This is a genomic window from Actinosynnema sp. NPDC049800, from assembly GCF_040656635.1.
Taxonomy (GTDB): domain Bacteria; phylum Actinomycetota; class Actinomycetes; order Mycobacteriales; family Pseudonocardiaceae; genus Actinosynnema.
Map to the genome: position 1 here is coordinate 170,954 of NZ_JBFAMT010000011.1, position 50,106 is coordinate 221,059.

At 71.8% G+C, this 50,106-nt stretch carries 55 protein-coding genes (1 of these 55 running past the window's edge); 48 read left to right on the forward strand and 7 right to left on the reverse strand.

The window, feature by feature from the left end; translation table 11 throughout:
* The 3 genes in view from pucL to uraD are tightly spaced (at most 3 nt apart) and all read right to left on the reverse strand, a layout consistent with a single transcriptional unit that may run on beyond the window.
* Positions 1-101, reverse strand: partial view of a factor-independent urate hydroxylase gene (gene pucL / locus AB0I91_RS16350; protein WP_499637341.1) — the 5' portion only. Its footprint begins 778 nt before the window's first position; 101 of the gene's 879 nt are visible here — the first part of the coding sequence; the start codon lies at positions 99-101; the stop codon falls past the left edge of the window.
* A gap of 3 nt (positions 102-104) precedes the next feature.
* Entirely contained in the window at positions 105-398 is a 294-nt protein-coding gene (locus AB0I91_RS16355; RefSeq protein WP_498774681.1) for a hydroxyisourate hydrolase, read from the reverse strand.
* Complete coding sequence (uraD, locus tag AB0I91_RS16360) at positions 395-880, reverse strand: 2-oxo-4-hydroxy-4-carboxy-5-ureidoimidazoline decarboxylase (RefSeq protein ID WP_498774679.1); 486 nt, start codon at positions 878-880, stop codon at positions 395-397. The genes AB0I91_RS16355 and uraD overlap by 4 nt, the downstream gene beginning before the upstream one ends.
* Before the next feature lie 158 nt (positions 881-1,038).
* On the opposite strand from uraD, the gene AB0I91_RS16365 reads away from it, so the two are divergent.
* From AB0I91_RS16365 to AB0I91_RS16515, 31 genes are all read left to right on the forward strand, one after another.
* On the forward strand, positions 1,039-1,800 hold the full coding sequence (locus AB0I91_RS16365; protein ID WP_499637343.1) for a hydroxypyruvate isomerase family protein: 762 nt from the start codon (positions 1,039-1,041) through the stop codon (positions 1,798-1,800).
* Positions 1,797-2,669 carry a 2-hydroxy-3-oxopropionate reductase gene (locus AB0I91_RS16370; protein ID WP_499606901.1) on the forward strand — a complete coding sequence of 291 codons (873 nt, stop codon included), beginning with the start codon at positions 1,797-1,799 and terminating at the stop codon, positions 2,667-2,669. The genes AB0I91_RS16365 and AB0I91_RS16370 overlap by 4 nt, the downstream gene beginning before the upstream one ends.
* Positions 2,669-4,384, forward strand: coding sequence for a glyoxylate carboligase (gene gcl / locus AB0I91_RS16375; RefSeq protein WP_499606898.1), 1,716 nt, complete (start codon positions 2,669-2,671; stop codon positions 4,382-4,384). Before AB0I91_RS16370 ends, gcl begins: the two co-directional genes overlap by 1 nt.
* Positions 4,381-5,388 carry a glycerate kinase gene (locus AB0I91_RS16380; protein ID WP_498774671.1) on the forward strand — a complete coding sequence of 336 codons (1,008 nt, stop codon included), beginning with the start codon at positions 4,381-4,383 and terminating at the stop codon, positions 5,386-5,388. Before gcl ends, AB0I91_RS16380 begins: the two co-directional genes overlap by 4 nt.
* Positions 5,389-5,393: 5 nt before the next feature.
* Positions 5,394-6,725 (forward strand): allantoinase AllB, encoded by a 1,332-nt coding sequence (allB, locus tag AB0I91_RS16385; RefSeq protein ID WP_498774669.1) that lies wholly within the window; start codon positions 5,394-5,396, stop codon positions 6,723-6,725.
* The gene (gene alc / locus AB0I91_RS16390; protein ID WP_499606889.1) at positions 6,722-7,720 is read left to right on the forward strand and encodes an allantoicase; all 999 of its coding nucleotides are present in this window, start codon (positions 6,722-6,724) and stop codon (positions 7,718-7,720) included. Before allB ends, alc begins: the two co-directional genes overlap by 4 nt.
* 124 nt (positions 7,721-7,844) lie before the next feature.
* Positions 7,845-9,380 carry an alpha/beta hydrolase gene (locus tag AB0I91_RS16395; RefSeq protein WP_498774665.1) on the forward strand — a complete coding sequence of 512 codons (1,536 nt, stop codon included), beginning with the start codon at positions 7,845-7,847 and terminating at the stop codon, positions 9,378-9,380.
* 346 nt (positions 9,381-9,726) lie between these two features.
* Positions 9,727-11,070 (forward strand): ammonium transporter, encoded by a 1,344-nt coding sequence (locus AB0I91_RS16400; protein WP_498784888.1) that lies wholly within the window; start codon positions 9,727-9,729, stop codon positions 11,068-11,070.
* The gene (locus AB0I91_RS16405) at positions 11,067-11,405 is read left to right on the forward strand and encodes a P-II family nitrogen regulator (protein ID WP_230567690.1); all 339 of its coding nucleotides are present in this window, start codon (positions 11,067-11,069) and stop codon (positions 11,403-11,405) included. Before AB0I91_RS16400 ends, AB0I91_RS16405 begins: the two co-directional genes overlap by 4 nt.
* Positions 11,406-11,435: 30 nt before the next feature.
* Positions 11,436-13,790, forward strand: a complete 2,355-nt coding sequence (locus AB0I91_RS16410; RefSeq protein ID WP_498784886.1) for a [protein-PII] uridylyltransferase — start codon at positions 11,436-11,438, stop codon at positions 13,788-13,790.
* 222 nt (positions 13,791-14,012) lie between these two features.
* A complete protein-coding gene (locus AB0I91_RS16415) occupies positions 14,013-14,555 on the forward strand; it encodes an AAA family ATPase (RefSeq protein WP_499637345.1) in 543 nt (180 codons plus the stop codon).
* A gap of 55 nt (positions 14,556-14,610) precedes the next feature.
* The gene (ffh, locus tag AB0I91_RS16420) at positions 14,611-16,146 is read left to right on the forward strand and encodes a signal recognition particle protein (protein WP_498784882.1); all 1,536 of its coding nucleotides are present in this window, start codon (positions 14,611-14,613) and stop codon (positions 16,144-16,146) included.
* Positions 16,143-17,219 carry an amidohydrolase family protein gene (locus tag AB0I91_RS16425; RefSeq protein WP_498784880.1) on the forward strand — a complete coding sequence of 359 codons (1,077 nt, stop codon included), beginning with the start codon at positions 16,143-16,145 and terminating at the stop codon, positions 17,217-17,219. Before ffh ends, AB0I91_RS16425 begins: the two co-directional genes overlap by 4 nt.
* Before the next feature lie 155 nt (positions 17,220-17,374).
* Entirely contained in the window at positions 17,375-18,085 is a 711-nt protein-coding gene (locus tag AB0I91_RS16430; RefSeq protein WP_498784878.1) for a CPBP family intramembrane glutamic endopeptidase, read from the forward strand.
* A 9-nt stretch (positions 18,086-18,094) separates the two neighbouring features.
* Positions 18,095-18,877 (forward strand): CPBP family intramembrane glutamic endopeptidase, encoded by a 783-nt coding sequence (locus AB0I91_RS16435; protein ID WP_498784876.1) that lies wholly within the window; start codon positions 18,095-18,097, stop codon positions 18,875-18,877.
* On the forward strand, positions 18,874-19,641 hold the full coding sequence (locus AB0I91_RS16440) for a LamB/YcsF family protein (RefSeq protein WP_498784874.1): 768 nt from the start codon (positions 18,874-18,876) through the stop codon (positions 19,639-19,641). Before AB0I91_RS16435 ends, AB0I91_RS16440 begins: the two co-directional genes overlap by 4 nt.
* A 153-nt stretch (positions 19,642-19,794) precedes the next feature.
* A complete protein-coding gene (gene rpsP, locus AB0I91_RS16445) occupies positions 19,795-20,247 on the forward strand; it encodes a 30S ribosomal protein S16 (protein WP_123745950.1) in 453 nt (150 codons plus the stop codon).
* Positions 20,244-20,483 carry an RNA-binding protein gene (locus AB0I91_RS16450; protein ID WP_015104447.1) on the forward strand — a complete coding sequence of 80 codons (240 nt, stop codon included), beginning with the start codon at positions 20,244-20,246 and terminating at the stop codon, positions 20,481-20,483. The genes rpsP and AB0I91_RS16450 overlap by 4 nt, the downstream gene beginning before the upstream one ends.
* A gap of 8 nt (positions 20,484-20,491) precedes the next feature.
* A complete protein-coding gene (gene rimM, locus AB0I91_RS16455; RefSeq protein ID WP_499616653.1) occupies positions 20,492-21,010 on the forward strand; it encodes a ribosome maturation factor RimM in 519 nt (172 codons plus the stop codon).
* Positions 21,000-21,746 (forward strand): tRNA (guanosine(37)-N1)-methyltransferase TrmD, encoded by a 747-nt coding sequence (gene trmD / locus AB0I91_RS16460; protein WP_498784870.1) that lies wholly within the window; start codon positions 21,000-21,002, stop codon positions 21,744-21,746. Before rimM ends, trmD begins: the two co-directional genes overlap by 11 nt.
* Before the next feature lie 165 nt (positions 21,747-21,911).
* On the forward strand, positions 21,912-22,271 hold the full coding sequence (gene rplS / locus AB0I91_RS16465; protein WP_498784868.1) for a 50S ribosomal protein L19: 360 nt from the start codon (positions 21,912-21,914) through the stop codon (positions 22,269-22,271).
* Positions 22,272-22,305: 34 nt separating this feature from the next.
* Entirely contained in the window at positions 22,306-23,208 is a 903-nt protein-coding gene (gene lepB, locus AB0I91_RS16470) for a signal peptidase I (RefSeq protein WP_498784866.1), read from the forward strand.
* 16 nt (positions 23,209-23,224) lie between these two features.
* Entirely contained in the window at positions 23,225-24,127 is a 903-nt protein-coding gene (gene lepB, locus AB0I91_RS16475; RefSeq protein ID WP_499637348.1) for a signal peptidase I, read from the forward strand.
* Between the two features lie 9 nt (positions 24,128-24,136).
* Positions 24,137-24,931 carry a ribonuclease HII gene (locus AB0I91_RS16480; RefSeq protein ID WP_498784862.1) on the forward strand — a complete coding sequence of 265 codons (795 nt, stop codon included), beginning with the start codon at positions 24,137-24,139 and terminating at the stop codon, positions 24,929-24,931.
* Positions 24,931-25,254 carry a DUF2469 domain-containing protein gene (locus AB0I91_RS16485; RefSeq protein ID WP_015104440.1) on the forward strand — a complete coding sequence of 108 codons (324 nt, stop codon included), beginning with the start codon at positions 24,931-24,933 and terminating at the stop codon, positions 25,252-25,254. The genes AB0I91_RS16480 and AB0I91_RS16485 overlap by 1 nt, the downstream gene beginning before the upstream one ends.
* A 194-nt stretch (positions 25,255-25,448) precedes the next feature.
* The gene (locus tag AB0I91_RS16490) at positions 25,449-25,802 is read left to right on the forward strand and encodes a YraN family protein (RefSeq protein ID WP_498784860.1); all 354 of its coding nucleotides are present in this window, start codon (positions 25,449-25,451) and stop codon (positions 25,800-25,802) included.
* Positions 25,802-27,313 carry a YifB family Mg chelatase-like AAA ATPase gene (locus tag AB0I91_RS16495; RefSeq protein ID WP_499637350.1) on the forward strand — a complete coding sequence of 504 codons (1,512 nt, stop codon included), beginning with the start codon at positions 25,802-25,804 and terminating at the stop codon, positions 27,311-27,313. The genes AB0I91_RS16490 and AB0I91_RS16495 overlap by 1 nt, the downstream gene beginning before the upstream one ends.
* Positions 27,314-27,642: 329 nt before the next feature.
* Positions 27,643-27,918 carry a hypothetical protein gene (locus tag AB0I91_RS16500; protein ID WP_498784856.1) on the forward strand — a complete coding sequence of 92 codons (276 nt, stop codon included), beginning with the start codon at positions 27,643-27,645 and terminating at the stop codon, positions 27,916-27,918.
* Positions 27,915-29,063 (forward strand): DNA-processing protein DprA, encoded by a 1,149-nt coding sequence (dprA, locus tag AB0I91_RS16505; RefSeq protein WP_499616638.1) that lies wholly within the window; start codon positions 27,915-27,917, stop codon positions 29,061-29,063. Before AB0I91_RS16500 ends, dprA begins: the two co-directional genes overlap by 4 nt.
* A 33-nt stretch (positions 29,064-29,096) precedes the next feature.
* On the forward strand, positions 29,097-30,074 hold the full coding sequence (locus tag AB0I91_RS16510) for a tyrosine recombinase XerC (protein ID WP_499637352.1): 978 nt from the start codon (positions 29,097-29,099) through the stop codon (positions 30,072-30,074).
* Complete coding sequence (locus AB0I91_RS16515; protein ID WP_498784850.1) at positions 30,049-31,050, forward strand: FliA/WhiG family RNA polymerase sigma factor; 1,002 nt, start codon at positions 30,049-30,051, stop codon at positions 31,048-31,050. The genes AB0I91_RS16510 and AB0I91_RS16515 overlap by 26 nt, the downstream gene beginning before the upstream one ends.
* Positions 31,051-31,678: 628 nt before the next feature.
* Here the strand turns inward: AB0I91_RS16515 and AB0I91_RS16520 are convergent.
* A complete protein-coding gene (locus tag AB0I91_RS16520) occupies positions 31,679-32,224 on the reverse strand; it encodes a M23 family metallopeptidase (RefSeq protein WP_499637354.1) in 546 nt (181 codons plus the stop codon).
* A gap of 397 nt (positions 32,225-32,621) precedes the next feature.
* Between AB0I91_RS16520 and rpsB the strand changes: the two genes are divergently transcribed.
* The 5 genes from rpsB (at position 32,622) to AB0I91_RS16545 (ending at position 36,844) form a co-directional block, all read left to right on the forward strand.
* The gene (rpsB, locus tag AB0I91_RS16525) at positions 32,622-33,485 is read left to right on the forward strand and encodes a 30S ribosomal protein S2 (protein ID WP_498784846.1); all 864 of its coding nucleotides are present in this window, start codon (positions 32,622-32,624) and stop codon (positions 33,483-33,485) included.
* Between the two features lie 154 nt (positions 33,486-33,639).
* Positions 33,640-34,455: a translation elongation factor Ts gene (gene tsf, locus AB0I91_RS16530; protein WP_498784844.1), complete on the forward strand. Its 816-nt coding sequence runs from the start codon at positions 33,640-33,642 to the stop codon at positions 34,453-34,455.
* Positions 34,456-34,594: 139 nt separating this feature from the next.
* Positions 34,595-35,305, forward strand: a complete 711-nt coding sequence (gene pyrH / locus AB0I91_RS16535) for a UMP kinase (protein ID WP_141984185.1) — start codon at positions 34,595-34,597, stop codon at positions 35,303-35,305.
* A 46-nt stretch (positions 35,306-35,351) separates the two neighbouring features.
* The gene (gene frr, locus AB0I91_RS16540; protein WP_498784842.1) at positions 35,352-35,909 is read left to right on the forward strand and encodes a ribosome recycling factor; all 558 of its coding nucleotides are present in this window, start codon (positions 35,352-35,354) and stop codon (positions 35,907-35,909) included.
* Positions 35,910-35,992: 83 nt separating this feature from the next.
* Complete coding sequence (locus tag AB0I91_RS16545) at positions 35,993-36,844, forward strand: phosphatidate cytidylyltransferase (protein ID WP_498784840.1); 852 nt, start codon at positions 35,993-35,995, stop codon at positions 36,842-36,844.
* A 3-nt stretch (positions 36,845-36,847) separates the two neighbouring features.
* Here AB0I91_RS16545 and AB0I91_RS16550 read toward each other — a convergent pair whose 3' ends face one another.
* The gene (locus AB0I91_RS16550; RefSeq protein WP_498784838.1) at positions 36,848-37,666 is read right to left on the reverse strand and encodes a VOC family protein; all 819 of its coding nucleotides are present in this window, start codon (positions 37,664-37,666) and stop codon (positions 36,848-36,850) included.
* Positions 37,667-37,721: 55 nt separating this feature from the next.
* Here AB0I91_RS16550 and AB0I91_RS16555 point away from each other — a divergent pair, with 55 nt between their 5' ends.
* Positions 37,722-38,468, forward strand: coding sequence for a class I SAM-dependent methyltransferase (locus AB0I91_RS16555; protein WP_498784836.1), 747 nt, complete (start codon positions 37,722-37,724; stop codon positions 38,466-38,468).
* A 24-nt stretch (positions 38,469-38,492) separates the two neighbouring features.
* A complete protein-coding gene (locus AB0I91_RS16560) occupies positions 38,493-39,476 on the forward strand; it encodes an aldo/keto reductase (RefSeq protein WP_499637356.1) in 984 nt (327 codons plus the stop codon).
* 1 nt (position 39,477) lies between these two features.
* Here AB0I91_RS16560 and AB0I91_RS16565 read toward each other — a convergent pair whose 3' ends face one another.
* Positions 39,478-40,164 (reverse strand): PadR family transcriptional regulator, encoded by a 687-nt coding sequence (locus AB0I91_RS16565; RefSeq protein ID WP_499637358.1) that lies wholly within the window; start codon positions 40,162-40,164, stop codon positions 39,478-39,480.
* 132 nt (positions 40,165-40,296) lie between these two features.
* On the opposite strand from AB0I91_RS16565, the gene rlmN reads away from it, so the two are divergent.
* From rlmN to AB0I91_RS16585, 4 genes are all read left to right on the forward strand, one after another.
* The gene (rlmN, locus tag AB0I91_RS16570) at positions 40,297-41,403 is read left to right on the forward strand and encodes a dual-specificity RNA methyltransferase RlmN (protein ID WP_498784830.1); all 1,107 of its coding nucleotides are present in this window, start codon (positions 40,297-40,299) and stop codon (positions 41,401-41,403) included.
* Between the two features lie 40 nt (positions 41,404-41,443).
* Positions 41,444-41,716, forward strand: a complete 273-nt coding sequence (locus AB0I91_RS16575) for a type II toxin-antitoxin system Phd/YefM family antitoxin (protein WP_499637372.1) — start codon at positions 41,444-41,446, stop codon at positions 41,714-41,716.
* Positions 41,713-41,988 carry a type II toxin-antitoxin system RelE family toxin gene (locus AB0I91_RS16580; protein WP_499637360.1) on the forward strand — a complete coding sequence of 92 codons (276 nt, stop codon included), beginning with the start codon at positions 41,713-41,715 and terminating at the stop codon, positions 41,986-41,988. Before AB0I91_RS16575 ends, AB0I91_RS16580 begins: the two co-directional genes overlap by 4 nt.
* A 164-nt stretch (positions 41,989-42,152) precedes the next feature.
* Entirely contained in the window at positions 42,153-43,100 is a 948-nt protein-coding gene (locus AB0I91_RS16585; protein ID WP_499616622.1) for a hypothetical protein, read from the forward strand.
* A 132-nt stretch (positions 43,101-43,232) separates the two neighbouring features.
* On the opposite strand, the gene AB0I91_RS16590 is transcribed toward AB0I91_RS16585, so the two are convergent.
* Positions 43,233-43,490, reverse strand: coding sequence for a DUF2631 domain-containing protein (locus AB0I91_RS16590; RefSeq protein WP_498784822.1), 258 nt, complete (start codon positions 43,488-43,490; stop codon positions 43,233-43,235).
* A 193-nt stretch (positions 43,491-43,683) separates the two neighbouring features.
* On the opposite strand from AB0I91_RS16590, the gene AB0I91_RS16595 reads away from it, so the two are divergent.
* Genes AB0I91_RS16595 through AB0I91_RS16620 form a run of 6 tightly spaced genes read left to right on the forward strand, consistent with a single transcriptional unit; the run spans position 43,684 to position 49,991 of the window.
* The gene (locus tag AB0I91_RS16595; RefSeq protein ID WP_499637362.1) at positions 43,684-44,832 is read left to right on the forward strand and encodes an ABC transporter ATP-binding protein; all 1,149 of its coding nucleotides are present in this window, start codon (positions 43,684-43,686) and stop codon (positions 44,830-44,832) included.
* Positions 44,825-45,976: a polyamine ABC transporter substrate-binding protein gene (locus AB0I91_RS16600; RefSeq protein ID WP_499637364.1), complete on the forward strand. Its 1,152-nt coding sequence runs from the start codon at positions 44,825-44,827 to the stop codon at positions 45,974-45,976. Before AB0I91_RS16595 ends, AB0I91_RS16600 begins: the two co-directional genes overlap by 8 nt.
* Positions 45,976-46,818, forward strand: coding sequence for an ABC transporter permease (locus AB0I91_RS16605; protein WP_499637366.1), 843 nt, complete (start codon positions 45,976-45,978; stop codon positions 46,816-46,818). Before AB0I91_RS16600 ends, AB0I91_RS16605 begins: the two co-directional genes overlap by 1 nt.
* Positions 46,815-47,639 (forward strand): ABC transporter permease, encoded by an 825-nt coding sequence (locus AB0I91_RS16610; protein ID WP_498784814.1) that lies wholly within the window; start codon positions 46,815-46,817, stop codon positions 47,637-47,639. The genes AB0I91_RS16605 and AB0I91_RS16610 overlap by 4 nt, the downstream gene beginning before the upstream one ends.
* A gap of 40 nt (positions 47,640-47,679) precedes the next feature.
* Positions 47,680-49,338: a sensor histidine kinase gene (locus AB0I91_RS16615; RefSeq protein ID WP_498784812.1), complete on the forward strand. Its 1,659-nt coding sequence runs from the start codon at positions 47,680-47,682 to the stop codon at positions 49,336-49,338.
* Between the two features lie 2 nt (positions 49,339-49,340).
* Complete coding sequence (locus AB0I91_RS16620; RefSeq protein ID WP_498784810.1) at positions 49,341-49,991, forward strand: response regulator; 651 nt, start codon at positions 49,341-49,343, stop codon at positions 49,989-49,991.
* Positions 49,992-50,106: the final 115 nt, after the last annotated feature.

Sequence of the window (50,106 nt, forward strand, 5' to 3'; positions counted from 1 at the left end):
ACCGTGAGGTCCTTGATGGTGTGCACGGGGCCGTTGCGGGTCACCGTGACGAGGCGGTTCTCCGCCTTCCCGTACTGGTTGGGCCCCAGGACGATGGCCATCGGTCAGCTCCCTCGGTAGGTCGTGAACGCGTACGGGCTCAACAGGATCGGCACGTGCAGGTGCGGCGGGTCGCCGGTGACCCGGAACGCGACGGTGACCTCCGGGTAGAACGGCGTGTCGACCTCGAACGTCAGCCGGTGCACGCCGGGCGACAGCTCGCGCGCGAACCGCAGCCGGCCGTCGTCGTCGGTGACGCCCTCGGCCAGCACCTCGCCGTCGCGCGCCAACCGGACCGGCACGCCGACGCGCGGCCGGCCGGCCTCGGCGTCGAGCACGTGGGTGGACAGCGTCGTCATGCCAGCACCTTCCTCAGCCGCAGCGCCGCGATCTTCGCCAGCTCCCGGTTCACCACGCGCAGCTCCACGTCCGGCGGGTTGGCCATCCTCTCGGCCAGGTCGGCCAGCATCCGCTCACCGCTCAGCCCGGTCGCGCACACCAGGTAGATGTGCCCGAACCGGTCCTCGTAGGCGGCGTTGGCGGCGAAGAGCCGGTCGCCGAGGGACGCGCCGACGCCGGACTGCTCGTCGGCCGACCACTTCGCGGCCACCCCGCCCCCCGAGGCCTGCTCCCCGATGCGCGGGTGACCGCCGATGGCGGTCAGGACCTCGTCGTCGGTCAGGTCCGCGTGCCGGTCCGAGGCGGCGAGCAGCGCGTCCACGTCGGCGTAGGGGCGGCCGGCGAGCAGCGCGTCGACCCAGCGCGGCACGGCGAGGCAGTCGGTGAGCAGGGGGCGGAGCTCGGCCGCGGGCGCGGAGTTGAACCCTTCCAGATCGGGCACCAAGGCTCCCTTTTCTGTATCGCGGAATCACCTTTCCGCAAGGAGGGACGGTACGAGCGCGCCTCCGAGCGTGTCAACAGTCTTGCGCCGTCGTCGACGACCTGCCTAGTCTCTCGATGTACGGAAGTTAGCTTCCGCATTGTGGAAGGAAGCTCCTCATGCGCTACGACGTCAACCTGTCGATCCTGTTCACCGACCTACCGGTGCTGGAACGACCCGCCGCGGCTCGGGCGGCCGGGTTCGACGCGGTCGAGTTCTGGTGGCCGTTCGCCGAAGCCGTGCCCCCGTCCCGCGAGATCGAGGCGTTCGAGGCGGCCGTGGCCGACGCGGGCGTGCGGCTCGTCGGGCTCAACTTCTTCGCGGGCGACCTGCCCGCCGGCGACCGGGGCCTGGTGGCGTGGCCCGGGAGGCAGTCGGAGTTCCGCGCCAACGTCGAGATCGCGGCCGGCATCGCGGGCCGGCTCGGCTGCCGCGCGTTCAACGCCCTGCACGGCAACTTCCCCACCACGGACACCGCGCTGGACAACCTCGCGTACGCCGCCGACGTGGCCGCGGAGATCGGCGCGGTGGTCCTGCTGGAGCCGCTCTCCGGCGCGCCGGAGTACCCGCTGCTCACCGCCGCGGACGCGCTGGAGGTCGTCGACCAGGTCGGCCGCGACAACGTGGCGCTGCTGGCCGACCTCTACCACCTCGCCGTCAACGGGGACGACCTCGACGCCGTCGTCTCCGACCACGTGGACCGCATCGGCCACGTGCAGATCGCCGACGCGCCGGGCCGCGGCGAGCCGGGCACGGGACAGCTCGACGTCTTCGGCTACCTGGCCAAGCTCGAGGCCAACGGCTACCAGGGCTACGTCGGCCTGGAGTACCACGCGCGGACCGGCGGCTTCGACTGGCTCACCGAGGAGGGACGGCGATGAGCAGGATCGGGTTCATCGGCCTGGGCATCATGGGCACGCCCATGTCCGCGCACCTGGTCGCCGCGGGGCACCGGGTCACCGGCTTCGACCTGAGCCGGGACGCGCTCGACAAGCTGACCGCGGCGGGCGGCACGGCGGCGGCGAGTGCGCGTGACGCGGTGGCGGACGCCGAAGTCGTCATCACCATGCTGCCCGACCACCCGCAGGTGGAAGACGTCGTCCTGGGCACGGTCCTCGACGCGGTCGACCGGGGTGCGCTCCTGGTCGACATGAGCACCATCCGCCCGGAGACGTCCCTCGCCGTGGCCGAGGAGGGCGCGAAGCGCGGCGTCCGCGTGCTCGACGCGCCGGTGTCCGGCGGTGAGACCGGCGCGCGGCAGGCCACCTTGTCGATCATGGTCGGGGGTGGCGAGGCCGACTTCGCCGCCGCGAAACCGGTCCTCGACGTGCTGGGCAAGACCGTCGTCCACGTCGGCCCGCACGGCGCGGGCCAGGTGGTGAAGGCCGCGAACCAGCTCGTGGTCGGCGGCATCTACGCCCTGGTGGCCGAGGCGATCGTGCTGCTGGAGGCCTCCGGGGTGGACGCCAAGGCGGGTCTGGACGTCCTCGCCGGCGGGCTGGCCGCCAACCGGGTCCTGGACCTCAAGCGCGACGCGATGATCGCGCGCGAGTTCCAGCCGGGTTTCCGCATCGACCTGCACCACAAGGACATGGGGATCGCGCTGGCCGCGGCCCGCCAGGTCGACCTCGCACTACCGGTGACGGGGCTGATCGCCCAGCTCATCGCGTCCGGCCGGGCACAGGGGTACGGATCCCTCGACCACTCGGCGTTGTTGAAGGTCATCGAGAACCTGTCCGGGAGGGCCTGATGGCTCGGGTACCCGTCATGCAAGCGGTCGTGGAGGTCCTCAAGAGCGAGGGGGTCGACACGGTCTTCGGCTGCCCCGGAGCGGCGATCCTGCCGCTCTACAAGGCGATGGAGGAAGACGGCGCGATCGAGCACCTGATCGTGCGGCACGAGGAAGGCGCCACGCACATGGCCGACGGCTGGTCGCGCACGACCGGCAACGTCGGCGTGGCCATCGGCACGTCCGGCCCGGCCGGCACCAACATGATCACCGGCCTCTACACCGCGCAGGCCGACTCCGTGCCGATCCTGTGCGTCACCGGGCAGGCGGCCACGTCCAAGCTGCACCAGGAGGCGTTCCAGGCGGTCGACATCGTGGCGGTCGCCGCGCCCGTGACCAAGTGGGCGGTGCAGGTCAAGGAGGCCGCGCAGGCGCCGTGGATCTTCCGGGAGGCGTTCCGGATCGCGCGGTCCGGCCGGCCGGGACCGGTGCTGATCGACCTGCCGATCGACGTGCAGAAGCAGGAGATCGAGTGGGACCACACCATCGACGCGCCGCTGCCCGTCACCCGGCCGCAACCGCACCCAGCCCGCGTGGCCCGGGCGCTGGACCTGCTCCTGGCCGCCGAACGGCCGTTGCTCCTCGCGGGCGGCGGCGTGATCCTCGCCGAGGCGCACGAGGAGCTGCTGGCGGTGGCCGAGCACCTGAACGTGCCGATCCAGGCCACGTTGATGGGCAAGGGCGCGGTCGACGAGGACCACCCGCTGTACGCGGGCATGACGGGCATCCAGACGTCCCAGCGGTACGGCAACGCGTCGTTCCTGGAGAGCGACCTGGTGGTGGCGCTGGGCGCGCGCTTCGGCGACCGGCACACGGGTGACCTGGCGACGTACCGGGGCGACCGGAAGTTCGTCCACGTCGACGTCGAGCCGACGCAGCTCGGCAAGGTCTTCGGGCCCGACCTGGGCGTGGTCTCGGACGTGAAGGCGTTCCTGCGGGCGTTGCTCACCCTGGCGAAGGCCAGGACCGGTCCCCGGCCGGACAACGCCTGGACGGCGCGGACCCGCGAGCTGAAGGCGACCCTGTTGCGCCGCGAGGACTTCGACACCGTGCCGGTGAAAGCGCCGCGGGTGTTCAAGGAGATCAACGAGTTCTACGGCCCGGACACCTACTTCGTCACCGCGATCGGGCTGTACCAGATCTGGTCCGGCCAGCACCAGAAGGCGCACAAACCCCGGCACTACCAGGTGTGCGGGCAGGCCGGGCCGCTCGGCTGGGAGATACCGGCCGCGATCGGCGTGAAGAAGGCGCTCAAGGACACCGACCCGGCCGCCGAGGTGGTGGGGATCGTCGGGGACTACTCGTTCCAGTTCCTGGTGGAGGAGCTGGCCGTCGGCGCCCAGTACGACGTGCCGTTCGTGCTGATCATGCTGAACAACGAGTACCTGGGCCTGATCCGGATGGCCGAGGACCACGGCGGCTACGACATGGAGTACCAGGTCGACATCCATTACGACACCGTCGGGTCGGACAACGTCAAGATCATGGAGGCCTACGGGTGCTCCGGCACCAGGGTCACCGAGCCGGGGCAGATCCGGGAGGGCCTGGCGTGGGCGCGCAAGGAGGCCGAGCGCACCAGCCGTCCCGTCCTGGTCGAGATCATGATCGAACGCGAGGGCAACACCGCCAACGGCACGTCGATCGCCGCCGTTCGCGAGTACGAAGAGGTGCCGTGACGGGGCACGTCGTCGTCGCGCCCGACAAGTTCAAGGGCACGCTCACCGCGCCGCGCGTGGCCGCCGCCGTCGCACGCGGCCTGCGGGACGTGGTCCCCGACCTGGACGTGCGCTGCCTGCCGGTGGCCGACGGCGGCGACGGCACGGTGGACGCCGCCGTCGCCGCCGGGTTCGTCCGGGTCGGCCGGTGGGTCACCGGACCCGTCGGCAGGCCGGTCCCGGCGAGCTTCGCGGTGCGCGGCGACACGGCGGTGGTCGAGGTGGCCGCGGCCGCCGGCTCCGCCCTGCTGGACCGTCCCGCTCCGATGACGGCGACCAGCAGGGGCGTCGGCGAGCTGCTGCGCTCCGCCCACGACCTGGGCTGCCGACGGCTGGTCCTGGGCGTGGGCGGCAGCGCGTGCACCGACGGCGGCAGGGGGATGCTCGACGGGCTCGGCGGCCGGGACCTGCGCGACGTCGAGCTGATCCTGGCCACCGACGTCGACAACCCCCTCCTGGGGCCGCACGGCGCGGCGGCGGTCTACGGCCCGCAGAAGGGCGCGACCCCGCGCCAGGTCGAGGAGCTGGAGGCCAGGCTCCGGGACTGGGCCGACGAGGTCGACCCGTCCTACGCCGACCACCCCGGCGCGGGCGCGGCCGGCGGCATCGGGTTCGCCGCGCTGGCCGTGCTCGGCGCGACCAGGCGAGCGGGCATCGACGTGGTGCTCGACCTGGTCGGGTTCGCCGACCACCTGCCCGGCGCCCGGCTGGTGATCACCGGCGAGGGCTCGCTCGACCACCAGACCGCGCGCGGCAAGGCGCCGGCGGGCGTGGCGAGGGCGGCGGGCGGCGTGCCCGTCGTGGCGGTGGCCGGCCGGTGCGCCGTCGACCCGGCGGAGCTCGGCCTCGACGCCGCCTACGCCCTGCTGGACGTCGAGCCCGACCTGCGGCGCTGCCTGGCCGAACCGGAACCGGTCCTGCGACGTCTGGCCGGTCGCATCGCCGCCGACCGGCTGGGAGAGTGACGTGCATGGACCTGGTGCTGCGCGCTGCCCGAGTGATCACGCCGGACGGCGAACGCCGCGCCGACGTCGGCGTCGCGGACGGTCGGATCGTCGAGGTGGCCGACCGCCTGGACGCCGGGACCGTCGTGACGCTCGCCGACGACGAAGTGCTGCTGCCCGGCCTGGTCGACACGCACGTCCACGTGAACGACCCGGGCCGCAGCGACTGGGAGGGCTTCGAGAGCGCGACCAGGGCGGCGGCGGCCGGCGGCGTCACCACGATCATCGACATGCCGCTCAACAGCCTGCCGCCGACGACCACCGTCGCCGCCCTGAAGGCCAAGCGGGAGGCGGCGCGGGACAAGGCGCACGTGGACGTCGGGTTCTGGGGCGGCATCGTGCCGACGAACCTGGACGACCTGGAGGAGTTGCACGACGCCGGCGTGTTCGGCTTCAAGTGCTTCCTGATCCACTCGGGCGTGGACGAGTTCCCGCACGTCAGCGAGGACGAGCTGCGCGCGGCCCTGCTGCGGCTGCGCGGACGTGACGCCCTCACGATCGTGCACGCCGAGGACCCGCTCGAGGTCACCGACCCCGGTCCCGGCTACCGCGCCTTCCTCGACTCCCGACCGCACCGGGCCGAGCAGCACGCCATCACCACCGTGGTCGACCTGGCCAACGAGACCAAGGCCAGGCTGCACGTGCTGCACCTGTCCAGCGGCGAGGCCGTGCGGCAGGTGCGGATCGCCAAGGACCTCGGGCTGCGGCTGACCGCCGAGACGTGCCCGCACTACCTGACGTTCGTCGCGGAGGAGATCGGCGACACCGCCACGGAGTTCAAGTGCTGCCCGCCGATCCGCGACGCGGCCAACCGCGAGCAGCTCTGGCGCGCGTTGGGCGAGAACCTGATCGACCTGGTCGTCACCGACCACTCGCCGTGCACCCCGGAGCTGAAGGAGGGCGACTTCGCCACCGCGTGGGGCGGTATCGCGAGCCTGCAGCTGGGCCTGCCCGCGGTGTGGACCCAGGCCAGGCAGCGCGGGCACGCGCTGACCGACGTGGTCCGGTGGATGGCCACCAACCCGGCCGACCTGGTCGGGCTGGGCGCCAAGGGCCGCATCGCGCCCGGCGCGGACGCCGACTTCTGCGTGTTCGCGCCGGACGACGCGTTCGTCGTGGACCGCGCCGCGCTGCGCCACCGCAACCCCGTCACGCCCTACCACGGCCGTCCGCTGGCGGGCGTGGTGCGGCAGACGTGGCTGCGCGGTCGGCGGATCGACGACCGGCCGCGCGGCCGGCTGCTGAGCAACCTCGGCCGAGCCGAGGACCGGATGGACCGGACACGAGGAGACGCATGACGGAAGTCCCCGGCTGGACCCGACTGCCCGACCTGGCCTGCCGCGCGGTCGGCGGCAGCGTGCTGTGGGCCAACGACGAGTTCTTCGCCGAGCGCGAGAACCTGATCCGCGCCACCGAGCCGGAGTACCGGACCTACACGTTCGGGCACAAGGGCCAGGTCTACGACGGGTGGGAGACGCGCCGCCGCCGGGAGGCGGGCGAGGACCACGCGATCGTCCGGCTCGGCCTGCCGGGCGTGATCAAGGGCGTCGTGGTCGACACCGCGTTCTTCAAGGGCAACTACCCGCCGTTCGCCTCCGTCGAGGCCACCTCCGCCACGGGCTACCCGGCGCCCGACGAGCTGGCCGGCTGGGAGACCGTGGTGCCCAGGTCGCCGCTCGAAGGCGACCGCAAGCACTACTTCGAGGTGTCCGCGCACCGCCGCTACACGCACGTCCGGCTCACCATCCACCCGGACGGCGGGGTGGCCAGGCTGCGCGTGTTCGGCACGCCCGTGGCCGACCCGGACCTGATCGTGCCGGACGCGCTGGACCTGGCCGCGCTGGAGAACGGCGCGTCGATCACGGGGTGCAGCAACATGTTCTACAGCGCCCCGGGCAACCTCATCGCGCCCGGTCAGGCCACCGTCATGGGCGAGGGCTGGGAAACCGCGCGCCGGCGCGACGACGGCAACGACTGGGTCGAGGTGGAGCTGGCCGCGCCGGGCGTCATCCGGCTCGCGGAGCTGGACACCAGCCACTTCAAGGGCAACGCGCCGGGCTGGGCGTCGGTCCGGGGCCGCGACGCGCGCACCGGCGCGGAGTTCGACGTGCTGCCGCGCACCCGGCTCCAGCCCGACACCCGGCACCGCTTCCGCGTGGAGAACGCCGCCGAGGCCACCCACGCGCGGCTCGACATCTACCCGGACGGCGGGATGGCACGGCTGCGGCTGTTCGGCCGGTTGACCCCTGACGGTCTCAGGGTGATCACCCAGCGCTACCAGGACTTGCGCTGAAAGGCGTCGAAGTTGTCAGCCCTTGGGCTGATTGTCGGTGAGACTTCAGTCGGTTGTGGGGGGTTCGGCTGCCCTGGAAGCCTGCGAAAACCCGATTGGGTGAACAGGAACTAGGGAGGAACCTGTGCGACCGATCATCAGGGCGCTCGGCGGTGTCGCCACCGCGTTGGCGCTCGCAGTCGGCACGACGTCGGTGGCGTCGGCCGAAACGCAGCCGGCGGCGCCCGGCGCGGGCGGGATCGACTGGCGGCCGTGCCCGGAGCTGGCCGAGGTGGAGTGCGGCACGCTGAGCCTGCCGATCGACTGGGCGAAGCCGGGCGGCGAGAAGTTCGACCTCGCGGTGGCCCGCCGCAAGGCCACCGACCCCGCGAAGCGGATCGGGGTCCTGGTCGTCAACCCGGGCGGTCCGGGTGGCTCGGGCGTGAACTTCGCGCTGGGGGCGGACGGCTACTTCAGCCCCGAGGTGCAGCAGCGCTTCGACATCATCGGGTTCGACCCGCGCGGCGTCGCGCGCAGCCAAGCCGTCCGGTGCTCCGTGGACGTGTTGCGCGCGCAGCCGTCGATCTACCCGACCGACCAGCGGGGGTTCGACGCGCTCGCCGCGTACAACCGCGAGCTGGCCGCCGACTGCCGCGAGCACAGCGGCCCGATCTACGACCACGCCGACACCGGCGCCGTGGTCAAGGACATCGACGCGCTGCGCGCGGCGCTCGGCGAGCGGAAGATCAACTACTACGGCCTGTCCTACGGCACGCTCATCGGCCAGCAGTACGCCGAGGAGTTCGGCCGCCACATCCGCGCCATGGTGATCGACTCGAACATGGACCACAGCCTCGGCACGTGGCGGTTCAACGAGACCGAGGCCGCGACCGCCGAGGACTCGTTCCGCGAGTTCGTGGCGTGGTGCGACCGCACCGAGTCCTGCGCCCTGCACGGCCAGGACGTGGCGAAGGTGTGGGACGACCTGCTGGCCCGCGCCGACCGGGGCGAGATCGCCGACCCGTTCGACCCGGACCGCAAGGTGTCCGCCGACGACATCATCGGCGCCGCGTTCGGCGCGTTCTACGGCCCGGACTGGCAGCCGCTGTCGGAGTTCCTGGTCGAGCTCGGCGCGGGCACGCCCGCGTCGGCCTTCGCGGCGGAGGAGACGGCGAACAACCCGTTCCCGGCCGTGTTCTGCCAGGACTGGGCCATCCGCATCAAGGACCACCGCCAGTTCTCCGCCCTGGTCGACCGCGCCCGGCAGCTCGCGCCGCACATGCGCGGCTCGTCGCTCGGGCACACCGCCATGGCGGGCTGCGTCGGGCTGCCGGAGCGGGTCAACAACCCGCAGCACCGGCTGAAGATCAAGGACGCGCCGCAGATCCTCATGCTGAACGCGCTGCACGACCCCGCCACCGGTTACGAGTGGGCCGCCAACGCGCACCGGCAGAGCCGCCACACCACGGTCCTGCTGACCTACGAGGGCTGGGGCCACGGCGTCTACGACCGCAGCGACTGCACCCGCGGCGCGACGGACGACTACCTGGTCGACCTGAAGACGCCCCGACCCGGTGCGCGGTGCGCGGCGGTCGAGCCCGCGCCGCAGTCGGTCGCGTCGCTGGACGCGAAGCCGGTCCCGGCGGGCCCGACCTCGGTCATCCCGGGCTGGCTGAAGTAGTCGGCACGGCGCCGCCCCCGCCACCGGGTGGGGGCGGCGCCGGCCGGTCTGGCAGGCTCGGTCGCGACCACGTGGCCCGGCGTCTCACCGCTGGTGACCCAGCGTCGTCAGGGCTTGGCGCGGGATCACACGAACCACCGCAAAGTCGAGTCGTGCTCGCACGGTCCGTCACCGGAAATTCCGCGGCGACCCGGACTGATCGCGGGCGGAACTGCTTGCTTCAAGCCCGCGAAACCTGCCCGTAACACCAGGGGCGGGACAGTTCACCTGCCCGAAACCTGAGGCGCAACCGCGTGAAACAGGACATACCGATGCTCCCTGCAACCGACGTGCAGTGGAGGTCGACGTGGATACAGGGGACACCGCCTGGGTGCTCACCAGTGCCGCACTGGTGCTGTTGATGACGCCGGGACTTGCCTTCTTCTACGGGGGCATGGTCCGGTCGAAGAGTGTGCTCAACATGATGATGATGAGCCTGGGCGCAATCGCCGTGGTCGGTGTGCTCTGGGTGTTGGTCGGCTATTCGATGGCGTTCGGCACCGACGTCGGCGCCGGTCTGCTCGGCAAGCCGTTCGAGTTCTTCGGCCTCGACGGCCTGCTCGGCAAGGAGTCGTTGTCGGGGACCATCCCGAGCACCGTCTTCGTCGCGTTCCAGGCGATGTTCGCCATCATCACGGTGGCGCTGATCTCCGGCGCGATCGCCGACCGGGCGCGCTTCGGGCCGTGGCTGCTGTTCGCCGGCCTGTGGGCCGTGCTCGTGTACTTCCCGGTCGCGCACTGGGTGTTCGACTTCGACGGCAAGGACGCTGACGGCAACGTCGTCGACGCGGGCGGCTGGATCGCCAACAAGCTGCTCGCCATCGACTTCGCGGGCGGCACGGCGGTCCACATCAACGCCGGTGCGGCGGGTCTCGCGCTGGCGCTCGTCCTCGGCAAGCGCGTCGGTTGGCCGAAGGACCGGATGAAGCCGCACAGCCTGCCGCTGGTCGTGCTGGGCGCGGGTCTGCTGTGGTTCGGCTGGTTCGGCTTCAACGCGGGCTCCGCCCTCGGCGCGAACGCCACCGCCGGCGTCACCTTCGTCAACACCCTGGTCGCCACCGCCGCCGCGATGCTCGGCTGGCTGCTCGTGGAGCGGGTCCGCGACGGCAACGCCACCACGCTCGGCGCCGCGTCCGGCGTCGTCGCGGGTCTGGTCGCGATCACCCCGGCCTGCTCGGCGGTCACCCCGCTCGGCGCCATCGCGATCGGCGCGATCACCGGCGCCCTGTGCGCCCTGGCGGTCAGCCTGAAGTACCGATTCGGCTTCGACGACTCGCTCGACGTCGTGGGCGTGCACCTGGTCGGTGGCCTCTCGGGCACCATTCTCATCGGCTTCTTCGCCAGCTCCGCCGCCCCGGCGGGCATCGACGGCCTCTTCTACGGCGGCGGCGTCGACCAGCTGTGGCGGCAGGCCGTCGGCGCGCTGGCCGTGCTCGCGTACTCGTTCGTGCTGAGCCTCGTCCTCGGCTACCTGGTCAAGCTCACCGTCGGCTTCCGCGCCGACGAGGAGGCCGAGGTCGCCGGCATCGACGAGGCCGAGCACGCGGAGACCGCGTACGAGTTCGGCAGCGGCATCGGCGCCCGTGGCGGCAGCAAGCCCAGTGTCGCCGCCGGCGCCACTGCGGTCCTCGAGGGGAGCAACAAGTCATGAAGTTGGTCACCGCGATCATCAAGCCCTTCACCCTGGACGACGTGAAGGCGTCCCTGGAGCAGCTGGGCGTGCTGGGCATGACCGTCAGCGAGGTCCAGGGGTACGGCAGGCAGAAGGGCCACACCGAGGTCTACCGCGGCGCCGAGTACGCCGTGGACTTCGTGCCCAAGCTGCGCATCGAGGTCCTGGTGGACGACACCGCCGTGGAGAAGGTCCTCGACGCCGTCGTGGAGGCCGCGCGCACCGGCAAGATCGGTGACGGGAAGGTCTGGGTGACGCCGGTCGACACCGTCATCCGGGTCCGCACCGGGGAGCGCGGCTCGGATGCCCTATAGGGATCCGAAGTAGGAATGGGAGACGGCCGTATGGATAACGCCGAGGCGGCCGTCGTCACGGCTGACGACCTGGTGCGAGCACGCGATCGGCTGCTCGCGCCAGGTCGGCGCCGTTTGACGGGGGAGTCGCTGCGCGAGGCGCTGGTGGACCTGCACGAGTTCTGGCTCACCGCGCACGCCTCGCTGGCGGGCGTCGGCGGACCGGGCGGTGGGGTCGCACTGGTCGCCGTGGGGGGTCTGGGCAGGCGGGAGCTGGTGCCCTATTCCGATCTCGACCTGCTCCTGGTGCACAACGGGCACAAGGGCGTGGACGGGATCGCCGAGAAGCTCTGGTACCCGCTGTGGAACTCCGGCATCGGCCTGGACCACTCGGTGCGCACGGTCGGCGAGGCGCTGCGCGTCGCCGCCGGCGACCTGCGCACCGCGCTGGGGCTGCTGGACATCCGCCACATCGCGGGCGACCAGGAGATCAGCCAACGGCTGACCGACAGCGCCCGGCAGGCGTGGCGCACGGGGGTGCGCACGAGGCTGGACGAGATGGCCGAGTCGGCGTCGCGGCGGTGGGCGCGCAGCGGCGAGATCGCGCACCGCGTCGAGCCGGACCTCAAGCACGGCCGCGGCGGGCTGCGCGACGTGACGCTGCTGGACGCGTTGAGCGCGGCGCAGCTGACCGACCGGCCGTCCGCCGAGGTCAACGAGGCCCGCAAGCTGCTGCTGGACGTGCGCACCGAGCTGCGCCGGGTGGCGGGCAGGCCGCGCGACGTGCTCCGCGCGCAGGACGGCGACGAGGTCGCCACCGCGCTGGGCCTGCAGGACCGCTTCACGCTGGCCCGTTCGATGTCGTCCGCCGCGCGCACGATCGTCTACGCCGTGGACGTGGCCATGCGCACAGCGCGCGCCGCGGTGCCCAAGCGCGGACTGGGCGTGTTCGCCCGTTCCCCGCTCAGGCGGGCACCGGCCAGACGTCCGCTGGACGAGGGCGTCGTGCTGCACGGCTCCGAGGTGGCGTTGGCGCGTGACGCGGTACCCAGCCGTGACCCGGCACTACTACTACGGGTCGCCACGGCCGCCGCACGCAGCAAGCACCCGATCGCCCCGGGCACGTTGGCCAAGCTCGCCGACTCGGCCCCGGAGCTGCGCCAACCGTGGCCGAGGGAGGCCCGCGAGGAGCTGCTGGCCCTGCTCGGCACCGGCGTCGGCCTGATCGACGTGGTCGAGGCGCTGGACCGCACCGGCCTGTGGGGCAGGCTGTTCCCCGAGTGGGGCGCGGTGCGGGACCTGCCGCCGCGCGACGCCGCGCACACGTGGACCGTCGACCGGCACCTGGTGCAGGCCACCGCGCACGCCGCGCGCCTGGTGACCAGGGTGTCCCGGCCGGACCTGCTGCTGCTCGGCACCCTGGTGCACGACATCGGCAAGGGCAGGCAGGCCGACCACTCCGAGGTCGGCGCGGCGATCACCACGCAGATCGCCGAACGGCTCGGCCTGTGGCCGCAGGACGTGGCCACGCTCACCGCGCTGGTGCGCCACCACCTCCTGCTGCCGCACACGGCCACCCGCCGTGACGTGGAGGACGAGGCCACCGTGCGCCGCGTGGTGGACACGCTCGGCGGCGACCCCGTGCTGCTGGAGCTGCTCTACGCGCTGGCCGAGGCCGACGCCGTGGCCACCGGGCCGGGCGTCTGGTCGGACTGGAAGGCCTCGCTGATCAGCGACCTGGTCGCGCGCTGCCGCACGGCGATGGCGGGCGACCCGCTGCCCAAGCCGGAGCCGCTGGACCAGCGCCAGCAGGACCTCGCCCGGGCCGTGCTGGACAGCGGGAAACCGGACGTGCTGGTCGACCCGGGCGACCACGCGGCCACCGTGACGGTCGTCGCGCCCGACCGGCCGGGGCTGCTGTCGCGCGCGGCGGGCGTGCTCGCGTTGAACTCCCTGGAAGTGCACGCCGCGACCCTGCGCTCGCACGAGGGCGCGGCCGTGGACGTGTTCACCGTGTCGCCCAGGTTCGGCTCCCTGCCGGACGTGACCCTGCTTCGCGAGCAGCTCACCAGGGCGCTGGACGGCTCCCTCGCGCTGGCCGACAAGCTCGCCGCGAAGGAACGCGACTACGGCGGCCCGCCGCAGGACCCGCCACCGCCGAGGGTGCTCTGGTTCGACGACGAGTCGACCGGCGCGGTGGTGCTGGAACTGCGCGCGGCGGACCGGATCGGGCTGCTGCACCACGTCGCGGACGCGTTGGAGCAGTCCGGAGTGGACATCGTCTGGTCGCGGGTGTCCACATTGGGCTCCACGGTGGTGGACTCGTTCGCCATCACGCTGCCCGACGGCGGCGACGCCGACCAGCGGCGGCGGATCGAGCGGGCCGTGCTGCTGGCCGCGCGCTGAGGTTGCGTAGGTCTACGCACAACCGACCGAGGGGGCTCACGCTGCCGGTGGACCCCGTGCCGGGGGAGGCTTCTCCCGTGGCACGGGGGACCGCGCGGACCGGGGGGCGCCGGCGGGGTCAGCGCCACCGCGTGGTCGGGAGCGGCCTGTCGAGGGGTTGGGCCGCTCTCGATCACGCCCGGAACTCGTGGGCGTCCGAAACGTCTCTTTAGTATGGATGCGATGACCGCTGTCGCCGTGAGGCCGCGCTCGCTGGTCGTGCTGGCCGGACTGCCGGGAGCGGGTAAGTCGACGCTGCTCGCCGCCGCCGACACGGACGGCGCGCCCGCCGTCGTGCTCGACTCCGACCAGGTGCGGACCAGCCTCCGCGCCTTCTTCCCCGAGTCCCTGCCCTACCGGCTCTACCGGCCGTTGGTGCACTTCGTGCACCGCGCCCGGATCGTGTGGTTCGCGATCACCGCGAGCGGCCTGCTGCTCGTGCACGAGCCGTCCACCCGCCCGACCACCCGCGCCTGCCTCGTCGCCGTCGGCGTGCTGACCAACCGGCCCAGGCACTTCCTGTGGCTGGACGCGAGCCCGGAGCAGGCCCTGTCCGGCCAGGTGGCGCGGGGCAGGCTGATCCGGTCGCGGTCGTTCGCCCGGCACGTGCGCCGCGCGGCCAAGCTGCGCGCCCGCTTCGCCGAGGGCGTGCCGCCGCGCGGCTGGCAGGGCCTGACCCTGCTGACCCGTCGTGACCACCTGCGCCTGTCGGTGACGCCGGCGTGAACGGCTACCCTGAGTACGAGGAACCCACCGACGACGTGCGAGGTCTGGCGGCATCGTGTTCAACACCCTTTCCGACCGGCTCACCTCGGTCCTGCAGAACCTGCGGGGCAAGGGGCGGCTGTCCGAGGCCGACATCGACGCGACCGCGCGCGAGATCCGGGTCGCGCTGCTGGAGGCCGACGTCGCGCTGCCCGTGGTGCGCACGTTCATCGCGAAGGTCAAGGAGCGCGCCAAGGGCGCCGAGGTCAGCCAGGCCCTGAACCCGGCCCAGCAGGTCGTCAAGATCGTCAACGAGGAGCTGGTCGGCATCCTCGGCGGGGAGACCCGCAGGCTCAACCTGGCCAAGAACCCGCCGAGCGTGATCATGCTCGCGGGTCTGCAGGGCGCCGGCAAGACGACCCTGGCGGGCAAGCTCGCCAAGTGGCTCAAGGGCCAGGGCCACACCCCGATGCTGGTGGCGTGCGACCTCCAGCGCCCCAACGCGGTGACCCAGCTCCAGGTGGTCGGCGAGCGCGCGGGAGTGCCCGTGTTCGCCCCCGAGCCGGGCAACGGCGTGGGCGACCCGGTCGACGTGGCCCGCAAGGGCATCGAGGAGGCCAAGCGGGCGCAGCACGACATCGTGCTGGTCGACACCGCGGGCCGCCTCGGCGTCGACGAGGAGATGATGCGCCAGGCCGTCGACATCCGCGCCGCCGTGCAGCCCGACGAGGTGCTGTTCGTGGTCGACGCGATGATCGGCCAGGACGCGGTGAACACCGCCACGGCGTTCCGCGACGGCGTCGGCTTCACCGGCGTGGTGCTCACCAAGCTCGACGGCGACGCCCGCGGTGGCGCCGCGCTCAGCGTCCGCGAGGTCACCGGCCAGCCCATCCTGTTCGCCTCGAACGGCGAGAAGCTGGAGGACTTCGACGTCTTCCACCCGGACCGGATGGCGAGCCGGATCCTGGGCATGGGCGACATGCTCACCCTCATCGAGCAGGCCGAACAGGCGTTCGACGCCGACCAGGCCGAGGCCGCCGCGGTCAAGATGGGCTCCGGCCAGCTCACGCTCGAGGACTTCCTGGAGCAGATGCTGGCCCTGCGCAAGATGGGCCCGATCGCGAACCTGCTCGGCATGCTGCCCGGCGCGGGCCAGATGAAGGACCAGCTGGCCAACCTGGACGAGCGGCACCTGGACCGGGTGCAGGCGATCATCCGGGGCATGACCCCGGCCGAGCGCGACGACCCGAAGATCATCAACGCGTCCCGCCGGCTGCGCATCGCCAACGGCTCGGGCGTCCGGGTCAGCGACGTGAACGACCTGGTCAACCGCTTCTTCGAAGCGCGCAAGATGATGAGCCAGATGGCCGGCCGCTTCGGCCTGCCCGGCGGTGGCGGCAAGAACAACCGCAAGGGCAAGGGCAAGAAGGGGAAGAAGGGCAAGGGCCGCGGCCCCACGCCGCCGAAGGTGCGCGGCGGGTTCCCGGGGATGCCCGGGATGATGCCCGGCATGCCCCCCCAGGGCGGCGGCCCCGCGCTGCCCCCCGGCCTCGGCGGCTTCGACCAGCTCCCACCCGGCTTCGACCCGTCGAAGCTGAAGTTCGACAAGTGAGCGGCCTGCACCTGCGGGGCGTCGTCCTCCCCGAGGGCGGCGACCCGCAGGACCTGTGGGTGGTCAACGGGCGGATCCGCACCCGGCCGGTGCCCGGCGCGACCACCGTCAGCAGCGGTGGCTACCTGGTGCCCGGCCTGGTCGACGCGCACTGCCACGTCGGCCTGGGCGCCAAGGGCGCGGTCGACCTGCCCGAGGCGGTCGACCAGGCCCTCGCCGACCGGCGGGCGGGCACGCTGCTCATCCGCGACTGCGGCTCGCCGCTGGACACGCGACCGCTGCAGGAGCGCCTCGACCTGCCCCGGATCATCCGCGCGGGCAGGCACCTGGCCAGGCCCAAGCGGTACATCAAGTACCTGGGCGTCGAGATCGAGGACCCGGCCGACCTGCCGGCCGCGGTGGCCGAGCAGGTCGCCGCCGGCGACGGCTGGGTGAAGCTGGTCGGCGACTGGATCGACCGCTCCACCGGCGACCTCGCGCCCCTGTGGACCGAGGACGTGCTCACCGAGGCGATCAAGGTCGCGCACGAGAACAAGGCCAGGGTCACCGCGCACGTCTTCGGCGAGGAAGCCCTGCCCGCCCTGCTCAACGCGGGCATCGACTGCATCGAGCACGGCACGGGCCTGACCGACGACACGATCGCGCAGATGGCCCGCAACGGGACCGCGCTGGTGCCGACGTTGATCAACATCGAGAACTTCCCGGACATCGCGGCCGGCGCGGACAAGTACCCGGTCTACCAGGGCCACATGCGGCACCTGTACGAGCGCAACGCCGGGACCATCGCGAAGGCGGTCGAGGCGGGCGTGCCGGTGTTCGCGGGCACGGACGCGGGCGGCGGCATCGAGCACGGCCGGATCGTGGACGAGATCAAGGCGCTGCACGGGGTCGGCCTGAGCACCACCCAGGCCCTCGGCGCGGCGTCCTGGGCCGCCCGCGAGTGGCTCGGCTTCCCGTCGCTGACCGAGGGCGCCGCGGCCGACGTCGTGGTCTACGAGGACGACCCGCGCGCGGACCTCGACGCCCTGCGGCGCCCGAAGCTGGTCATGCTGCGCGGCCGGATCCACGCCTGACCTCGCGGCACCCGTCCGGCGGCGGTAGGAAATCCGCGATCGGGCCTGGTGGCGAGGAGTTCTTCCGCCACCCGAAGTGACTGCTGCCGCCGTCAGGGTGATCTTGAACGGCCTCGGGCAGCACTCCGCCCCACCGGACCACTACGTTCGGACGAGTGGAGGAACAGCAGGACCGGGACACCGGCCGGGCGCACTGGGGCTTCCTGGCGTTCTTCACCGGGCTCGGCGGCTACCACCTCGCCATCCTCGCCTTCACCGCCGCCACCGCCGACCGGTTCGCCGAGGTGGACGTCACCGACCCGCCGGTGCTCGGCCCGCTCCTGCTGCTGGTGTTCCTGCCCAACGTCCTGCTCGGCCTCGGCCCGGTCGTCATCTCCTGGTACCGGGGCAACGGGCCCAACAAGGACTTCGGCCTGGTGCCCACCCTCCGGGACCTGAAAGTGGGCCTGGCCGCCGGCGGCGCGGCGCTGCTGGCCGCCTGGCTCATCGGCGCGCTGCTGCTGCGCATCAACCCGGACCGGTCCAGCTCGCTGGACGAGATCGAAGCGCTCTCCGGCGGCCGGACGGTCTGGCTGGCCGCCGCGGCGCTGTTCGTCTTCCTCGGCGCGCCGCTGACCGAGGAACTGCTCACCAGGGGCGCGCTGTGGCAGGCGCTGGCCCACTACCGGATACCCAGGATCGCGATCCTGGCGCTGACCGCCGTCGTCTTCGCGTTCCTGCACGAGGAGAGCTGGCGCGTGCTCAGCCTGTTCGCGCAGGGGCTGGCCATCGGCGCGGCCCGCATGATCACCGGCCGGGTGGCCTCCAGCGTGGTGGCCCACGCGACGAACAACCTGCTGCCCGCCGTCTACCTCTACACCGGCTGACTAGGGTGGATGGCTGTGACACGACCGGATGAACCGCCCCCGGGGCTGATCGCCAGCGTCCGCGCGGTGGGACGGGAGCCCGAAGCGGTGCACGCGGGCCAGCGGTGGGGCTTCGGCGCGTTCCTGCTCGTCGAAGCGGTCTTCGTGCTCAGCGCGGTGTTCATCACGGCGGTGGCCCGCACGTCGGGCACGGACATCGGCTCGTCGGTGACCTTCGTCCTGGTCGGGTCCATCGTGCCGACGGTGCTGGCGGCGGCGGTCGCGGTCACCATCACCTACCTGCGCGGCAACGGCCCGTTCCAGGACCTCCGGCTCGCCTGGGACTGGGCGGACGTCAAGGTCGGGCTCAAGCTGGGCGCGCTCGGCCTCGTGCTGACCTACGTGGCCGCGGTGATCTGGTCGAGGGTGGTCGGCGACAAGAACGCCACCTCCGCGATCGGCGAGCTCGTGGACGGCGCGGGGCTGCCCCTGGCCGCCGCCGTGGCGATGTTCGTCTACGTGTGCTTCCTGGGCCCGGTGTGCGAGGAAGTGATCTACCGGGGCCTGCTGTGGGGCGCGATCGAGCGGCAGCGCTGGAGCCGGTGGGCGGCGTTCGTGCTGACCACGCTGATCTTCGCGGCCAGCCACCTCGAACCGCTGCGGACGTCGTTGCTCATCGTCATCGCGCTGCCCATCGGCATCGCCCGCCTCATCACCCGCCGGCTCACCGCGAGCGTGGTGGCGCACGTGATCAACAACTTCCTGCCCGGCCTGACCCTCCTCCTCGTCTCCATCGGGGTGATGCCCGCGTGAGCACCCGCGCGATCGACCTCAACAGCGACCTCGGCGAGGGCTTCGGCATCTGGCGCCTCGGCGACGACGAAGCCCTGCTCGGCATCGTGACCAGCGCGAACGTGGCCTGCGGCTTCCACGCGGGCGACCCGTCGACCATGCGCCGGGTGTGCCGCCAGGCGGCGGGCGCGGGCGTGGCGGTCGGCGCGCAGGTCTCCTACCGCGACCTCGCGGGCTTCGGCCGCCGGTTCATCGACGCGGACCCGGCCGAGCTGGCCGACGAGGTGCTGTACCAGATCGGGGCGCTGGACGCGTGCGCCAAGGCGGCCGGGACGTCGGTCGAGTACGTCAAGCCGCACGGCGCGCTCTACAACGCCACCGTGCACCACGACCGGCAGGCGCAGGCCGTGGTCGACGGCGTGAAGGCGTTCGGAGACCTGCCCGTCCTCGGGCTGCCCGGCTCGCGCCTGCTCCACCACGCCGAACGGGCGGGCCTGCGCCCGGTGCGGGAGGCGTTCGCCGACCGCGCGTACACGCCCGAGGCCACCCTGGTGCCCCGCACCGCGCCGAACGCCGTCCTGACCAGCACGGACGCCGTGCTGGCGCAGGTGCTCCGGCTCGCCGAGCGGGGCGAGCTGATCGCCGCGGACGGCGCCGTGCTCAAGGTGGAGGTCGACTCCATCTGCCTGCACGGCGACACGCCGGGCGCGGTCGAGCACGCGACGAAGATCCGGGCCGCGCTGGCGGACGCGGGCGTCCCCGTGGCCCGATTCGTCCTCCGGTAGACCCGTCTGGCAGAATGGTCGGTTGTTCGCCGAGGTCGGTCCCTCTCACCGTGCCATGGCGCCCCAGACACCTGGGCTTTCACCACCCGTGCCCCACTCGGGTGAGGACTGCCCGCACCTGAGCACACGAGAGCACGAGGAGCACCCACACCCGTGGCCGTCAAGATCAAGCTTCAGCGGCTTGGCAAGATCCGTCAGCCGTACTACCGGATCGTCGTCGCCGATGCCCGCACCCGCCGCAACGGCAAGGCCATCGAGACGATCGGCAAGTACCACCCGAAGGAAGAGCCGTCGTTCATCGCGGTGGACAGCGACCGCGCGCAGTACTGGCTGGGCGTCGGCGCGCAGCCGACCGAGTCGGTCCAGCGCCTGCTCGAGATCACCGGTGACTGGCAGAAGTTCAAGGGCCTCCCGGGCGCCGAGGGCACGCTGAAGGTCAAGGAGCCCAAGACCAGCAAGGCGGACCTGTTCGCCGCCGCGCTGGCCGCCGCGGGCGACGCGCCGTCCACCGAGGCGACCACCCCGAAGAAGAAGTCGGCCAAGAAGGACGACGCCAAGAAGGCTGACGCCGAGGCCGCTCCCGAGGCTGCCAAGGACGAGGCGTGAGCTTGTTGGCTGACGCTCTCGAACACCTCGTTCGGGGCATCGTCGACCACCCGGACGACGTCCGGGTGAACCTGGTCACGACCCGCCGCGGTCGCACGCTCGAGGTCCACGTCCACCCGGACGACCTCGGCAAGGTGATCGGCCGCAGCGGTCGCACCGCGACCGCCCTGCGCACCGTGATGGCCGGTATCGGTGGTCGTGGCGTGCGCGTCGACGTGGTCGACACCGACCGCTGAACGCGCACATGGACGTCGTCGTCGGCCGAGTGGCCAAGGCGCACGGGATCAGCGGCGAGCTCGCGGTCGACGTGCGCACGGACTCGCCCGAGACCCGGTTCGCGCCGGGCTCGGTGGTGGCCGCCAAACTGCGCGACGGCACCTCCCGCAACCTCACCGTCGCAGCCGCCCGGAACCACTCCGGGCGGCTGCTGGTGCGTTTCGAGGAAGTGCTGACCCGGGACGTCGCCGAGACGCTGCGCGGCACCTTGCTGCTCGCGAGCACCGAGGACCTGCCGCCGACCGGCGACCCGGACGAGTTCTACGACCACGAGCTCGAAGGGCTGACCGCCGAGCTCGTGGACGGCACGAGGATCGGCACCGTGCTGGAGGTCGTGCACGGGCCCGGCGGCGAGCTGCTGGTGGTCAAGCGCGAGAACGGCGACGAGGCCCTGATCCCGTTCGTGCGCGAGATCGTGCCCACGGTGGACCTCGCGGGCAAGCGCGTGCTGCTGGACCCGCCCGAGGGCCTCCTCGATGCGGATTGACGTCGTCACGATCTTCCCGGAGTACCTCGACCCGCTCCGCGCCGCCCTGCTCGGCAAGGCGATCGACAAGGGTCTGATCAGCGTCGGCGTGCACGACTTGCGCAACTGGACGCACGACGTGCACAAGGCCGTCGACGACAGCCCGTACGGCGGCGGTCCGGGGATGGTGATGAAGCCCCAGGTGTGGGGCGAGGCGCTGGACGACGTCGTCACCCCGGCCACCCGCCTGATCGTGCCGACGCCGGCCGGTCGGCCGTTCACCCAGCGGTTGGCGCACGACCTGGCCGCGGAGGAGCACCTGGTGTTCGCCTGCGGCCGGTACGAGGGCATCGACCAGCGGGTCGTGGACGACGCGTCGCGCCGGATGCGCGTGGACGAGGTCTCCATCGGCGACTACGTGCTCGTCGGCGGCGAGGTGGCGGTGCTGGTGATGGTCGAGGCCGTCGTCCGCCTCCTGCCCGGCGTGCTCGGCAACCCGAAGTCGGCCGCCGAGGACTCGTTCTCCGACGGCCTGCTGGAGGGACCCAGCTACACCCGGCCCGAGGTGTGGCGCGACCTCGCCGTGCCGGAGGTCCTGCGCTCGGGCAACCACAAGGCGATCGACCGCTGGCGGCGCGACCAGTCGCTGCGCCGCACCCGCGAACGCCGCCCCGAACTGCTCGACGCCCTGCCCGAGGGCGCGCTCGACAAGCACGACCGCAAGCTGCTCGACGAGCTCGACCGAGGGCCGGACTAGGGGCGATTTCGTGCCGCCGCCCCTCGTCTGGCACACTGGACAGGTTGCTGCACCCGGGTCGACTCATCCGGCGTGCGCCAGGCCCGCCCCCGCGCGTGTGTGACATGAGTTCGGCCGCGCCCTGGGGGAGTACGCAATACACGTGAGGACGAGGACGGACCACCGATGAACACCCTGGACGCTCTTGACGCCCAGTCGCTGCGCTCCGACATCCCCAGCTTCCGGCCGGGCGACACGTTGAAGGTCCACGTCCGCGTCATCGAGGGCTCCCGCGAGCGGGTCCAGGTGTTCCAGGGCGTCGTGATCCGCCGCCAGGGTGGCGGCATCCGTGAGACCTTCACCGTCCGCAAGGTCTCGTTCGGTGTCGGCGTCGAGCGCACCTTCCCGGTGCACTCCCCGAACATCGCCGAGATCGAGGTCGCCACCCGCGGCGACGTCCGCCGGGCGAAGCTGTACTACCTGCGCGACCTGCGCGGCAAGGCCGCCAAGATCAAGGAGAAGCGCGAGGCTCGCCCGGCCTCCTGACGCCGGGCACACGCGGAACCAGTAGCCTGCCCACGTGGCAGATCCCGTGCACCGCTCCGCTGACGAAGACGGTCAGGATCCCGCAGTCGAGTCCACTCCGGACTCGGCTGCGGGCGGCAAGTCGAAGAAGGACAAGAAGAAGCCGCCGCTCTGGCGCGAGCTCCTCGTGCTCGGCGCCACGGCGCTGGTCCTCACCATCCTGATCCAGACGTTCCTGGCGCGGGTGTACGTCATCCCGTCGCAGTCGATGGAGGAGACCCTCCACGGCTGCCCCGGGTGCAACAACGACCGGGTGCTGGTCGACAAGCTGGTCTACGACTTCACCGAGATCGAACCGGGCGAGGTCGTGGTCTTCCGCGGCCCCGAGACCTGGGGCAACAACGACTTCAACTCCGGCCGGTCGGACAACCCGATCGTGGCCGGCATCCAGTCGGTGGCCTCGCTGGTCGGCCTCGCGCCGCCGGACGAGCGCGACTTCGTGAAGCGGGTCATCGCGGTCGGCGGGCAGACCGTCGAGTGCTGTGACGAGCAGCACCGCGTCAAGGTCGACGGCAAGCCGCTGGACGAGCCGTACATCTACTGGCAGCCCGGCACCTCGCCGGAGAACCACGACCCGTTCGAGCCGGTCAAGGTCCCCGAAGGCCACCTTTGGGTGATGGGTGACAACCGCACGAACTCCACCGACTCCCGCAAGCAGGGCGGTGGTGGCGTGGCGGGCACCGTGCCGGAGGACAACGTCATCGGCAAGGCTCGGGTCATCGTGCTGCCGCCGTCGCGCTGGCAGGGCATCGGCGACCACAACCCGCAGGCCGTCGCGCTCGGCGCGCCCGCGTGGCAGAGCGCCGTCCCGGCGGGCGCCGGCCTGGCCGCGGCGTGGCCGCTGGTGTTCTTCGGCCGCAAGCTCCGCAGGCGGTTGACCAGGGCCACACAGCCCTGATCGGTAGGCTGACCGGGTGGTGGACGTCGCATCGTCCCGGGGCTCCTCCGACGAGGGGGAACCGGAGCACGAGGAAAAGGTCGAGCAGTGGCGTGCCCGCGCGCGCAAAACGGCCAAGCGCAAGGGCTCGTTCTGGAAAGAGCTGCCGATCCTGATCGGTGTCGCGGTGGTGCTCGCGGTGCTGATCCAGTCGTTCCTGGCGAAGGTCTACATGATCCCGTCGGAGTCGATGGAGCAGACGCTGCACGGCTGCTCCGGCGGCTGCTTCGGCGACCGGGTGCTGGTGGACAAGCTGGTCTACGACTTCGCCGAGATCGAACCGGGCGAGGTCGTGGTCTTCCACGGCCCCGACAGCTGGATCAACCAGGACTTCGTCGCGCCCGAGCCGACGAACCCGCTGGTCAAGGCGTTGCAAGGGCTCGGGTCGCTGATGGGGTTCCCGGCGGCGAACGAGGAGGACTTCGTCAAGCGGGTCATCGCGGTCGGCGGGCAGACCGTGCAGTGCTGCGACGACCGCAACCGGGTCGTGGTGGACGGCAAGCCGCTGGACGAGCCGTACGTGTACTGGGCGCCGGGCCGCAGCACGGTGCAGGAGTCGTTCGCCGAGCTGAAGATCCCCGAGGGCTACCTGTTCGTGATGGGCGACAACCGCAACGACTCGTGCGACTCGCGGTGCCAGGGCGACGGCCGCGAGGGCGGTCTCGTGCCGGTGGACAACGTCGTGGGCAAGGCGCGGGTGATCGTGCTGCCGCCGGCGCGCTGGCAGGGCGTGGGCGACCACAACCCGCAGGTCGTGGCCATCGGGGCGCCCGCGTGGCAGGACGCGCTGCCGGCCGGTGTCGGCCTCGCGGCGGCGTGGCCGGTGCTGCTGCTGGGCAAGCGGGTGAGGTCGCGTTTCCGGGGTTCACGACTGGGATAGGGTCGAGGGGTGATCCGCAAGCCGCCTCGCGTCCAGGTCCGGCAGACCGCGGGAATCTGGGCCTTCGAGGCCGCGTTGGACCGGCGCGGGTTCGGCCCCGTGGCCGGCGTGGACGAGGCCGGTCGTGGCGCCTGCGCGGGCCCGCTCGTCGTGGCGTCGTGCGTGCTCAAGCCGGGTGACGCGGCGAAGTTCGACGGGCTCACCGACTCGAAGCTGCTCACCGCCGCCGCGCGCGACCGGATGTACGACCTGGTGCTCAAGCGCGCGCTGGACTACGCGGTGATCGTGATCCCGGCCGCCGAGGTCGACCTGATCGGCGTGCACGTGGCCAACATCGAGGGCATGCGGCGCGCGGTCGCGCGGTTGGAGGCACATCCCGGGTACGTCCTGACGGACGGCTTCCCGGTGCCCGGTCTCACCGCACCCAACATGCCGGTGGTCAAGGGCGACCGGGTGGCGGCGTGCGTCGCGGCGGCGTCCGTGCTGGCCAAGGTCACGCGGGACCGGATCATGACCGGTCTGCACGAGGAGCTGCCCGTCTACGGGTTCGACGTGCACAAGGGCTACAGCACCCCCGAGCACTCGGCGGCGCTGGTGGAGCACGGCCCGAGCGCGCAACACCGCTGGTCGTATGCGAACGTGGCCGCCGCGGCGCTCCGGCACGGGATGGCGGCGCCGCACCGGGTGGCGCGCGGCGTGGTCGCGGCCGCCGTGGTCCAGAATGGGACAACCCCGCAGACCAGCGGTGGCAGGCTCGCGACGAGGAGGGGCGCGGATTCGATGATTACCCGCGCGGAGGCGTAATGAGTGCAGAGGATCTCGAGAAGTACGAGACCGAGATGGAGTTGTCGCTGTACAAGGAGTACCGCGACATCGTCAGCCAGTTCTCGTTCGTCGTGGAGACCGAGCGGCGGTTCTACCTGGCCAACTCGGTGGACGTGCAGGTCCGCAACGCGGACGGCGAGGTCTACTTCGAGGTGCGGATGTCCGACGCGTGGGTGTGGGACATGTACCGCCCCGCCCGATTCGTGAAGAACGTCCGCGTCATCACCTTCAAGGACGTCAACGTCGAGGAGCTGGACAAACCCGACCTCAGGCTGCCCGAGGACGGCCCGTTCAACTCCTGATACCCGCAAAGTCGCAGGGGCCTGCCCGTGGGGGTGGGCCCCTTTGCGCGTTCCGGCCGTTACCACGCGCCACCGACATTTCCCCGGCGGCCGTCCACAGCCCTTGAAGTTGTCCACAGCCGGCGAACTGCCCATCGCCACCCCGCCACCACCCCGGCATGGTCGAACCAGGACCGATTCCGGAGGAGTGGGACATGAACACGGCGACCGACCTGGGCAGGCGTGGCGAGGACGCGGCGTGCCGGTACCTGGAGCACCAGGGCCTGTCGATCCTGGCGCGCAACTGGCGGTGCGACGACGGTGAGCTGGACGTCATAGCCACCGACGGCGCCCGGCTGGTGGTCGTCGAGGTGAAGTGCCGTTCGGGCACCAGCAGGGGCACGCCCCTGGAAGCCGTGACGCCGGACAAGCTGGAGCGCGTCCGCAAGTCGGCCCTGCGCTGGCTGAGCGCCAACCGGGTCGGGCGCGTGGAGATCCGGTTCGACGTGATCGCGATCGAGTGGCCGCCCGAGGGCAAGGTCCGCCTGCACCACCTGCGAGGTGTGTGATGGCGCTCGCGCGTACGTGGTCGGTGGCGTTGTTCGGCGTGGACGGCGTGCCGGTGGAGATCGAGGCCGACGTCGGTGTCGGCACGGTGAGGACCCAGCTCCTCGGCCTGCCGGACGCCGCCCTGCACGAGTCGAAGGACCGCGTGAAGGCGGCGGTGCGCAACAGCGGGCACGACTGGCCGTCCCAACGCGTGACGCTGGGCCTGTCCCCGGCCACGCTGCCCAAGAACGGCTCCGGCTACGACCTGGCCATCGCCTGCGTCGTCCTGGCCGCCGCCAAGGCGATCCCGGGCGAGCGCCTGGCCGACACCGTGCTGCTGGGCGAGCTGGCCCTGGACGGCCGGGTCCGCACCGTCCGGGGTGTGCTGCCCGCGCTGGTGGCGGCCAAGCGGTCGGGCCTGACCGAGGCGGTGGTCCCGGTGGACGTGCTGCCCGAAGCCGCCCTGGTGGACGGCATGACCGTGCACGGCGCCACGACCCTGACCGACGTCCTGTCCTGGCTGGGCGGCGAGCACACCCTCCACCACACCGCCCCGCCCGCCATCGCCCGACCGCCGGACGGCCCGGACCTGGCGGACGTGGTGGGCCAGCCGGAGGCGAGGTGGGCCCTCGAAGTGGCCGCCGCCGGCGGTCACCACATCCTGCTGACCGGGCCGCCGGGGACCGGCAAGACCATGCTGGCCCAACGCCTGGCCGGCCTCCTGCCGCCGTTGTCGCCGGAGGAGGCGCTCGGCGTCACGGCGGTGCACTCCATCGCGGGTCTGCTGTCCCCGGAGAGCCCGCTGGTCGCCACGCCGCCGTTCGTCTCGCTGCACCCGACCACGTCGACGGTGGCGCTGATCGGCGGCGGCACCGGCATGGCGAAGCCGGGTGCGATGAGCCGGGCCCACCGGGGCGTGCTGTTCCTGGACGAGGCCCGGGAGTTCGGCGCGGCGAAGCTGGACGCGCTGCGCACGGCGTTGGAGGAGGGCGAGGTGCGGTTGGCGAGGCGTGACGGCATCGCCCGCTACCCGGCCAGGTTCCAACTCGTGCTGGCCACCAACCCGTGCCCCTGCGCACCGCCGAAGGACATCGACTGCGTCTGCCTGCCCGCCGCGCGGAGGCGCTACCAGAGCAAGCTCTCCGGCCCGCTCCTGGACCGGGTGGACCTGCGGGTGGTGATGCGCCCCCTGACCGCCATGAGCAACGCGGAGATCGCCCCACCGGAACCGACCGCCGCCGTCCGCGAGCGGGTCCAGAAGGCCAGGACGCGGGCGACGGAACGCTGGGCGGCGCACGGCTGGCTGACCAACGCCGAGGTGCCGGGCCCCGCGCTCAGGCGGGAGTACGCCCTGCCAAGAAACGCGACCACCGTCCTGGACCGAGCGCTGACCACGGGAGCCCTGACGGGCCGTGGCGCGGACCGGTGCCTACGAGTCGCCTGGACCCTCGCCGACCTGGCCGAGGTCGACCAACCGACAGCGGACCACGTAGCCGCCGCCCTGGAGTTCCGAGAGCGCAGGAAGTCATGACCGACCCAACCCCCACCCAGCCGATCCCTGCCGACCAGCCCTTCGCCGCCCAGTCCCTCGCCGCCCAGTCCCTCGCCGCCCAGTCCCTCGCCGCCCAGTCCCAACCCGCCCTCGCCGCCCCGATCCTCGCCGACCCTGACCCGGCTCCCGCCGACCCGAACCGCGCCAAGGGCCCACCCGTCCACCCACCGATCGCCCGCCCGCCGGCTGAGCCCTCAACCCCGCCATCCGCACCACCACCGTCTGCACCACCACCCTCCGCACCACCGACCCCAGCCCTGCCCCCGCTCCCTCCCTCGAACGTGACCCCGAGGGCCTCACCGCCGACCGTGTCGACCGACGTCAGCCCTACTGCGGCGGCGCGGACCGTGGTCGCGTCCAGGCTGGCCGCAGGCAGCCACCACGCGGGCGGTGGGCTCGTGGGCCGGTCGGTCGAGTCGGGTCCGCAGGTCGAGCAGGCCTCCGGCGTGCGGAGCGGGATCGAATCGGCGCCGGCCGGGTCGAAGGCGGTTCGCGCGGCGGACATGTCGCGTGACCCGGAGCCCGGCGAGGGGTTCGCGCCGGTCACCCGCCCCGGGCCCGACGAGTGGTGGCGGTCGCCGTGAGCACCGATGAGATCCGGCTGGCCCGGGCCTACCTGTCGCGGGTGGCCGAGCCGCCCGCCGCTGCTCTGGTCCGGTTCGTCGCCGAAGTCGGGCCGGTGCGGGCCGCGGAGTCGGTCAGGGCCGGGGAGGTGCCGTCCGGGGTCGACAGCCAGACATCGGCCCGTCGAGGGTTGGACCAGGCCGAGCAGGACCTGGAGGCGGCCGCGAAGGTCGGCGGGCGGCTCCTGGTCCCCGAGGACGACGAGTGGCCCCGCTGGCCCTTCAACGCCCTCGCCCTCGCCGCCGCCAACGGCCTGCGGTGCGGTGTGGAGCCCTTGGCGTTGTGGGTCCGGGGCGAGGCTGACCTCTCCTCCATCACAGAGCGGGCCGTCGCGGTGGTCGGCAGTCGGGCCGCCTCCGGCTACGGGCAGCACGTCGCGGGCGAGTTCGGCTTCGGGTTGGCCGAGGCCGGTGTCACCGTGGTGTCCGGCGCGGCCTACGGGATCGACGGCGCGGCGCACCGGGGCGCGATCACGGCGGGCGGGCCGACGATCGCCGTGCTGGCCTGCGGGATCGACGTCGCCTACCCGTCCGGCCACCGCCCCTTGCTCGAACGCATCCCCGGCCAAGGGCTGCTGGTGAGCGAGTACCCGCCGACCCACACGCCCGCGCGCCACCGGTTCCTGACGCGAAATCGGCTCATAGCCGCTCTGGCCGAAGGCACCGTGGTCGTCGAAGCGGGACGGCGCAGCGGGGCCAAGAACACCGCCGCGTCTACGGCGGCACTCGGCCGGGTGCTCATGGCGGTTCCCGGGCCGATCACGTCGGTCAGCTCGTCGGGCTGCCACGAGCTGCTGCGTTCGGGGCTCGCGGTGCCGGTGACCAGCGTCGCCGAGATCATCGAGTCGACCGGACGGCTCGGTGTCGACCTCGTCGAAGCCACCAGGAACACCGACACCGGACCACCGCAGGGCGAGGCGATGCGGGTCTTCGAAGCGCTGGGCCTGGCGTTCGGGCACAGCCCGGAGGCGATCTCCGTCGAATCCGGCGTCGAGCTGGCTCGGGTGCGCGCCTTGTTGCCGCAATTGGAACTGGCCAGTCTCGCCGAACGCACGGAGAGCGGTTGGAAGCGCTCCCAGGACGGGAGTTGGCGTGGCGATACTTGACCAAGAGCGCTTGAGGGCGCAGCGTCAGGGGCTATGTCCCCGCCGCCGCCCGCTCGGACACGTCGTGTCGACCTGGTTCGCCTGCGTCGCGCGCTGCCCGCGGACGTGGCGACGGCCCTGGACCGCTACGAACGCCACCTCGCGATGGAACGCGGTCTGTCACCGCACACGGTGCGCGCGTACCTCGGCGACGTGGTCGCCCTGCTGGTCCACTTAGCCGAGGGCACACCCGACAACGCCACCGTGGAAGCGATCGACCTGCCGGGCCTGCGGTCGTGGTTGGCTTTCCAGCACTCCGCCGGCGCGAGCCGGACGACGATGGCCCGACGCGCCGCCTCCGCCCGCACGTTCACCGCCTGGGCCTCCCGCAACGACCTGCTCGCCGCCGACCCCGGCCCGCGGCTCAGCGCGCCCCGCCCCCACCGGACCCTCCCCGCCGTGCTGCGCCCGGACCAGGCCGACGCCGCCATGGCAGTTGCCGAAGTAGGCGCGGAACACGGCGATCCGGTTGCGCTGCGTGACCAAGCCGTGGTGGAGTTGCTGTACGCAACGGGTGTCCGGGTCGCCGAGTTGTGCGGTCTCGACCTCGACGACGTGGACTACTCCCAAAGGGTGATTCGGGTTCTGGGCAAGGGTGGTCGCGAACGCACCGTGCCGTTCGGCGTTCCGGCCGAACGGGCTGTACGGCGCTGGGTGGAACATGGTCGATCCGCCCTGGTCAGCGACCGTTCACACCGTGCGCTGCTGCTCGGCGCGCGAGGTGGGCGGCTCGACCCGCGTACCGCCAGGAGGGTTGTCCACGATGTAGTGGGTGCGGTACCTGAGACGGCCGACACCGGGCCGCACGGCCTGCGCCACTCCGCGGCCACGCACCTGTTGGAAGGGGGAGCGGACCTGCGCACCGTCCAAGAGCTTCTTGGTCACGCTACGCTCGCAACGACTCAGCTCTACACACACGTCACCGTCGAACGGCTGAAGGCGATCCATGACCGAACCCACCCCCGCTCCTGACGTCGCAGGGGGAGGTTCGCGGACCGCAACCGTGACCTCTCCCTCCGCCGCGCACGTCGGGACCTCGTCGGCGGCGCGCACCCCGACTGGGACGTACGGTCACCACGTCGACGGCGAGCCGCAGCGCACGAACGGGCACGCCGCCCCCGCGGTGGTCCCCGGCAGGCCCGCGCACGCGGCGTCGGAGTCGCGCACCGCCGATGACGTGGAAGCCGGGATCATCGCGCTGTGGCACACCTACGGCGAGTCACGTCGGCAGGCCCTGCGCGACCGCCTGGTGCTGCACTACGCGCCGCTGGTGAAGTACGTCGCCGGTCGGGTCGGCACCGGTCTGCCCGCGCACGTCGACGTGGCGGACCTGATCCAGTCCGGCATCTTCGGCCTGGTCGACGCGATCGAGAAGTTCGAGCCCGAGCGCGGCCTGAAGTTCGAGACGTACGCGATGCAGCGCATCAGAGGCGCGATCCTCGACGACCTGCGCTCACAGGACTGGGTGCCGCGCTCGGTCCGCAGCCGGGCACGTGACGTCGAGCGCGCCCTGGAACGCCTGGGTGGCCGCCTCCAGCGCACCCCGACCGACCGCGAGCTCGCCGCCGAGCTGAAGATCGGCCTCGGTGAGCTGCGCGAGCTCTACGCCCAGCTCCAGCTCACCAGCGTGGTCGCCCTGGACGAGCTGATCGCCGCCGGCCGCAACACCGGTGGCGCGGGCTCGTCACTGGCCGAGTCCCTGCCCGACGAGGGCGCGGAGGACCCGATCGCCACCCTGGTCGACCAGGACAGCCGCCGCCAACTCGCCGACGCGATCGCCCAGCTCGCCGAACGGGACCGCGTCGTGGTCACCCTGTACTACTTCGAGAACCTGACGCTGGCCGAGATCGGCAAGGTCCTGGGCGTCACGGAGTCCCGCGTGTGCCAGCTGCACACCCGGGCGGTGCTGCGCCTGCGCACCAAGCTGAACGAGCAGCTGGAGGCCTAGCCCAGCTCCGCCGATGCCCATCGGCATCAGTCGCCCATCGGCAGCAGACCCCAACCGCCACCCGGCGAACGCACTTGCCGGACGCACCTGCCGAACCCACCGCCGGACGCACCCGCCAAGTGCCGTCGGCGAATCACACGCACGCCTTCAACGGGCGCCGTGCTCGACGGACACCCGGTTTCGCCGAATCGAGGTCGGCCCGGAGGCCACGAGCCCGCCGCGACCACTGCACGGAGACATCCCCCGATCGCGCCGCCCTGTCCGCTAGGCGGCGGCGCTGCGAGGTGAGGCGCTGGTGGGCGCACGTGGGCGCGGGTGGGGAGGTTGCGCGGTGGGGAGGTTGCGCGGTGGGGAGGTCGCGCGGTGGAGTGCGCGGTCGGGGTGGCGCTGGCTTTGGGTGAGGTTGCGGGAAGGGCGTGGTTGAGGGGCACTCGGCGGGTGCGGCGGGTGCGGCGGGTGCGGCGGGTGCGGGCGGGTGCGGCGGGTGCGGCGGGTGCGGCCGGTGCGGCGGTGGCTCGGGCGAGGCGGTGGGGCGAGCTTCGGTGCGGTGGTGCGGTGGTGCGGTGGTGCGGTGGTGCGGCAGGGAGGGCGAGATGGCGAGGCAGGTGAGTCAGAGGAGCTGGCCGGGTCAGCGGGGCTGGCCGGTAAGCAGGTTGGGCTGGTCAGAAGGGTGGGCGCGTTGAGGGCCGCTGCCGTCCGCCCTCGGGAGGAGGCGGACACGGCCGTTGGACAACAGGTGCAGTGGGTTCAGGTAGGTGCGGGAGCGCGGTGGGGTGGTTCGCAGTGCGCCCCAGTGGAGGCAGGCCTCGGTGGGGCAGCCCTCGTGGCCCGGGTTCAGGGTGCCGATCCGGTCGCCTCGCCGTACCGGTTGACCTCGGCGGACGGTGGGGGTGACCGGTTCGTAGGTGGTTCGCAGGCCGCCGGTGTGCAGCAGTGAGACGACCGCACGGTCGGCGACCGGGCCCGCGTGCACGACGACGGCATCGGCGGCGGCCAGGACGGTGGCGCCCGCGGTGGCGGCCAGGTCCACGCCGCGGTGGCCGGGCCCGTACTCCGTCGCCGGCGCTGCGAAGGCGCGGACGACCTGGTGCGGTGGTGCGAGCGGCCAGGCGAAGCGCGGTGGGCGGTCGGCCCTCGCGGGCGCCGGCGACGCGGTCAGGGGTAGCGTCACCACCGTTGTCAAGGTCAGGACCAGCAGTGTTCGCATCGTGGGAGTCATGGGTCCAGCGTTCCGGCGGGGACCGGGGGCTACCAGTGGCTTCGGCTCACCTGTGGATAACTCATGGGGCTGTGGACAACCTCAGGCCCGGTTCGTGGTTCTCCGGCTCACCGGCGTACACTCGGACCGCGGCCCGTGTGAGTGCGGGACGACTTCGCGTGCCAATGCAGATCCGACCAGTTTTCGGTGTGGTCGAGTCACGGCGTCCAGCGGTCCTGAGGCGAGACGTCCTCCGGTTCGGACGGCGGCAGGGGCACCAGGGCGGCGGTCCGACCCCGGTCCGCCGCGACCAACCGGAACGCGCGCCGGCTCACCGCCAGGCGCGCCTGAACGAAGAGGTGCGAACCCGGCCATGGCCGTCGTCACCATGAAGCAGCTGCTCGACAGCGGCGTGCACTTCGGGCACCAGACCCGTCGCTGGAACCCGAAGATGAAGCGCTACATCTTCACCGAGCGCAACGGCATCTACATCATCGACCTGCAGCAGACGCTGACCTACATCGACCGGGCTTACGAGTTCGTCCGGGAAACGGTCGCGCACGGCGGTTCGATCCTGTTCATCGGCACGAAGAAGCAGGCGCAGGAGGCCATCGCCAACGAGGCCCTCCGCGTCGGCATGCCCTTCGTGAACCAGCGCTGGCTGGGCGGCATGCTCACCAACTTCTCCACGGTCCACAAGCGCCTCCAGCGGCTCAAGGAGCTGGAGTCGATGGAGCAGACCGGCGGTTTCCAGGGTTTCACCAAGAAGGAAATCCTGATGATGAACCGCGAGAAGGACAAGCTGGAGCGCACGCTCGGCGGTATCCGCGACATGTCCAAGGTGCCCAGCGCCGTGTGGATCGTGGACACCAAGAAGGAGCACATCGCCGTCGGCGAGGCGCGCAAGCTGAACATCCCGATCGTGGCGATCCTCGACACGAACTGCGACCCGGACGAGGTCGACTACCCGATCCCGGGCAACGACGACGCGATCCGGTCCGCCGCGCTGCTGACCAAGGTGGTGGCCGAGGCCGCCGCCGCCGGTCTGATGGCGCGCTCCGGCGCCCGCACCAAGGCCGCCGACGGCGCGGACAAGCCCGAGCCGGGCGTCGACGAGCCGCTGGCCGAGTGGGAGCAGGAGCTGCTGGTCGGCGCCGACGCGCCCGCCGCACCGGCGGCCGCCGAGGCCCCCGCCGGCGAGGCGCCCGCCGAGGGCACCGAGTCCGTCCAGTCCTGAGCTGTCCGCACGCCGCGCCTGCCCTGATCACGGTGGGCGCGGCGTGCGCACAGCGACCAGCGCCCGACCGGCTGGTACCGCACCACCCCCAAGCGCGTAAACGCGTCGGCGAGCGAGCCGACGACCAGACCGCAGAAGGAACGGAAATCGCACGATGGCGAACTACACCGCCGCTGACGTGAAGCGCCTCCGCGAGCTGACCGCCGCAGGCATGATGGCCTGCAAGAAGGCGCTCGAGGAGACCGACGGCGACTTCGACAAGGCGGTCGAGCTCCTGCGCATCAAGGGCGCCAAGGACGTCGACAAGCGCGCCGAGCGCACGACCGCGAACGGCCTGGTCATGGCCGAGGGCGGCGTGATGATCGAGCTGCGCTGCGAGACGGACTTCGTCGCCAAGAACGCCGACTTCCAGGAGCTGGCGGCGCGGATCGTCGCGGTCGCCAAGGCCACCCGCCCGGCTGACGTCGAGGTGCTCAAGGCCGCCGACCTCGACGGCAAGGCCGTCGACGCCGTCGTCCAGGAGTTCTCGGCCAAGATCGGCGAGAAGCTGGAGCTGGCCAAGGTCGCCATCTTCGACGGCGCCGTGACCACCTACCTGCACCGCCGTGCCGCCGACCTGCCGCCCGCCGTCGGCGTGGTGGTCGAGTACACCGGCGACAACGAGGACGCCGCCCGCGGCGCCGCGATGCAGATCGCCGCGATGCGTCCCCGCTACCTCACCCGCGACGAGGTCCCCGCGGACGTGGTGGCCAACGAGCGCCGCATCGCCGAGGAGACCGCTCGCGAGGAGGGCAAGCCGGAAGCGGCGCTGTCCAAGATCGTCGAGGGTCGCGTGAACGGCTTCTTCAAGGACGTCGTGCTCCTGGAGCAGTCGTCCGTGACCGAGTCCAAGAAGACCGTCAAGGCCGTGCTGGACGAGGCCGGTGTCACCGTGACCCGCTTCGCCCGGTTCGAGGTCGGCCAGGCCTGATTCGCGTGAGGGCGGGGTTGCGCGCAGACGTCGCGACCCCGCCCTTGCCGTGTCCAGAGGAGTACCTGTGAGCGCAGAGGTAGACCACGCGAAAGCCGATCACGCCGACGACGAGCCGATCCAGGGCTACCGCCGGGTGATGCTCAAGCTCGGCGGCGAGATGTTCGGCGGTGGCGGTGTCGGCGTCGACCCCGACGTCGTGCAGACCGTCTCACGCCAGATCGCCGCGGTCGTCCGAACAGGGGTCCAGGTCGCGGTCGTCATCGGCGGCGGCAACTTCTTCCGCGGCGCCGAACTGCAGCAGCGCGGCATGGACCGCAGCCGCGCCGACTACATGGGCATGCTCGGCACCGTGATGAACTGCCTCGCCCTGCAGGACTTCCTGGAGCGCGAGCACGGCATCGAGACCCGCGTGCAGACCGCCATCACGATGGGCCAGATCGCCGAGTCCTACATCCCCCGGCGGGCCATGCGGCACCTCGACAAGGGGCGCGTGGTGATCTTCGGCGGCGGCGCGGGCATGCCGTACTTCTCCACCGACACCACCGCCGCGCAGCGCGCGCTGGAGATCGGGTGCGAGGTCGTGCTGATGGCCAAGGCCGTGGACGGCGTCTACACGGCGGATCCCAAGATCGACCCGGACGCGTTGATGTTCGACAACATCACCCACCGCGAAGTGCTCGAACGCGGCCTGAACGTCGCCGACGCGACCGCGTTCAGCCTGTGCATGGACAACAACATGCCGATCATGGTCTTCAACCTGCTCACCGAGGGGAACATCGCGCGAGCCGTGCGTGGTGAGAAGATCGGCACACTGGTGAGCACCCCCGGTGGTCGCCCGTCCTTCTAGACCTGCTGGGATTCGAGCCGAACTGCGCACACCAAGGGAGTCAGTCGTGATTGACGAGACCCTCCTCGACGCCGAGGAGAAGATGGAAAAAGCGGTGTCCGTGGCGAAGGAGGACCTGGCCTCGGTGCGCACGGGCCGCGCCAACCCCTCGATGTTCTCCCGCATCGTGGTCGAGTACTACGGTTCGCCCACCCCGCTGAACCAGCTCGCCAGCGTCGCCATCCCGGAGGCGCGCATGGCGGTGATCAAGCCTTACGACGCCACCCAGCTCAACGCGGTCGAGAAGGCCATCCGCGACTCCGACCTGGGCGTGAACCCGAGCAACGACGGCTCGATCATCCGCGTGGTGATCCCGCAGCTGTCCGAGGAACGCCGCCGCGAGATGGTCAAGGTCGCCAAGGGCAAGGGCGAGGACGCCAAGGTCTCCATCCGCAACATCCGCCGCAAGGCCAAGGAAGAGCTGGACCGCCTGGTCAAGGACGGCGAGGTCGGCGAGGACGACGGCACCAGGGCCGAGAAGGAACTGGAGAACGTCACCCACCGCTACGTCGCCCAGATCGACGAGCTGGTCAAGCACAAGGAAGCCGAGCTGCTCGAGGTCTAGGTGGTCACGTCGGTTCGGCGGGTCGGGCGAGGAGCCCGCGCGCTTTGCTCGGCCGGTGCACGGCCGTGATAGGAGCACAGCAGGTGTCAGGCGGCGGTGACCAGGACGCGCCGGAGAAGGGCGCGTCACGCGCGGGGCGCAACCTGCCCGCGGCCATCGCCGTGGGCGTCGGCTTGGGCGCCGTCATCCTCGTCGCGCTGTTCACGGTGCGCGAGCTGTTCGTCGGCGTCGTCGCCGTCGCCGTCGCCGTGTCGGTGTACGAGCTGACGGGCGCGTTGCGGCGTGGCGCGGGCATCCGGGTGGCCCTGCTGCCCGTGCTGGTCGGCGGGCAGGCCGTGGTGTGGCTGGCCTGGCCGTACGAGCGCGGCGGCGTGCTCGCCGCGTTCGTGGTGACGATCCTGGCGTGCCTGCTCTGGCGGCTCAAGGACGGCGCGGACGGTTACCTGCGCGACGTCACCGCGTCCATCTTCACGGTCGCCTACGTGGCCGTGTTCGCGTCGTTCGCGGTCATGCTGGTCGTGCCGGAGGACGGCGTCTTCCGCGTCCTGGCGTTCCTGATCGGCGTCGTGCTGTCCGACACCGGCGGCTACGTGGCCGGCGTGCTGTTCGGCAAGCACCCGATGGCCCCCACCATCAGCCCGAAGAAGTCCTGGGAGGGTTTCGCGGGCTCGATGGTGGCGGGCATGGTCGGCGGCGCGCTCACGGTCGGCCTGATGCTGGACGGCCAGTGGTGGCAGGGCGTGCTGTTCGGCGCGGCCCTGGTCGTCACCGCGACCGCGGGCGACCTGGTCGAGTCGCTGATCAAGCGCGACCTCGGGATCAAGGACATGGGCACGCTGCTGCCCGGTCACGGCGGCCTGATGGACCGGATGGACTCGCTGCTGCCGTCCGCCGTGGTCGCCTGGCTGCTGCTGCACGTGTTCGTGCCGGGCTAGCCCTCAGTCGTCGTAGGGGTCGTCCACCCGCGTCTCGGTGGCCTCCTCCTCCGACAGCGGCGTGGTGCGGGACGGGTCGATCACCGAGAACACCGCGCCCGTGTGGTCGGCGACGACCGTGATCCGGCCGAACGGCGTGTCGTACGGCTCCACGGTGACGCGCCCGCCCAGCTCGAGCACCCTGGACGCGGCCGAGTCCGTGCCGATCTCCGGCGCGGCCGTGAAGTACACCATCCAGTGCGCGGGGGTGTCCGGCGCGAACGCCCGGCCCATCCGCTGCCGGCCGAGCACGGTGTGCCCCTGCACGGCCCAGAGCGTGTAGTCGACCGCCTGGCCGTCACCGATCTGGGTGATTTCGTACCCGCACAGCTCGCGGAAGAACTCGTCCGCGGCGTGCCCGTCACGCGTGTTCAGCTCGGCCCAGGCGTACGCGCCGTGCCCGTCCGCGCCGAACACCCAGTCTGGTGGGACGTGCCGGAACCCGACCACCGCGCCGCTCGGGTCGGCGAGCACGGTGACGGTGTCCGACGGCTCGCCGAGCACGTGGCCGCCCAACGCCTGCGCCTTCTCGGCGGTCGCGCGGGCGTGCGGCGTGTTCAGGTAGAGCGTCCACGCGCTCGGCGCGTCGGCGACGACCAGCTCGGCCACCGGCATCCCGTCCACCAGGGCGATCGCGTTGCCGCCCGAGTCGGAGAAGTACCAGCCGAACAGCCCGGAGTAGAAGTCGATCGTGGCCTGGAGGTCCGTCGTGGCGATGTCGACCCAGCACGGCGCGCCGTGGTGCAACTCGGCCAAAGCGGGAGAATTGGGGACGATCGACACCGCGTACCTCCTGCAAGCCGCCTATTCGATCACGCTACGGCTCTAGAGTCGTCCCGTGAAGGGATTCGTCCGCGCCGCGTTGGCCGCCGTCCGGCCTGTCGACGTCCTGCCGAGCCCGAACATCTGGCACTGGCCCGAGCTCTACGAGGTCGAGAACCGCGCCCAGGACGTGGACGGGGCCATCTGGCGCGTGCTGCGCGAGGAGTGCGACTGGGTCGGGCGGGACGTGGTCGACGTCGGCTGCGGTGACGGGTTCCACCTGCCGGTGTTCGCACGGGAGGCGCGCTCGGTCATCGGTGTCGAGCCGCACGCCCCGCTGGTGCGGCGCGCCCGGGCCCGGGTGGCGGACGTGCCGAACGCCGAGGCGGTGGCCGGTCCCGCGCAACGCCTGCCGTTGCGGGACGCGACCGCGGACCTGGTGCACGCGCGCACGGCGTACTTCTTCGGCCCCGGCTGCGAGCCGGGCCTGCGCGAGGCCGATCGGGTGCTGCGGCCGGGCGGCGCGCTGGCGATCGTGGACCTCGACGGCCTGGCCGAGCCCTACGGGCCGTGGCTGTGCTCCGACGAGCCGCGCTACAACCCCGTGGACGTGGAGCGGTTCTTCGCCGATCAGGGGTTCTCGTTGCGCCGCGTGCGCGCGCTGTGGCGGTTCGACCGCCGTGAGGACCTGGAGGCGGTGTTGCGCATCGAGTTCTCCGCGGCGGTCGCGGAGAAGGCCATCGCGCGCACGCCCGGCCTGTCGTTCGAGGTCGGCTACCGCGTCCACGTGAGGCGCAAGCCGGCCGGGATTGTGCTGCCCTGAGAACGCTCACCTAGGATTCGGGACGTGGAGAACAGGAACGCGGGCAGGTTGGGTCGGCAGGTCGGCGTCATCGGTCTCGGCTGCTGGCAGCTCGGCGCCGACTGGGGCCAGGTCGAGGAGTCCGACGCGCTGGCGGTGCTGCACGCCGCCGCCGACACCGGCGTGAACTTCTTCGACACCGCCGACGTCTACGGCGACGGCCGCAGCGAGACGCTGATCGGCAAGTTCCTCCGCGAGCGCGGCGACGCGGGCATCACGGTGGCCACCAAGATGGGCCGCCGCGTCGACCAGACGCCGGAGAACTACAACCGCGAGAACTTCCTGGCCTGGAACGACCGCTCGCGCGCCAACCTCGGCGTCGACACGCTCGACCTGGTCCAGCTGCACTGCCCGCCGACGCCGGTCTTCTCGACCGACGAGGTGTTCGACATGCTCGACGAGCTGGTCGAGGCCAAGCGGATCGCCGCGTACGGCGTGAGCGTGGAGACCGTCGACGAGGCGCTGACCGCGATCGCGCGGCCGGGTGTCGCGAGCGTCCAGATCATCCTGAACGCGCTGCGGCTCAAGCCGCTGGAGCGGGTGCTGCCCGCGGCGGCGGAAGCGGGCGTGGCGATCATCGCCCGCGTTCCGCTCGCCTCGGGGCTGCTGTCCGGCAAGTACAGCGCGTCGACCACGTTCGGGGCCGACGACCACCGCAACTACAACCGCAACGGTGACGCGTTCGACGTCGGCGAGACGTTCTCCGGCGTGCCGTTCGAGGTCGGGCTGGAGGCGGTGGAGCGGCTGCGCGCCCTCGTGCCGCCCGGCGCGACCATGGCGCAGTTCGCGCTGCGGTGGGTCGTGGACCAGCCGGGCGTCACCGTGGTCATCCCCGGCGCGCGCAACGCCGAGCAGGCTCGGGCCAACTCGGCCGCCGCGGACCTCGCCCCGTTGTCGGCGCAGGCCCAGGACGAGGTGCGGGCCGTGTACGACTCGCTGGTCCGGCCGCTGGTCCACGACCGCTGGTAGGTCACTCCTCCGCGTTGTCCTCCTCGACGTCGAGCTCGCCGAGGATCGCGTACAGCTTGCGGCGGGCCTCGCCGAGGACTTCGACGGCCCGCGCCTGCTGCTCGCGCGTGCCCGCGTGCGCCATCTGCTGCATGGCCGCGCCGAGGTGCCGTGCCGCCGTGCGCAGCTTCGCCGCGTGCTGGTCGAGGTCGTCGTTGACCTGCTGCCACGGCGGCGCGCCGTCGAGCTTCGCGGCCGTCTCCCGACCGGTCTCGGTCAGCGTGAACAGCTTCTTGCCGCCCGCCTCCTCGGTGGAGGCGACGAGGCCCTCGTCGGCCAGCATCTGCAGGGTCGGGTAGACCGAGCCGGGGCTGGGCCGCCAGAGGCCGTCCGTGCGGCCGCTGATCTCCTGGATCATCTCGTAGCCGTGCATGGGGCGTTCGGCGAGCAGTGCGAGGACCGCCGTGCGGACGTTGCCCTTGCGCTGCCTCCCGCCGCGACCCCGGCCCCGGCCGTGCCCGCCGAAGCCGGGCGGCTCGGGCGGGATCGGCGGGCCGCCGAACGGGTCGGGCGGTGGCGGGGGACCGCCGAAGGGGCCGCGGCCGAAGCCGCCGCCGAACCCTCCGCCGCCGAACCCCTGTCGTGGGTCGCCGAAGCCGTGCTCGCGGTGGTGCCGGTGTTCGTGGTGCCTGTGTCCGTGGAAGTGCATCTTTTTGCTCCTTGTATCGATCGGTTGCGACGTGTCGACGATATATCGGAACGTATCGCGATGCAACGGTGATGGCGATCGCAGTCGGCGTGGTCATGGGTGCCGCGCGCGCGTGGGACACTGGAGGGCGCTATGACTGCCCTCCCCCTCGTCTTCGACGCGCCCAAGCGCGGGCTGCCGCCGCGCCACCTCGCCGACCTCTCCGCCGACCAGCGTCGAGAGGCCGTCACCGCACTCGGTGAGAAGCCCTTCCGCGCCGCGCAGCTGTCGAACCACTACTTCGGCCGGCTGACCGTCGACCCCGACGCGATGACCGACATCCCCGCCGCCGCGCGGGAACGCCTGGTGACCGACCTGATGCCGCCGTTGTGGACGGAGCTGCGCAGCGTCGAGGCCGACGGCGGCACGACGCGCAAGACGTTGCTGCGCGCCCACGACGGCACGTTGGTCGAGAGCGTCCTGATGCGCTACCCGGACCGCGCCACGCTGTGCATCTCGTCGCAGGCGGGCTGCGGCATGGCGTGCCCGTTCTGCGCGACCGGGCAGGGCGGCCTGACCCGGAACCTGTCCACGGCGGAGATCGTGGACCAGGTGCGGCGCGGTGCGGCGGCCATGCGTGACGGCGAGCTGCCCGGCGGGCCGGGACGGCTGTCGAACATCGTGTTCATGGGCATGGGCGAGCCGCTGGCCAACTACAAGCGCGTGGTCGAGGCGGTGCACCGCATCTGCGACCCGGCTCCGGAGGGTCTGGGGATCTCGCAGCGCTCGGTGACGGTGTCGACCGTGGGCCTGGTGCCGGCGATCCGGAAGCTGACCGAGGAGAACCTCCAGGTCCGGCTGGCGGTGTCGCTGCACACGCCGGACGACGAGCTGCGCGACACGTTGGTGCCGGTCAACACCCGGTGGAAGGTGGCCGAGGTGCTGGAGGCGGCTCGCGGCTACGCCGACCGCACCGGCCGCCGCGTGTCGATCGAGTACGCCCTGATCCGCGACATCAACGACCAGCCGTGGCGTGCGGACATGCTGGGCAAGCTGCTGCGCCGGCACTTGGGCCAGCTCGTCCACGTCAACGTCATCCCGCTGAACCCCACGCCGGGCTCGAAGTGGGACGCGTCGCCGAAGCCGGTGGAGCGCGAGTTCGTCCGGAGGGTCAACGACCAGGGCGTCGCGTGCACCGTGCGTGACACCCGGGGTCAGGAAATCGCCGCCGCCTGCGGCCAGCTCGCCGCCGAGGGCTGAGCGTGGAGCTGCTCGCCGGGGGTGTGCCACAATTGTGGCCATGACCGTCGAACCGCTGCGTGCCGTCCGTGATCACCTGTCGGAGTTCGTCGATCGCGCCGAGCGTGAGCACGAACGGGTCGTGGTCACCCGGAACGGGCGGCCGGCGGCCGTGCTGATCGGGTACGAGGATCTGGCGGCCCTCGAGGAGACGTTGGAGATCCTCAGCGACCCGAACGCGATGGCGGCGATCAGGGAAAGCCGTGAGGAGGTGGCCCGTGGCGAAGTGGTTCGCGGCGTGGAAGCCGTTCGAGCCCTGCGGCCACGTTCGTGACCGAGCCGTACGAGCTTCACGTGGCGACCAGTGCTGCGCGAACCATCCAGGACAAGTTGCCCGAGGGCGTGACGTCGGCCGTGATCGAGTTCATCACCCGCACATTGCTGGAAAACCCCCACAGGGTCGGCAAACCGCTGCGGTACGAACTGGAAGGTGTCCACTCGGCTCGGCGTGGCGCCTTCCGGGTGCTGTACGAGATCGACGACGAACGACGTGAGGTCACCGTGCTCCGCGTCGAACACCGTGCCGACGTGTACCGACCGCGTTGAGGCGGCGTTGGGGGCGCCGAGGTCCGCCGGTCGTCGTAGCGTGACGTGATCGGTTCCCTGCGGAGTCGCTAGAGTGCGTCGCGAGCGGCGTGCGAGCCGACCCTGCGCACGAACGGTGTCTCTGCCGAATGTTGACCGTGAGGAATCCACCCCCTGATTTCCGGGTGCCCTTCCGTGCGTTCGCGTTCCCCGCCGGCGTGGTTCCGCATCGGGATTTCCTGCAGTTCTCGGCGAACGATCTCGCGCATGCGCTCTTCATGACGGGTCGCGCCCCCGGTGACGAGTTCGCTCACGGTAAGTCATCGGTATATGAATGGTTGCACCGGGCGTCGCTCATTCCGGCTTATGTCCGTCGGACCTACGGGGCGGAATTGGTGCGCTCGGATTTGGCGTTGACCTTGGATCGGTCGGAGTCGGCTGCGGTTTCGTATGCGTTGGGTCAAGCGATGACCGCCATCTTCTGTCGGACCCAGTTGGGTGTGAGTCATCTGCTCCACGTCGACCGGTACTCCGCGGAATACGGCGTTCGCTTCGGCGCAGCACGGCGCCGAGCTGACCTGTTCGGGATCTCGCCACGAGGCTGGGTGGTCGCCGAGGCCAAGGGTCGTTCCGGCAGGGTCCCCCTTGAGGTGCGGCGTGCGCTGGAGGCCCAAAAGCGCTCGGTCTCAGCAGTCGAGGGTAAGCCGCCATGGGTGGCTCTGGGGTGTGTCGCACACTTTCCCCGGCGGAACGGGCCCCTGCACTTGGAGGCCTTCGACCCGGACGCCGACGACGTCGAGGCGGTCGCCTTGGACGTGACCAGGGACCGCTTCATGCTCGCCTATTATTCGCCGTTCCTCCGGGCGCTCGAAATCGGCACTCCAGGGCAGGACGAGGATTACCAATTCGCCGAAATCGCCAGTCTGGGCATCCGGGTCGGCCTGCCGATTTCCCTCGTGGTGCGGCTTCGACGTGCGGAGTCCGATGAACTCGACGGTTTGTCCGTCGATGTCGAGGACCTGCTCGAGGAGTTGCGGAGCCGCCGGGTCGGAGTCCTGCCCGACGGCAGCCTCGTGGAGACCGATTGGCAAGGGTCGCTCGACCGGCGGGATCGGGACCGGTTCGAAGGCTGACTCGCCGACATCGCGCTGTCCTCACCCGGGGTGCAGCAGTGGAGCCGGTCAGCCGATCAGTGAGTCGTCGACAACTCGTCCGCGGCCGGTGAGGGCGCTGCGCGGCAAGGCAGTTGACCTACCGCCGAGGGTCTAGCGGCGCCAGGAGGTGCGGCTGCGGACCTGGTCCCAGATCAGCAGGGCGGCCATGGTGAGGCCCGTCAGGATCACCCAGATGTTCTCGGTCTGGCCGTGGTGGTTGCCGATCAGCAGGGAGAACACCGCGAGGGTGGAGAGCCAGCCCGCGATCTTGATGCCCTTGGGGAAGGTGCCGTGCCAACCCCACTCGGCCGACGGCTCTTCGTGGGTGTCGACCGCCGGACGCTTGTCCAGTTCCGAGGACGAAGACACAGCCGCACGACCTTCCTGCCCGATCACGTTCACCAACGGCGTCATCGTCGCACACCCGCGCGCCAGGCGAGACGTGAGGTGCGCGGCACCGCCGTGACGTCTACCCTCGGCCCTCGCGCGTACCCGCCGCGTGTTCGCACCGCACCCCGCCAGGCCGGAACGGGCGCCGCAACCGCCCAGAAGGGCGACGAGGTTGACCGAACGGTTCCACCCGGCCGAGGGCCGCACGCCGGACACCTTCGCACCGGTCGAAGTCGGCGTCCACGGCGTCACCAAGCGCTTCGCCGACCAGACCGCGGTCGACGACGTCACGTTGCGGATCCACGAAGGCGAATTCTTCTCCGTCCTCGGCCCCTCCGGCTGCGGCAAGACCACGTTGCTGCGCATGATCGCCGGGTTCGAGGACCCGACCGCGGGCCGGATCGAGCTCGACGGCGTGGACGTGGTCGGCGTGCCGCCCTACCGGCGTGACGTGAACACGGTCTTCCAGTCCTACGCCCTGTTCCCGCACCTGTCGGTGTGGGACAACGTCGCCTACGGCGTCAAGCGCAAGGGCGTGCGCGGCGCGCGGCTGAAGCAGGTCGTCGGGGAGCACCTGGAACTGGTCCGACTGGAGCAGTACGCGAAGCGGCGGCCCGCGCAGCTCTCCGGCGGCCAGCAGCAACGCGTCGCCATCGCCCGCGCGCTCGCCGCCGGCCCCCGGCTGTTATTGCTGGACGAGCCCCTCGGCGCGTTGGACGCGGTGCTGCGCAAGGAGTTGCAGATCGAGCTGATGCGCATCCAGCGCGAGGTCGGCACCACCTTCCTCTACGTCACGCACGACCAGGAGGAGGCGCTGGTGCTGTCGCACCGCGTCGCCGTGATGAACGCGGGCCGGGTGGCGCAGGTCGGCTACCCGGAGGACGTCTATGAGCGCCCGGCCACCCGGTTCGTCGCCGGTTTCATCGGCACCTCCAACATCCTCGACGCCCGGGTGTCCGGTGTGGACGGTCGCTGGGCGGTGCTCGACGCGCCGGGCGTCACCGGCCTCAGGGCGCCGCTGAACGGCCACGAGGTCCGCCACGGGCAACGGGTCGCGGCGACCGTGCGCCCGGAGAAGGTGCACCTGCACGACCTCGCCGACGAACCGCCGACGGGCTGGTGCGTGCTCACCGGCACGGTCCGCGACGTCGTGTACGCGGGCGTGTCCACGCAGTACGTGGTGGACGTGCCGGGCGGCGCGGAGCTGGTCGCGTTCGCGCAGAACACCCACCGCGTCGCCGACGCGGGCTCGCCGGGGCAGCCCGTGCGGATGGCCTGGGATCCCGACTTCACCGTGTTGCTGGGGAGCGCCGATGACTGAGCGGACACTGCGGATCGCCCGACTCTGGGACCCGGAGGACGCGAAGGTGACCCGCCGGACCGTGCTGCGCTCGACGGCGTTCTTCGCCCTCGCCGCGACCGGGGCGTGCGGCGTCGGCGACGCGCCACCGACCGGCACGAGCAGCGCGCCCGCGTCGGCCGCGAGGGCGAGCAACGCGGTCGCCGAGCCGAAGCTCAACTTCTACAACTGGACCGACTACATCGCGCCCGACACGCTGCCCGGCTTCAAGGACGCCTCGGGCATCGAGGTCACCTACGACAACTTCAGCTCCAACGACGAGATGGAGGCCAAGATCGCCTCCGGCGCGGCCGGGTACGACCTGGTGGTGCCCAGCGACAACTTCCTGCGCCGGTTCCTGCGCTCCGGGCTGCTCACGCCGCTGGACCACGACCTGCTGCCGAACCTGGGCAACCTCGGCAAGCGGTTCACCGAGGCCGACTACGACCCGGGCAACGCCTACTCCGTGCCGTGGGCCTGGGGCACGACCGGCCTGGCGTACTCGAAGTCGCAGCTCGGCGACGTGACCGGGTTCTCGGCCTACGACCTGGCCGCCGCGCAGGGCCGCGCCACGATCCTGGACGAGGCGCGCGACGCGCTGGCGCTCGGCCTGCTCAAGCTCGGGCACGACCCGAACACCACCGACGCCGGGCAGATCGCCGAGGCGGTCGAGGTGCTGCTGGAGCTGAAGGGGAAGCTCGGCCAGATCACCTCGGACGTGATCGAGCCGCTGACCTCGGGCCAGACGCCGCTGGCGCAGGCGTACTCCGGCGACGCGTTCCAGGCGCGTGACGCGAACGACGACCTGGCCTACGCGATCCCGGTCGAGGGCGGCCTGTCCTACGTCGACCTGCTGTGCGTGCCCAAGGACGCGCCGCACGCGGAGAACGCGCACTGGTTCATCGACTACGTGCTGGAACCGTCGGTCGGCGCGGCGCTGGCCAACGCCATCCGCTACGGCAGCCCGAACGAGGCCGCCAAGCCCATGATCGAGCCGGAGCTGCTGAACGACCCGCTGGTGTACCCGTCGGACGAGCAACTGGCCAAGCTGCCGTTCACCAAGGACCTCGGCGCGGACGTGGAGGCCCGCTACGCCGACGCGTGGACCAGGGTCAAGACCGGCTGATGGCCCGGCCGCGGTGGCTGGTCGCCACCGGTCTGCTCGCGCCGACCGGTGCGTGGCTCGGCCTGTTCCTGGTCGCGCCGCTGGCGCTGGTGGTGCAGTTCAGCTTCGCCACCCGCGACACGGGGGTGGCGCGGGCCGTGCTGCCGTGGACGCTGCGGGCCTACGCGACCGCGCTGGACCCGGCGTTCCTGCCGATCTTCGGCCGCACGCTGGCGTACGCGGGCGTGACGACGGCGTTGTGCCTGCTCCTGGGCTTCCCGCTGGCCTGGTTCATCGCCCGGCACGCCGGCCGGCACCGGACCGCGCTGCTGGTGGCGGTGCTGGTGCCGTTCTGGTCGAGCTACCTGGCCCGGATCTACGCGTGGAAGGCGCTGCTGGACGGCGAGGGGCTGGTCAACCGGCTGCTGGGCGCCGTGGGCCTGGGCCGTGACGGCGGGTTCCTGCTGACGCACGGCGCGGTGGTGGTGGGGCTGACGTACGGGTTCCTGCCGTTCATGGTGCTGCCCTTGTACGTGGCGTGCGCGCGGTTCGACCACCGGCTGGTGGAGGCGTCCTACGACTTGGGGCACGCGCGGGCCTCGACGTTCTTCCGCGTGGTGCTGCCGGGCGTGTTCCCGGGCGTGCTGGCCGGGTCGTTGCTGGTCTTCGTGCCGTCGGCCGGTGATTTCGTCACGCCGAAGCTGCTCGGCGGCGTGGAGCAGTCGACGTTCGGCAGCGTGATCGACGACCAGTTCCGCGGCGGCAACAACTGGCCGCTCGGGTCGGCGATGGCGGTGTTGCTGCTGGTCCTGGTGGTGGTCGTGCTGGTGGCGCGCGGCCGGCGCGGCGAGGACGTGCTGTGAACCGCCGCCCGTGGGCGCTGGGCGCGGTCGCCGCCCTGGTGTTCCTGTTCCTCTACGCGCCGATCGGGTGGCTGGCGCTGGTGTCGTTCAACGACTCGCGGTCGCTGAGCCGCCTCACCGGCCTGTCGGTCCGCTGGTACGCGGCGCTGTTCCGCGACGCGCGGGTGCTCGACGCGCTCGGGCTGAGCCTGCGGCTGGCGGCGACGAGCGCCGTCGTCGCCACGGCGGTCGGCACGCTGGCGGCGTTCGGCCTGCGGCGCGCGTTCCCCGGCCGGGGCGTGTGGACGGTCCTGCTGAGCCTGCCGCTGGTGGTGCCCGAGGTGGTGCTGGGCGTGGCGCTGCTCGGGTTCTGCGTGAAGCTCGCGGGCATCCCGCTCGGGTTCGGCGCGCTGCTGGCCGCGCACGTCGCGTTCTCGTTGAGCTTCGTGGTGGTCGTGGTGCGGTCCCGGGTGGCGGGCGTGGACCACCGGCTCGAAGAGGCCGCCGCCGACCTCGGCGCGAGCCCGCTGGTGGCGTTCCGCACGGTCACGTTGCCGCTGGTCGCGCCCGCGGTGGCGGCGGGTGCGGCGTTCGCGTTCCTGCTGTCGTTCGACGACGTGGTGACGTCCAGCTACCTGACCGGGGTGGGCTCGACCACGCTGCCGGTGTTCGTGTACGCCCAGGCCGGCCGCCGCGGCGTGTCGCCGGAGATCGTCGCGCTGTCGACGGTGATGGTGGCGGTGAGCGCGGCGCTGCTGATCGCCGGCGTGCTCGTGGTGGCCTGGCGGGCGCGCCGCGCGTCACCTGCGTCAACTTTCGTCGGAGGCGGTCGAGACCAATGAACGCGGCCGTCCGGCGGCTGGTTCTTTACCGTGGTCCCCCGTGACGTCTGTCGTTCAGCGGCTCCGGCCCGCCCTGCCGGATCTCCGGGAGGCGCCCTCCGCGTTCCTGCGCGCCCACGCCGAGCGCCTCGGCCAGGTGACGCCCCTGCGCGTGGGGCGCGAGGTGCTGGCGGTCGTCGTGTTCCTCGGCCTGGACGTGTTCCCCGGCTGGGTCTCGGGCAACTCGCGGCTCTCCGGCTGGACGCTGATCCTGCTGGGCGCCGGGTACGTGGTGATCTACCTGTCCCGGCTGCTGTTCCCCGCGCTGGCCCTGCTGGCGGCCACGTGGGTCGTCTTCAGCTCCGAGCACGGCGGCGTCGCGCTGGTGGTGATGCTCTCCTACGCCGCCGGCTACCGGATCGCGCCGTGGCAGCGCTCGCTGCTCACCGCCGTCCTCGCGCTCGCCCTGCACATGTTCGCCTGGGGCCTGTCCGCGCCCGGCCTGTCCGGGCCGTTCGGCCAGTGGGTGATGCTGACCGTCTACTGCATGGTCGTGGCGCTGCCGTTCCTGGTCGGCCGGTACGTCGCGCAGCGCAACGCGCTGGTCGCGGCCTTGCAGGAACGCGAGGAGCGCGTGGTGCGGGAGCGGCGGATGGTGTCGCGCCAGGTGCGGCTGCGCGAGCGCAACCGGATCGCGCAGGACATGCACGACAGCCTCGGCCACCGGCTCAGCCTCATCTCCGTGCACGCGGGCGCGCTGGCCCTGGACACCGGCCTCGGCGAACGCCAGCGCGAGGCCGTGCAGGTGCTGCGCAGCGCGGCCCTCACCGCGATGGAGGAGCTGCGCGGCGTCATCGGCGTGCTGCGGCGCGACGAGGAACCGGACGAGGACCAGGTGCGGGGGAGCACCGTCGGCCGGGACAACCGGACCGTCGACGCGATCGACGAGCTGGTCGACGGCGCGCGCCGGGCGGGGGTGCGGGTCAGCCTGGTCCGCGGCGGCCTGGCCGTGCCGCTGCCCGCGAAGGTCAGCCACGCCGCGTACCGCATCGCCCAGGAGGGCCTGACCAACGCCAACAAGCACGCGCCGGGCGCGAGCGTGCAGGTGACCGTGAAGTACGAACCGGACGCGCTGGTGGTGGAGGTGCGCAACAACCCGCCGCGGACGAAGCTGCCCGGCGGCGCCGGGTTCGGCCTGATCGGGCTCGGCGAGCGGGTGCGGCTGGCGGGCGGCATGCTGCACGTGGGCGAGCTGCCGACCGGCGGGTTCCGCATCGCGGCCGTGCTGCCGTACGAGGACACCGCCGCGGCGGGCGACGAGCCGTCCGACGAGGAGCAGCCCGAACCCGCCAAGCCCACCGGCATCCGCAAGTGGGCGGGCGTCGGCTCGATCGTGCTGGCCGGGATCGTCGTGCTGGTGGTCGTCGGCGGCTACACGTGGATCGGGTCGCAACCCGTCACCAAGGTGGTGTCCGAGGAGTTGTACGACTCGGTGTCGGTCGGGCAGGCGGAGGCGGAGGTGATGGCCAAGCTGCCGGGCGGCGCCGAGCCGCCGCTGGGCGACCTCAACTCCGACGCCGATGCCGAGCCCGCCGGCGCGCGGTGCGAGTACCGCGTCGCCGACGTGCAGACCTACTCCTCGCGAGCGACCAAGATCGTGCGGTTCTGCTTCGCCGACGGCACGCTGGTCGAGAAGAACACCCACTTGCAGGGGATGTGACAGTGATCCGGGTCCTCATCGCCGACGACGAGCCGCTGATGCGCGCGGGCATCAAGGCCATCCTCGGCACCGCCGACGACATCGAACTGGTCGCCGAGGCCGGTGACGGGCGGGAAGCGGTCCGCATCGCCCTGGAGCGGCGGGTGGACGTCGCCGTGCTCGACATCCGCATGCCCCGCCTGGACGGCCTGGCCGCCGCACGCGAGCTGCGGACCGTCGCACCCTCGGTGCGGGTGGTGATGCTCACCACGTTCGGCGAGGACGACAACATCGTCCGGGCGCTGTCCGACGGCGCGGCCGGGTTCCTGCTCAAGGACTCCGCCCCGGAGGAACTGCTGCGCGCCGTGCGCGCCGTTCACTCGGGCGAGGCTTATCTGTCACCCATGGTGACGAGCCGGGTGGTGGGCATGGTGGCCCAGGTGGGTCAGCCCCGCCGGCAGGCGGCGATGCGCCAGGTCGAGGGGTTGACCGAACGCGAGGTCGAGGTGCTGGCCCTGCTCGGGCTGGGGATGTCCAACGCCGACGTCGGGCAGCGGCTGCACATGAGCGAGGCGACCGTGAAGACCTACGTGAGCAGGCTGCTGGCCAAGCTCGGGCTCACGAACCGGGTGCAGGCGGCGTTGCTGGCGCGCGACGCGGGGCTGGCGAACTGAGTGCGCGCAGGGGTGTGGGGCGGGCGGGGGGGCGCGCGGGGGAGCCCCCGCGGCGGCTATTTTAAGGTGGCCGGGATTCCAGGGACATGGGGGCAGCGCTCGAAAATACAGAGGA

Coding starts and splice junctions, on each gene's coding strand:
- rplS (WP_498784868.1), top strand. CDS start 21,912: ATGAACACCCTGGACGCTCTTGACGCCCAGTCGCTGCGCTCCGACATC.
- rimM (WP_499616653.1), top strand. CDS start 20,492: ATGGACGTCGTCGTCGGCCGAGTGGCCAAGGCGCACGGGATCAGCGGC.
- AB0I91_RS16415 (WP_499637345.1), top strand. CDS start 14,013: ATGACCGCTGTCGCCGTGAGGCCGCGCTCGCTGGTCGTGCTGGCCGGA.
- AB0I91_RS16405 (WP_230567690.1), top strand. CDS start 11,067: ATGAAGTTGGTCACCGCGATCATCAAGCCCTTCACCCTGGACGACGTG.
- tsf (WP_498784844.1), top strand. CDS start 33,640: ATGGCGAACTACACCGCCGCTGACGTGAAGCGCCTCCGCGAGCTGACC.
- AB0I91_RS16435 (WP_498784876.1), top strand. CDS start 18,095: ATGGCTGTGACACGACCGGATGAACCGCCCCCGGGGCTGATCGCCAGC.
- AB0I91_RS16495 (WP_499637350.1), top strand. CDS start 25,802: ATGGCGCTCGCGCGTACGTGGTCGGTGGCGTTGTTCGGCGTGGACGGC.
- AB0I91_RS16515 (WP_498784850.1), top strand. CDS start 30,049: ATGACCGAACCCACCCCCGCTCCTGACGTCGCAGGGGGAGGTTCGCGG.
- AB0I91_RS16605 (WP_499637366.1), top strand. CDS start 45,976: ATGGCCCGGCCGCGGTGGCTGGTCGCCACCGGTCTGCTCGCGCCGACC.
- AB0I91_RS16490 (WP_498784860.1), top strand. CDS start 25,449: ATGAACACGGCGACCGACCTGGGCAGGCGTGGCGAGGACGCGGCGTGC.
- gcl (WP_499606898.1), top strand. CDS start 2,669: ATGGCTCGGGTACCCGTCATGCAAGCGGTCGTGGAGGTCCTCAAGAGC.
- AB0I91_RS16565 (WP_499637358.1), bottom strand. CDS start 40,164: ATGCACTTCCACGGACACAGGCACCACGAACACCGGCACCACCGCGAG.
- allB (WP_498774669.1), top strand. CDS start 5,394: ATGGACCTGGTGCTGCGCGCTGCCCGAGTGATCACGCCGGACGGCGAA.
- rpsB (WP_498784846.1), top strand. CDS start 32,622: ATGGCCGTCGTCACCATGAAGCAGCTGCTCGACAGCGGCGTGCACTTC.
- pyrH (WP_141984185.1), top strand. CDS start 34,595: ATGCTCAAGCTCGGCGGCGAGATGTTCGGCGGTGGCGGTGTCGGCGTC.
- trmD (WP_498784870.1), top strand. CDS start 21,000: ATGCGGATTGACGTCGTCACGATCTTCCCGGAGTACCTCGACCCGCTC.
- AB0I91_RS16485 (WP_015104440.1), top strand. CDS start 24,931: ATGAGTGCAGAGGATCTCGAGAAGTACGAGACCGAGATGGAGTTGTCG.
- AB0I91_RS16370 (WP_499606901.1), top strand. CDS start 1,797: ATGAGCAGGATCGGGTTCATCGGCCTGGGCATCATGGGCACGCCCATG.
- AB0I91_RS16410 (WP_498784886.1), top strand. CDS start 11,436: ATGGATAACGCCGAGGCGGCCGTCGTCACGGCTGACGACCTGGTGCGA.
- AB0I91_RS16365 (WP_499637343.1), top strand. CDS start 1,039: ATGCGCTACGACGTCAACCTGTCGATCCTGTTCACCGACCTACCGGTG.
- AB0I91_RS16355 (WP_498774681.1), bottom strand. CDS start 398: ATGACGACGCTGTCCACCCACGTGCTCGACGCCGAGGCCGGCCGGCCG.
- AB0I91_RS16600 (WP_499637364.1), top strand. CDS start 44,825: ATGACTGAGCGGACACTGCGGATCGCCCGACTCTGGGACCCGGAGGAC.
- rlmN (WP_498784830.1), top strand. CDS start 40,297: ATGACTGCCCTCCCCCTCGTCTTCGACGCGCCCAAGCGCGGGCTGCCG.
- AB0I91_RS16575 (WP_499637372.1), top strand. CDS start 41,444: ATGACCGTCGAACCGCTGCGTGCCGTCCGTGATCACCTGTCGGAGTTC.
- alc (WP_499606889.1), top strand. CDS start 6,722: ATGACGGAAGTCCCCGGCTGGACCCGACTGCCCGACCTGGCCTGCCGC.
- AB0I91_RS16510 (WP_499637352.1), top strand. CDS start 29,097: ATGTCCCCGCCGCCGCCCGCTCGGACACGTCGTGTCGACCTGGTTCGC.